The sequence below is a fragment of the Variovorax sp. OV700 genome, assembly GCF_900099805.1.
In the GTDB taxonomy this organism is placed as follows: Bacteria; Pseudomonadota; Gammaproteobacteria; order Burkholderiales; family Burkholderiaceae_C; genus Variovorax.
Map to the genome: position 1 here is coordinate 1 of NZ_FNDR01000020.1, position 52,379 is coordinate 52,379.

Annotated in this window: 50 protein-coding genes; 27 read left to right on the plus strand and 23 right to left on the minus strand. The window is 66.9% G+C overall.

All coding sequences use genetic code 11. The features are described 5' to 3' along the window. The coding region (locus BLR24_RS29090; protein ID WP_217636349.1) for a Fe-Mn family superoxide dismutase at window positions 1–134 on the plus strand (134 nt) is incomplete at its 5' end. 30 nt (window positions 135–164) lie between these two features. Here BLR24_RS29090 and BLR24_RS29095 read toward each other — a convergent pair. Beyond that, window positions 165–542, minus strand: a complete 378-nt coding sequence (locus BLR24_RS29095; RefSeq protein ID WP_093023965.1) for a VOC family protein — start codon at window positions 540–542, stop codon at window positions 165–167. Between the two features lie 199 nt (window positions 543–741). Here BLR24_RS29095 and BLR24_RS29100 point away from each other — a divergent pair, with 199 nt between their 5' ends. Both BLR24_RS29100 and BLR24_RS29105 read left to right on the plus strand, forming a co-directional pair. Then, window positions 742–1,731 carry a Bug family tripartite tricarboxylate transporter substrate binding protein gene (locus BLR24_RS29100; protein WP_093023967.1) on the plus strand — a complete coding sequence of 330 codons (990 nt, stop codon included), beginning with the start codon at window positions 742–744 and terminating at the stop codon, window positions 1,729–1,731. Between the two features lie 63 nt (window positions 1,732–1,794). Then, entirely contained in the window at window positions 1,795–2,838 is a 1,044-nt protein-coding gene (locus BLR24_RS29105; RefSeq protein ID WP_093023969.1) for an MBL fold metallo-hydrolase, read from the plus strand. A gap of 135 nt (window positions 2,839–2,973) precedes the next feature. Here BLR24_RS29105 and BLR24_RS29110 read toward each other — a convergent pair whose 3' ends face one another. The 4 genes from BLR24_RS29110 to BLR24_RS29125 all read right to left on the minus strand — a co-directional run bounded on the left by BLR24_RS29110 (window position 2,974) and on the right by BLR24_RS29125 (window position 5,327). Beyond that, window positions 2,974–3,231 carry a hypothetical protein gene (locus BLR24_RS29110; RefSeq protein WP_055802363.1) on the minus strand — a complete coding sequence of 86 codons (258 nt, stop codon included), beginning with the start codon at window positions 3,229–3,231 and terminating at the stop codon, window positions 2,974–2,976. Window positions 3,232–3,260: 29 nt separating this feature from the next. Then, a complete protein-coding gene (locus BLR24_RS29115) occupies window positions 3,261–4,025 on the minus strand; it encodes an SDR family NAD(P)-dependent oxidoreductase (protein WP_093023971.1) in 765 nt (254 codons plus the stop codon). 64 nt (window positions 4,026–4,089) lie between these two features. Continuing rightward, complete coding sequence (locus BLR24_RS29120) at window positions 4,090–4,560, minus strand: hypothetical protein (protein WP_093023972.1); 471 nt, start codon at window positions 4,558–4,560, stop codon at window positions 4,090–4,092. Beyond that, window positions 4,557–5,327: a Crp/Fnr family transcriptional regulator gene (locus BLR24_RS29125; RefSeq protein ID WP_093023974.1), complete on the minus strand. Its 771-nt coding sequence runs from the start codon at window positions 5,325–5,327 to the stop codon at window positions 4,557–4,559. Before BLR24_RS29125 ends, BLR24_RS29120 begins: the two co-directional genes overlap by 4 nt. A gap of 84 nt (window positions 5,328–5,411) precedes the next feature. On the opposite strand from BLR24_RS29125, the gene BLR24_RS29130 reads away from it, so the two are divergent. The 7 genes from BLR24_RS29130 (at window position 5,412) to BLR24_RS29160 (ending at window position 13,999) form a co-directional block, all read left to right on the plus strand. After that, window positions 5,412–7,367, plus strand: a complete 1,956-nt coding sequence (locus BLR24_RS29130; RefSeq protein WP_093023976.1) for an AMP-dependent synthetase/ligase — start codon at window positions 5,412–5,414, stop codon at window positions 7,365–7,367. Window positions 7,368–7,422: 55 nt separating this feature from the next. Then, entirely contained in the window at window positions 7,423–8,211 is a 789-nt protein-coding gene (locus BLR24_RS29135; protein ID WP_093023978.1) for an ABC transporter ATP-binding protein, read from the plus strand. Then, window positions 8,211–9,140, plus strand: a complete 930-nt coding sequence (locus BLR24_RS29140) for a branched-chain amino acid ABC transporter permease (RefSeq protein ID WP_055802350.1) — start codon at window positions 8,211–8,213, stop codon at window positions 9,138–9,140. The genes BLR24_RS29135 and BLR24_RS29140 overlap by 1 nt, the downstream gene beginning before the upstream one ends. Before the next feature lie 2 nt (window positions 9,141–9,142). Beyond that, a complete protein-coding gene (locus BLR24_RS29145; protein WP_093023980.1) occupies window positions 9,143–10,219 on the plus strand; it encodes a branched-chain amino acid ABC transporter permease in 1,077 nt (358 codons plus the stop codon). An 80-nt stretch (window positions 10,220–10,299) separates the two neighbouring features. Then, a complete protein-coding gene (locus BLR24_RS29150) occupies window positions 10,300–11,625 on the plus strand; it encodes an ABC transporter substrate-binding protein (RefSeq protein ID WP_093023982.1) in 1,326 nt (441 codons plus the stop codon). Between the two features lie 127 nt (window positions 11,626–11,752). Next, complete coding sequence (locus BLR24_RS29155; RefSeq protein WP_093023984.1) at window positions 11,753–12,565, plus strand: ABC transporter ATP-binding protein; 813 nt, start codon at window positions 11,753–11,755, stop codon at window positions 12,563–12,565. Window positions 12,566–12,751: 186 nt separating this feature from the next. Continuing rightward, window positions 12,752–13,999, plus strand: a complete 1,248-nt coding sequence (locus BLR24_RS29160) for a phenylacetate--CoA ligase family protein (protein ID WP_093024042.1) — start codon at window positions 12,752–12,754, stop codon at window positions 13,997–13,999. Here the strand turns inward: BLR24_RS29160 and BLR24_RS29165 are convergent. Both BLR24_RS29165 and BLR24_RS29170 read right to left on the minus strand, forming a co-directional pair. After that, window positions 13,990–15,009, minus strand: coding sequence for a hypothetical protein (locus tag BLR24_RS29165; protein ID WP_093023986.1), 1,020 nt, complete (start codon window positions 15,007–15,009; stop codon window positions 13,990–13,992). The genes BLR24_RS29160 and BLR24_RS29165 overlap by 10 nt on opposite strands. Before the next feature lie 90 nt (window positions 15,010–15,099). After that, on the minus strand, window positions 15,100–16,218 hold the full coding sequence (locus tag BLR24_RS29170) for a citrate synthase/methylcitrate synthase (RefSeq protein ID WP_093023988.1): 1,119 nt from the start codon (window positions 16,216–16,218) through the stop codon (window positions 15,100–15,102). A gap of 81 nt (window positions 16,219–16,299) precedes the next feature. Here BLR24_RS29170 and BLR24_RS29175 point away from each other — a divergent pair, with 81 nt between their 5' ends. Then, window positions 16,300–17,523, plus strand: a complete 1,224-nt coding sequence (locus BLR24_RS29175; RefSeq protein ID WP_093023990.1) for a citrate synthase — start codon at window positions 16,300–16,302, stop codon at window positions 17,521–17,523. On the opposite strand, the gene BLR24_RS29180 is transcribed toward BLR24_RS29175, so the two are convergent. Continuing rightward, entirely contained in the window at window positions 17,468–18,037 is a 570-nt protein-coding gene (locus BLR24_RS29180; protein ID WP_093023992.1) for a type 1 glutamine amidotransferase domain-containing protein, read from the minus strand. The two genes, BLR24_RS29175 and BLR24_RS29180, sit on opposite strands and share 56 nt — an antisense overlap. A 159-nt stretch (window positions 18,038–18,196) precedes the next feature. Then, the gene (locus BLR24_RS29185; protein ID WP_093023994.1) at window positions 18,197–19,387 is read right to left on the minus strand and encodes a M48 family metalloprotease; all 1,191 of its coding nucleotides are present in this window, start codon (window positions 19,385–19,387) and stop codon (window positions 18,197–18,199) included. Window positions 19,388–19,590: 203 nt separating this feature from the next. Between BLR24_RS29185 and BLR24_RS29190 the strand changes: the two genes are divergently transcribed. After that, window positions 19,591–20,565, plus strand: coding sequence for a tripartite tricarboxylate transporter substrate-binding protein (locus BLR24_RS29190; RefSeq protein ID WP_093023996.1), 975 nt, complete (start codon window positions 19,591–19,593; stop codon window positions 20,563–20,565). Between the two features lie 77 nt (window positions 20,566–20,642). On the opposite strand, the gene BLR24_RS29195 is transcribed toward BLR24_RS29190, so the two are convergent. Continuing rightward, window positions 20,643–22,766: a hypothetical protein gene (locus tag BLR24_RS29195; RefSeq protein WP_093023998.1), complete on the minus strand. Its 2,124-nt coding sequence runs from the start codon at window positions 22,764–22,766 to the stop codon at window positions 20,643–20,645. A gap of 181 nt (window positions 22,767–22,947) precedes the next feature. Here BLR24_RS29195 and BLR24_RS29200 point away from each other — a divergent pair, with 181 nt between their 5' ends. Then, the gene (locus BLR24_RS29200) at window positions 22,948–23,934 is read left to right on the plus strand and encodes a helix-turn-helix domain-containing protein (protein ID WP_093024044.1); all 987 of its coding nucleotides are present in this window, start codon (window positions 22,948–22,950) and stop codon (window positions 23,932–23,934) included. Window positions 23,935–23,958: 24 nt separating this feature from the next. Here the strand turns inward: BLR24_RS29200 and BLR24_RS29205 are convergent, their stop codons facing one another. Beyond that, on the minus strand, window positions 23,959–26,079 hold the full coding sequence (locus BLR24_RS29205) for a PQQ-dependent dehydrogenase, methanol/ethanol family (protein ID WP_093024000.1): 2,121 nt from the start codon (window positions 26,077–26,079) through the stop codon (window positions 23,959–23,961). A 157-nt stretch (window positions 26,080–26,236) separates the two neighbouring features. On the opposite strand from BLR24_RS29205, the gene BLR24_RS29210 reads away from it, so the two are divergent. Beyond that, window positions 26,237–27,526 carry a helix-turn-helix domain-containing protein gene (locus BLR24_RS29210; protein WP_093024002.1) on the plus strand — a complete coding sequence of 430 codons (1,290 nt, stop codon included), beginning with the start codon at window positions 26,237–26,239 and terminating at the stop codon, window positions 27,524–27,526. An 84-nt stretch (window positions 27,527–27,610) separates the two neighbouring features. On the opposite strand, the gene BLR24_RS29215 is transcribed toward BLR24_RS29210, so the two are convergent. From BLR24_RS29215 to BLR24_RS29250, 8 genes are all read right to left on the minus strand, one after another. Further along, window positions 27,611–28,771 carry an ROK family transcriptional regulator gene (locus BLR24_RS29215; protein WP_093024004.1) on the minus strand — a complete coding sequence of 387 codons (1,161 nt, stop codon included), beginning with the start codon at window positions 28,769–28,771 and terminating at the stop codon, window positions 27,611–27,613. Window positions 28,772–28,811: 40 nt separating this feature from the next. Continuing rightward, on the minus strand, window positions 28,812–29,588 hold the full coding sequence (locus BLR24_RS29220) for an ATP-binding cassette domain-containing protein (RefSeq protein ID WP_093024006.1): 777 nt from the start codon (window positions 29,586–29,588) through the stop codon (window positions 28,812–28,814). A gap of 1 nt (window position 29,589) precedes the next feature. Then, window positions 29,590–30,780, minus strand: a complete 1,191-nt coding sequence (locus BLR24_RS29225; protein WP_093024008.1) for a sugar ABC transporter permease — start codon at window positions 30,778–30,780, stop codon at window positions 29,590–29,592. A gap of 115 nt (window positions 30,781–30,895) precedes the next feature. Then, window positions 30,896–31,918 (minus strand): D-xylose ABC transporter substrate-binding protein, encoded by a 1,023-nt coding sequence (gene xylF, locus BLR24_RS29230; RefSeq protein ID WP_093024010.1) that lies wholly within the window; start codon window positions 31,916–31,918, stop codon window positions 30,896–30,898. A 188-nt stretch (window positions 31,919–32,106) separates the two neighbouring features. Next, window positions 32,107–32,445 carry a putative antibiotic biosynthesis monooxygenase gene (locus tag BLR24_RS29235; protein WP_093024012.1) on the minus strand — a complete coding sequence of 113 codons (339 nt, stop codon included), beginning with the start codon at window positions 32,443–32,445 and terminating at the stop codon, window positions 32,107–32,109. 65 nt (window positions 32,446–32,510) lie between these two features. After that, complete coding sequence (locus BLR24_RS29240) at window positions 32,511–33,407, minus strand: NAD(P)-dependent oxidoreductase (RefSeq protein WP_093024014.1); 897 nt, start codon at window positions 33,405–33,407, stop codon at window positions 32,511–32,513. Continuing rightward, window positions 33,404–33,973 carry a gluconokinase gene (locus tag BLR24_RS29245; protein ID WP_217636348.1) on the minus strand — a complete coding sequence of 190 codons (570 nt, stop codon included), beginning with the start codon at window positions 33,971–33,973 and terminating at the stop codon, window positions 33,404–33,406. The genes BLR24_RS29240 and BLR24_RS29245 overlap by 4 nt, the downstream gene beginning before the upstream one ends. Window positions 33,974–33,978: 5 nt before the next feature. After that, complete coding sequence (locus BLR24_RS29250) at window positions 33,979–34,740, minus strand: SDR family oxidoreductase (RefSeq protein ID WP_093024048.1); 762 nt, start codon at window positions 34,738–34,740, stop codon at window positions 33,979–33,981. A 182-nt stretch (window positions 34,741–34,922) separates the two neighbouring features. Here BLR24_RS29250 and BLR24_RS29255 point away from each other — a divergent pair, with 182 nt between their 5' ends. Then, window positions 34,923–35,876 (plus strand): 2-hydroxyacid dehydrogenase, encoded by a 954-nt coding sequence (locus BLR24_RS29255; protein ID WP_093024016.1) that lies wholly within the window; start codon window positions 34,923–34,925, stop codon window positions 35,874–35,876. Window positions 35,877–35,895: 19 nt separating this feature from the next. Further along, on the plus strand, window positions 35,896–36,969 hold the full coding sequence (locus tag BLR24_RS29260; RefSeq protein ID WP_093024050.1) for an L-idonate 5-dehydrogenase: 1,074 nt from the start codon (window positions 35,896–35,898) through the stop codon (window positions 36,967–36,969). A 6-nt stretch (window positions 36,970–36,975) separates the two neighbouring features. On the opposite strand, the gene BLR24_RS29265 is transcribed toward BLR24_RS29260, so the two are convergent. Next, the gene (locus tag BLR24_RS29265) at window positions 36,976–37,986 is read right to left on the minus strand and encodes a LacI family DNA-binding transcriptional regulator (protein WP_093024018.1); all 1,011 of its coding nucleotides are present in this window, start codon (window positions 37,984–37,986) and stop codon (window positions 36,976–36,978) included. Window positions 37,987–38,207: 221 nt separating this feature from the next. On the opposite strand from BLR24_RS29265, the gene BLR24_RS29270 reads away from it, so the two are divergent. Genes BLR24_RS29270 through BLR24_RS29280 form a run of 3 tightly spaced genes read left to right on the plus strand, consistent with a single transcriptional unit; the run spans window position 38,208 to window position 40,631 of the window. Continuing rightward, window positions 38,208–39,233 carry a thiamine pyrophosphate-dependent dehydrogenase E1 component subunit alpha gene (locus tag BLR24_RS29270; protein ID WP_175543378.1) on the plus strand — a complete coding sequence of 342 codons (1,026 nt, stop codon included), beginning with the start codon at window positions 38,208–38,210 and terminating at the stop codon, window positions 39,231–39,233. Then, the gene (locus tag BLR24_RS29275) at window positions 39,233–40,195 is read left to right on the plus strand and encodes an alpha-ketoacid dehydrogenase subunit beta (RefSeq protein ID WP_093024054.1); all 963 of its coding nucleotides are present in this window, start codon (window positions 39,233–39,235) and stop codon (window positions 40,193–40,195) included. Before BLR24_RS29270 ends, BLR24_RS29275 begins: the two co-directional genes overlap by 1 nt. 13 nt (window positions 40,196–40,208) lie before the next feature. Further along, on the plus strand, window positions 40,209–40,631 hold the full coding sequence (locus BLR24_RS29280) for a MarR family winged helix-turn-helix transcriptional regulator (protein WP_093024020.1): 423 nt from the start codon (window positions 40,209–40,211) through the stop codon (window positions 40,629–40,631). 8 nt (window positions 40,632–40,639) lie between these two features. Here the strand turns inward: BLR24_RS29280 and BLR24_RS29285 are convergent, their stop codons facing one another. Next, entirely contained in the window at window positions 40,640–41,401 is a 762-nt protein-coding gene (locus BLR24_RS29285; RefSeq protein WP_093024022.1) for an SDR family oxidoreductase, read from the minus strand. 118 nt (window positions 41,402–41,519) lie between these two features. On the opposite strand from BLR24_RS29285, the gene BLR24_RS29290 reads away from it, so the two are divergent. Both BLR24_RS29290 and BLR24_RS29295 read left to right on the plus strand, forming a co-directional pair. After that, window positions 41,520–42,446: a LysR family transcriptional regulator gene (locus BLR24_RS29290; protein WP_093024024.1), complete on the plus strand. Its 927-nt coding sequence runs from the start codon at window positions 41,520–41,522 to the stop codon at window positions 42,444–42,446. Between the two features lie 63 nt (window positions 42,447–42,509). Continuing rightward, complete coding sequence (locus tag BLR24_RS29295) at window positions 42,510–43,523, plus strand: Bug family tripartite tricarboxylate transporter substrate binding protein (RefSeq protein ID WP_093024026.1); 1,014 nt, start codon at window positions 42,510–42,512, stop codon at window positions 43,521–43,523. 31 nt (window positions 43,524–43,554) lie between these two features. Here the strand turns inward: BLR24_RS29295 and BLR24_RS29300 are convergent, their stop codons facing one another. Both BLR24_RS29300 and BLR24_RS29305 read right to left on the minus strand, forming a co-directional pair. Beyond that, window positions 43,555–43,878 carry a DUF1840 domain-containing protein gene (locus BLR24_RS29300; protein WP_093024028.1) on the minus strand — a complete coding sequence of 108 codons (324 nt, stop codon included), beginning with the start codon at window positions 43,876–43,878 and terminating at the stop codon, window positions 43,555–43,557. A gap of 12 nt (window positions 43,879–43,890) precedes the next feature. Further along, on the minus strand, window positions 43,891–45,159 hold the full coding sequence (locus tag BLR24_RS29305; protein ID WP_093024030.1) for a class I SAM-dependent methyltransferase: 1,269 nt from the start codon (window positions 45,157–45,159) through the stop codon (window positions 43,891–43,893). 116 nt (window positions 45,160–45,275) lie between these two features. Between BLR24_RS29305 and BLR24_RS29310 the strand changes: the two genes are divergently transcribed. From BLR24_RS29310 to BLR24_RS29335, 6 genes are read left to right on the plus strand one after another with little or no spacing between them, the layout of a single operon-like run. Continuing rightward, on the plus strand, window positions 45,276–47,663 hold the full coding sequence (locus tag BLR24_RS29310) for a bifunctional salicylyl-CoA 5-hydroxylase/oxidoreductase (RefSeq protein ID WP_093024032.1): 2,388 nt from the start codon (window positions 45,276–45,278) through the stop codon (window positions 47,661–47,663). Window position 47,664: 1 nt separating this feature from the next. After that, window positions 47,665–48,141: a MarR family winged helix-turn-helix transcriptional regulator gene (locus tag BLR24_RS29315; protein WP_055807832.1), complete on the plus strand. Its 477-nt coding sequence runs from the start codon at window positions 47,665–47,667 to the stop codon at window positions 48,139–48,141. After that, complete coding sequence (locus tag BLR24_RS29320) at window positions 48,138–48,992, plus strand: enoyl-CoA hydratase family protein (protein ID WP_093024034.1); 855 nt, start codon at window positions 48,138–48,140, stop codon at window positions 48,990–48,992. The genes BLR24_RS29315 and BLR24_RS29320 overlap by 4 nt, the downstream gene beginning before the upstream one ends. 4 nt (window positions 48,993–48,996) lie before the next feature. Next, on the plus strand, window positions 48,997–50,190 hold the full coding sequence (locus tag BLR24_RS29325) for an acyl-CoA dehydrogenase family protein (RefSeq protein ID WP_093024036.1): 1,194 nt from the start codon (window positions 48,997–48,999) through the stop codon (window positions 50,188–50,190). A 5-nt stretch (window positions 50,191–50,195) separates the two neighbouring features. Beyond that, window positions 50,196–51,824, plus strand: a complete 1,629-nt coding sequence (locus tag BLR24_RS29330; RefSeq protein WP_093024038.1) for an AMP-binding protein — start codon at window positions 50,196–50,198, stop codon at window positions 51,822–51,824. Further along, window positions 51,821–52,219, plus strand: a complete 399-nt coding sequence (locus tag BLR24_RS29335) for a RidA family protein (protein ID WP_093024040.1) — start codon at window positions 51,821–51,823, stop codon at window positions 52,217–52,219. Before BLR24_RS29330 ends, BLR24_RS29335 begins: the two co-directional genes overlap by 4 nt. Window positions 52,220–52,379: the final 160 nt, after the last annotated feature.

Genomic DNA, 52,379 nt, shown 5'->3' on the forward strand with positions numbered 1-52,379 from the left:
ACACCCCGGTGCTGACGGTGGACGTCTGGGAGCACGCCTACTACATCGACTACCGCAACCTGCGCCCCAAGTTCGTGGAGACCTTCCTGGCCAAGCTGGTCAACTGGGACTTCGCGGCAAAGAACTTCGGTTGACGGCAGCCGAAGTTCCTGCCGGCGGCATCCTCACTCGTTGACGAGGTTCAGGATGTTGCCGTCCGGGTCCTTGAACCAGGCGACCTTCATCTTGTCCATGACGTGGATGTCGCCCGTGAGCGTTGTGTTCGGCATGTCGTAGTGCTCGAAGCTTACGCCCTTGGCCTTGAGCGCGGCCACGACCCGCTCCAGGTCGTCACCCACTGCCCAGGTCACGGCCGTGGCCTGGTTGGTGCCGGCGAATGACGACTGGTAGACATTGATACGGGTGTTACCGCTGCGGTAGGCGATCATGCCCTCGCAATCCGTGTCGGCCGGCGACAGGCCCAGCGTGTCCTCGTAGAAGCGGCGGGCCGCGCCAAGGTCTTTCACCGCGAGGTTGGCCACGGCATTGATGTTTCCGAGCATGGCGGTCTCCTGTGTGGATGGACTCCCATCTTCTGCGTCGCAGTGGCCATGTCAAGCCGCCGCTACCCGATAGGGCCCCCATCTCGAACGAAGAAAACCACGCAGCCGCGCCCTGCGGCACACTGCACCCTTGGTGCAGTGCCCGACGAGGCCTGAAGCCTGACCCACCGATTTGCTCCCCCGATACAGAGACAAACCCATGATCCGCAAACTCACCCGCTCGCTGGCCCTGGCGCTGGCGCTTCCCCTGGCCGTTTCCCTCACGTTCAGCACGGCCGCCCACGCGCAGGCCTACCCCGCCAAGCCCGTGCGCATGATCGTGCCGTTCCCGCCCGGCGGCGGCACCGACATCCTGGCGCGGCTGGTGGCGCAGAAGCTCACCGAGGCCAACCACTGGACCGTGGTGCCCGACAACCGCGCGGGCGCCGGCGGCACCATCGGCATTGCCGAGGCCGCGCGCGCCGCGCCCACGGGCTACGACATCGTGATGGGCCAGAAGGACAACATGGTCGTCGCGCCCTGGCTCTACAAGAACCTGAGCTACAACCCGGTGAAGGACCTCACGGCCGTGGCCCACGTGGCCTACACGCCGGTGGTGATCGTCACGCAGGCCAACTCGAAGTTCAAGACGCTGAACGACGTGGTGACCGCCGCGCGCGCCGCGCCCGACACCGTCACCTACGGCTCGCCGGGCAACGGCACCACCATTCACCTGGCCGGCGAGATCTTCAACGGCGCCGCCCAGATCAAGATGCGCCACGTGCCCTACAAGGGCTCCAATGCGGCCATGATGGATGTGCTCGCGGGCAACGTCGACCTGATGGTGTCGTCGGTGCCCTCCGCGCTGGCGCAGATCAAGGCGGGCAAGCTGCGTCCGCTGGCCGTGACCTCGGCCAAGCGCAGCACCTCGCTGCCCGACACGCCCACCGTGGCCGAGCTCGGCTACAAGGGCTTCGACGTGTCCACCTGGTACGGCATCTTCGTGCCGGCCAAGACGCCGAAGGACGTGATCGCCACGCTGAATACGGAAGTCAACAAGCTGCTGGCCACGCCCGAAATGAAGGCCGCCATCGTCGCCCAGGGCGCCGAGCCGCAGAGCATGACGCCGGAACAGTTCGAGACGCTGTTGAAGACCGACTACGAGAAGTGGAAGGGCATCGTGCAAGCCTCGGGCGCGACCATCGAATAAGTGCGCGGCTATCGCAAAATGGCGTCTCCACAACAAGCCGCATCGAAGGGCATGGAGACAGCAATGGCACAGCGCAAGAACGACGATTCGAAGAACGCCTTCCTGCTGAAGACAACCGCCCTGGCGGCAGTTGTCGTCGCGCTGGTGCAGGGCTGCGCGCAGACGACACCGCCGCAGCAGCAGGCGCCATCGGAGGCCACCGTTGCCGCGCATGTGGCGGCCGCCACGCGCGCTGCCGGCGCCGACCTTGCGCCGCTGCTGACGCTCTGCAAACCCGCGCCCGCCGCGCGACCAGCGCAGGCCGAACTGGACAAGGGCCTGGCCGCTTTCATCGCCAAGCCCGCACCGCCGCCGGGCCAGGCTTTCGACAACCTGTATTTCGTGGGCGCCGACTGGGTCAGCGCCTGGGCCATCAAGACCTCGGACGGCATCATCCTCATCGATGCGCTCAACACCCAGGCGGAGGCCGCGGCGCTCATCGAGGGCGGCATGCGCAAGCTGGGGCTCGATCCGGCGCAGATCAAATACGTGCTCGTGACGCACGGGCACGGCGACCACTACGGCGGCGCACCGTACCTCGCTGAGAAGTACCGTGCGCGCGTGGTGATGAGCGACATCGACTGGACCATGACAGAGACCCGGCTCGAATTCGCAACGCCGATCTGGGGCGCGCCGCCGAAGCGCGATGTTTCGGTGAAGGACGGCGACCGCATCACGCTCGGCGATACGACTGTGACGCTGTACGTCACTCCGGGCCACACCATGGGCACCATTTCGCCGGTGTTCGACGTGACGGCCGGCGGGCGGAAGCACCGCGCCATGCTGTGGGGCGGCACCGGCTTCAATTTCGGCAAGGACGTGCCGCGGCTGAACAGCTACATCGATTCGACGCGGCGCATGGGCACTGTGACGCAGGCTGAGCGCATCGACGTGATGCTGTCGAACCACTCGAACATCGATGATTCGCAGGCCAAGCTGGCTGCGTTGCGGCAGCAGCCCGCACCGGCGGCGAATCCCTTCGTGCTTGGGACCCCGACAGTGCAACGGGCACTGTCGGTAATGGGCGAATGCGCGCAGGCGCAGCGCGACCGGTTCGCGATGCAGTGATCCCGTCTTGCTCCTTCCCCCTCTGGGGGAAGGTTGGGATGGGGGCGGCTCCCGTGTTCGGCGCTGCGCAGAGGTAAAGGCCGTCGTGCCCCCACCCCTGCCCTCCCCCGTAAGGGGAGGGAGAAATGCATGGGGTCAGTCAGGCGTGAACTTCTTGTTGAAGATGTCCACGTCCGACGCCAGCTCGAAGGTCGCCACCTGCCCCATCTTCCCGTCGCTCAGGCGGCAGGCTGCAAACAGGCTGTAGCGGCCCTTGAAATAGAACTCCTCCATCACGATCAGCGCGTACGGATACGGCACGAAGACCTGGTGTTCGAAGATGACGCGGTGCACGTTCCTCGGCGAAGGAAAGAGCTTGTAGTCGCTGGTGTCGATCGACTTTGCGGTGGCCATGTCTTTGTGCTCGTATTCGTTTTTTGCGTTCAGGCGGGATCACGCACGTCGGCCACGGGGTTGCTGCCGAAATCCGAACGCGCCAGGCACTTGAGCACCTTGGCCGCTGCAGTGGCAGGGCTGTCGAGCATGCCATCGTTCTTCAGGCGTTCGAAACGGATGCGGTCCGGAAACTTCTCGGCCGATGCGCCGCGCAGCTGCACCTGCATGTCGGTGTCGATCACGCCGGGTGCGAGCGAGACGATGCGCGCGCCGTTCGGTGCGGCGGCTTCCTCGAGCGCCACGGCACGCGAGAAGTGGTCCATGCCGGCCTTGGCTGCGCAATAGGGCGCCTGGCTGCCCATGGCGTTGCGGCCGAGGCCCGACGAAATGTTCAGCACCTTGCGCGCGCCATGCCATTCGCGCGTGGCGCCAAGGAACGCGGCCGTCAGCAGCATCGGCGCCTCCAGGCCGATACGCAGCGCCTGCGACAGTTCGGCACCGACGGCACTCGCGAGTGGCGCGGGGTTGCCGACGGTGCCGGCGTTGTTGATCAGGGTCACGCTGTCGAAGCGCTGGCCGTCGAACGTCTTGAGCCAGGCCGAGACGCGGGCCGATGCGGCAACGGGGTCGGACAGGTCCTGCTCCCACTGGATGAGTTCGGCGCCGGCCCGTTGCGCCAGCTCGGCGAGCTGCGGGTCCTGCCGGCGTGAAATGCCGAGCACCATGTGACCGGCTTGCAGCAGCTGTTGGGCCATGGCATGGCCCAGGCCGCGCGAGGCACCGGTGATCAGGGTGAGGTGGGAAGCGGTCATCGGGAAAGTCTTTCTGAAACGAAACCAGGGGGAGTAAAGGGGTTCGGATGCACGCGCGGCGTGCTCAGCCGGTGCGGAACTGCTTGCGCAGGAAAGCCCGGTGGCGCGCAATGTGCTGCAGCTGTGCCGGCGCAATGGTGCCGCCGAGGTCGACTTCGTCCGCGCCGTTGAGAACCGCGTTGGCATGGGTCATCGCACGTGCCACCACCTCTTCCTCGCTCACGCCGAGCTGCGCCGCAAGGTCGAGCGCCACGCGCCGCATCGCGCGCTGCGAGAGCATCCACATCGCGCCGAAGCGGTCCCAGGCCAGTGCGGCCTCGTCGGCCTTCTCGCACTCGGCAAGAATCTCGACGAGCGGCTTGGCCAGCACGGCGTCGAGCGCGTCGATCTTCTCGGTAAGGGCCTCGTTGCGCGCGATGGCTTCCTCGAGAGTAGGCCCGGCATCGCCAGCCTTGGCCTTCGGTGCCTCGGGGGGCGGAATGAAAGCCGCTTCCGCATTCGCGGAAACGACCTGGAGCTGGTCGGACAGGGTCATGAGTTTTCCGTTTCCGGTGAAGGGTGCTTCTTGTTCGACATCGCGGTGGCGCGCAGGCCCGGCAGGTCGAGCACGCGCAGCCCACCGTACTCCACGCGGATCAACCCTTGCGCCGACAGGCCGTTGAGCGCCTCGTTCACGCGCTGGCGCGAGAGGCCGACCAGGTACGCCAGCTCCTGCTGCGTGATGCGCAGCACTTCGCCCACGCCGGGGTACAGCACCGGGTTGAACAGCGACACCAGGTTGCGAGCCACGCGCGCGTCGGGGTTGTTGAGCCGGTCGATCTCCAGCGCCGCGATGAACTGGCCGAGCCGCTCGTTGAGCTGGTTCATCACGAAGCGGTTGAAGCCGATGGAATGGTCCAGCAGCCAATGAAAGCTATCGATCGGCAGGCCTGCCACCACGCTGCGCCGCAGCGCCTGGATGTTGTAGCGGTAGGGCTCGCGCTTCATCACCGTGCCTTCGCCGAACCACCCGCCGGGCGGTATGCCGGCGTAGGTGACGGAGCCGCCGTCGGCGTTGTCGTTGCTCATCTTGAGCAGGCCCTCGACCACGCCGAACCAGTAGGTGGGCGAGCGGCCGACGCGGCAAACCAGGTCTCCGACCTCGGCCTCGCCCACCACCAGCGCGGCCTCGGCGCGGCGGCGCTCGGCCGGCGTGAGCGCGGGCAGCCACGGAATGCCGTCGAGTTCGGAGGCATTGGGAGGACGCGCGCGGTCCTTGATCGAAGCGCCGTGCACGCTGTGGTGTGAATCGCCGTGAAGCATCGGGAAACTCCGGGGAGTAGTGTCCCTAGGATTGTCGTTGGAACGACAACCCAACGTCAAAGTGAGGCCTACGATCCGGCCACTGTGCAAACCACCGCCCCCACCTTCCCCCGTCTGCTGCTCGCCCATGCCCAGGCCCAGCCTGAGGCGCCCGCCATCCGCGAGAAGGACCTCGGCATCTGGCAAACCTGGAACTGGAGCGCCGTGGCGCAGGAGGTGCGCGAGATCGCGTGCGGCCTTGCGAGCATGGGCTTCAAGGCCAACGACAACCTCGCCATCGTGGGCGCCAATCGCCCGCACCTGTACATGGCCGTGATCGCGGCGCAGAGCCTGCGCGGCGTGCCTGTGCCGCTCTACCAGGATGCGGTGGCTGGCGAGATGGTCTTCATGCTGCAGGACGCCAGCATCGAGTTCGTGATCGTCGAAGACCAGGAGCAGGTCGACAAGCTGCTCGAGTGCCGCGAGCTCCAGGCGGGCAAGACGCCGAGCATTCGCCACATCATCTACGACGACCCCAAAGGCCTGCGCCATTACGACCAGCCCGGGCTCATGAGCTACGAGCAATTGCGCGAACTGGGCCGCGAATTCGACAAGACCCACGTCGGCTACTACGACCGCGCGGTGGCGAGCGGCGAAGCCACCGACGTCGGCGTCATCCTCTACACGTCGGGCACCACGGGCCGCCCCAAGGGCGTGTGCCAGACGCATGCGAGCTTCATCGCGGCGGGTCGCGGCGGCGTGGAGACCGACAAGCTCGGCCCGGGCGACAACATCATGAGCTACCTGCCGATGGCGTGGGTGGGCGACCATCTGTTCTCGGTGGCGCAATGGCTGGTGGGCGGCTTCACGCTCAACTGCCCCGAGTCGTCCGAGACGGTGATGAACGACATGCGCGAGATCGGCCCGAGCTATTACTTCGGCCCGCCGCGCACTTTCGAAGGCCTGCTCACTGCGGTGTCGATCCGCATGGAAGACGCGGCCGCGCCCAAGCGCTGGCTGTATGCCAAGTTCATGGCGCTGGCACAGCGCGTGGGCGCCGACATCCTCAATGGCGCGCCCGTGAGCACGGGCGACCGGCTGATGTATGGCCTGGGCAACCTGCTCATCTACGGGCCCCTGCGCAACGTGCTGGGCATGAGCCGCATCCGCGTGGCCTACACGGCGGGCGCAGCCATCGGGCCCGACCTGTTCCGCTTCTACCGCTCCATCGGCGTGAACCTGAAGCAGTTCTACGGCCAGACCGAAACCTGCGCGTACGTCTGCCTGCAGCAGGACGGCAAGGTCAAGCTGCAGACCGTCGGCACCGCGGCGCCGGGTATCGAACTCAAGATTGCGGACGACGGCGAGGTGCTGGTGCGCGGCGTGTCGGTGCTCAAGGAATACTACAAGCGCCCCGACGCCACGGCCGAGGTGCTCGACGCCGACGGCTACTTTCACACCGGCGATGCGGGCGTGCTCGACAGCGAAGGCCACCTGCGCATCATCGACCGTGCCAAGGACGTGGGCCGGCTCGCGAGCGGCGCGATCTTTGCGCCCAACTACATCGAGAACAAGCTCAAGTTCTTTCCGCAGATCAAGGAAGCCGTGTGCTTCGGCAATGCGTGCGACGAGGTCTGCGCGGCCATCAACATCGACTTCGAGGCGGTGGGCAACTGGGCCGAACGGCGCGGGCTCGCTTACGGCGGCTATGTCGACCTGGCCGGCAAGGCCGAGGTGCTGGCGCTGATCGGCGAATGCATTGCCAAGGTGAACGCCGACCTCGCGAGCGAAGACGGCATGGGCGACACGCAGATCGCGCGCTTCCTGGTGCTGCACAAGGAGCTCGACCCCGACGACGACGAACTCACCCGCACGCGCAAAGTGCGGCGCGGCTTCATCGCCGAGAAATACGCGGTGCTGGTCAGTGCGCTCTACGGCGGCAAGACCGAGCAGTACATCGAGACCCAGGTCAAGTTCGAGGATGGACGCACCGGCGTGGTGAATGCCACGCTGAAGATCGTCGAGGCCAGGACTTTCCCCATCGTGAAGGCGGCGGCATGAGCCGCCGGGCCGCCCCCAAGGCGAATACCGCAGCGCGCAGCGCGGAGGTCATTGAATGAGCGGCAACAGAAAAGTCGGCGACGTCATCCTCGACGTGCAGAACATCTCCCTGAGCTTCGGCGGCGTGAAGGCGCTGACGGACATCAGCTTCAACGTGCGCGAGCACGAGGTGCGGGCCATCATCGGGCCCAACGGCGCGGGCAAGAGCTCGATGCTGAACTGCATCAACGGCGTGTACTGGCCGCAGCAGGGCTCCATCACTTTCCGCGGCCAGACCTTCAAGCACATGAACTCGCGCCAGGTGGCCGAGATGGGCGTGGCACGCACCTTCCAGAACCTGGCGCTCTTCAAGGGCATGAGCGTGCTCGACAACATCATGACCGGGCGCAACCTCAAGATGAAAAGCGGGCTGTTCGCGCAAGCCCTGCGCTGGGGCCCGGCGGAACGCGAGGAGCTGCGGCACCGCGAATTCGTGGAGCACATCATCGACTTTCTCGAGATCCAGGCGCACCGCAAGACCCCGGTGGGCCGCCTGCCCTATGGCCTGCAAAAGCGCGTCGACCTGGGCCGCGCGCTCGCGATGGAGCCGCAGGTGCTGCTCCTGGACGAACCCATGGCCGGCATGAACGTGGAAGAGAAGCAGGACATGAGCCGCTTCATCCTCGACGTGAACGACGAGTTCGGCGCCACCATCGTTCTCATCGAGCACGACATGGGCGTGGTGATGGACATCTCCGACCGCGTGGTGGTGCTCGACTACGGCAAGAAGATCGGCGACGGCACACCGGATGAAGTGCGCAGCAACGAGAACGTGATCCGTGCTTACCTTGGGGTCGAACACTGATGGCCTTCTTTCTCGAAACCCTCTTCGGCGGCCTCATGGTGGGCATGCTGTATTCGCTGGTGGCGCTCGGCTTCGTGCTGATCTTCAAGGCCTCGGGCGTGTTCAATTTCGCGCAGGGTGCGATGGTGCTGTTCGCAGCACTGGCCATGGCGCGCTTCGCCGAATGGATCCCGATGTGGACCGGCATCGAGAGCCGCTGGTTCGCCAATGGCGCGGCCTTTGTGGTGGCGGGGCTCGTGATGTTCGCGGTGGCGTGGCTGATCGAGCGGCTGGTGCTGCGCCACCTGGTCAACCAGGAAGGTGCAACGCTGCTGATGGCAACGCTCGGCATCGCGTACTTCCTGGACGGCGCGGGCCAGACCCTGTTCGGCAGCAACATCTACAAGATCGACATCGGCATGCCGAAGGACCCGATCTTCCTTCTCGGCTCGGTGTTCGAGGGCGGCATCCTCATCAACAAGGAAGACCTGTACGCCGCCGCGATCGCAGCCGCGCTGGTGGCGCTGCTCTCGCTGTTCTTCCAGAAGACCGGCACCGGCCGCGCGCTGCGTGCGGTGGCCGACGACCACCAGGCCGCGCAGTCGATCGGCATTCCGCTCACGCGCATCTGGGTCATCGTGTGGTGCGTGGCCGGCGTGGTGGCGCTCGTGGCCGGAATGATCTGGGGCAGCAAGCTGGGCGTGCAGTTCTCGCTCACCACCGTAGCGCTGCGCGCGCTGCCGGTGGTGATCCTCGGGGGCCTTACCTCGGTGCCGGGCGCCATCATCGGCGGACTGATCATCGGCGTCGGCGAGAAGCTGTCGGAGGTGTACCTGGGCCCGTACGTGGGCGGCGGCATCGAGATCTGGTTCGCCTATGTGCTGGCGCTGGTGTTCCTGCTGTTCCGGCCGCAGGGCCTGTTTGGCGAAAAAATCATTGATCGGGTCTGAACATGTTCTATAGAGAAAATGGGCAGTTCAAGTCCAGCTACCGCGCCGACCAGCAGGTCTTCCCGATCCTTCAGGACCGCGTGGCCATCGGCCTGGTACTGATCTTCGCATTCGCGGTCGTGCCCTTCCTCGCCAGCGACTATCTGATGCGGGCGATCCTGATCCCTTTCGTGATCATCTCTCTGGCGGCGCTCGGCGTGAACGTACTGGTGGGCTACTGCGGGCAGATCTCGCTGGGCTCGGGCGCCTTCATGGCGGTGGGTGCCTATGGGGCCTACAACTTCTTCGTGCGCTTCCCGGGGCTGCCGCTGATTCCCGCGCTGATCCTGGGCGGCCTGTGCGCAACGCTGTTCGGCATCTTGTTCGGACTGCCCAGCCTGCGGGTCAAGGGCCTCTACCTCGCGGTGGCGACGCTGGCGGCGCAGTTCTTCAGCGACTGGATGTTCCTGCGCATCAAGTGGTTCACGCTCGACACGCCCTCGGGCTCGGTGTCGGTGTCGAACCTGCAGGTCTTCGGCTTGCCGATCGAGAGCGCCGCGAGCAAGTACCTGCTCTGCCTGGCGATGCTGGTGGTGATTGCCGTCCTGACCAAGAACCTGGTGCGCGGGGCGATCGGCCGCGAGTGGATGGCCATCCGCGACATGGACGTGGCGGCCGCGGTGATCGGCATCCGTCCGATGTACGCCAAGCTCAGCGCCTTCGCGGTCAGCTCGTTCATCATCGGCGTGGCCGGCGCGCTCTGGGCCTTCGTCTACCTGGGTGCCTGGGAGCCGGCGGCGTTCTCGGTCGACCAGTCGTTCCGGCTGCTCTTCATGGTGATCATCGGCGGGCTCGGCTCGATCACGGGGGCCTTCTTCGGTGCGGCTTTCATCACTGTGCTGCCGATCGTCCTGAACCAGGCGCTGCCGGTGATCGCAGGCTGGTTCGGCGCGCAGATCTCCACCGTCGGCATCGCGCATGCGGAGCTGATGCTCTTCGGCGGCCTGATCGTGTGGTTCCTGATCGTCGAGCCGCACGGCCTGGCCAAGCTCTGGTCGACCGGCAAGCAGAAGCTGCGGCTATGGCCCTTCCCTCATTGATCGCCACCGCGCACCGACATGTTTTTTTTCGAAGCGCCATTTTTTTCCAGCGTGACATCCCATTCAACCAGGAGACAACCATGAAACTGAAATCACTCGCACTTGCCGTGGCTATCGTGTCCGCGCTCGCGGGCGCGGCCCCTGCGTTCGCGCAGGCCAAGGAGCAGTTCATCCCCGTGCTGTCGTACCGCACCGGCGCCTACGCGCCCAACGGAACGCCCTGGGCCAATGGCTATGTCGACTACCTCAAGCTGGTGAATGCGCGCGGCGGCATCAATGGCGTGAAGCTCTCCTTCGAGGAATGCGAAACCGGCTACGACACGGCGCGCAGCGTGGAGTGCTACGAGCGCCTGAAGGGCAAGAACGGCGGCGCCTCCCTGGTGCAGCCGCTGTCCACCGGCGCGACCTTTGCCATCACCGAGAAGGCGCCCGTCGACAAGATTCCCGTGGTGACCGTGGGCTATGGCCGCAGCGAAAGCGCCGACGGCACGGTGTTCAAGTGGAACTTCCCGATCGCCGGCACCTACTGGGTGGCCGCCGACGCGATCATCCAGGCCATCGCCCTGAAGGAAGGCGGGCTCGACAAGCTCAAGGGCAAGAAAATCGCCCTGATCTATCACGACAGCCCGTACGGCAAGGAGCCGATCCCTCTGCTGCAGGAGCGCGCAAAGATGCATGGCTTCGACCTGCAGCTGCTGCCGGTGACGGCGCCCGGCGTCGAGCAGAAGGCCACCTGGCTGCAGGTGCGCCAGGCCCGGCCCGACTACGTGCTGCTGTGGGGCTGGGGCGTGATGAATTCGACCGCACTCAAGGAAGCACAGGCCACCGGCTTTGCCCGCGAAAAGATGTACGGCGTGTGGTGGGCCGGCGCAGAACCCGACGTGAAAGACGTGGGCGACGGCGCCAAGGGCTACAACGCCGTGACCATGCAGCACGGTGCCGAGCCGCAATCGAAGCTCGCGAAGGACGTGGTGGCGATGCTGCACGACAAGAACCAGGGCACGGGCCCCAAGGAAGAAGTGGGACAGGTGCTCTACATGCGCGGCGCCATGAGCGCGATGCTCGGCGTGGAAGGCATCCGCGCCGCGCAGGAACGCTTTGGCAAAGGCAAGGTCATGACGGGCGAGCAGGTGCGCTGGGGGCTGGAGAACCTGAGCCTCACGCAGGCCAAGCTCGACGGACTCGGCTTTGCCGGCGTGATGCGCCCGATCAGCACTTCGTGCACCGACCACATGGGTGCGGCCTGGGCGCGCATCCACACCTGGGACGGCAAGGCCTGGAAGTTCACGTCCGACTGGCTGCAGGCCGATGAGCAAATCATCAAGCCGCTCGTGAGGTCGACCGCAGCCAAATACGCGGCCGAGAAGAAGCTCACGGCGCGTACCCCAGCAGACTGCCAAAGCTGACGCTTTGGCCGCCCGCCGGGGCGCGCCGTGCCGCCGTCCGTGGGGCACCCTCCCCAACCCCTCCCGCCAGGCGGGAGGGGCGGCGGCCCGCAGGGGCCGCGGCTTCGCCGGTCTTTTTGGAAACATCATGAGTAGCAGCAACATCGTTCTCAACGTCAACGGCATCGAGGTCATCTACAACCACGTGATCCTCGTGCTCAAGGGCGTGTCGCTCACGGTGCCCGAAGGCGGCATCGTGGCGCTGCTCGGCGGCAACGGCGCGGGCAAGACGACCACGCTGCGGGCCGTGAGCAACCTGCTCGCGGGCGAACGCGGCGCGGTGACCAAGGGCACCATCGAACTGCGCGGCGACCGCATCGAGGCGCTCTCGCCCGCCGAATTGGTGAGGCGTGGCTTGATCCAAGTTATGGAGGGCCGGCATTGCTTCGCGCACCTGACCATCGAGGAGAACCTGATGACCGGCGCCTACACGCGCACCGACGGCAAGGTCGCGGTGCAGGAGACGCTGGAGAAGGTGTACGCGTACTTTCCGCGGCTCAAGACCCGGCGCACTTCACAGGCTGCCTACACCTCGGGCGGCGAGCAGCAGATGTGCGCCATCGGCCGTGCGCTGATGGCGAACCCGACGATGGTGCTGCTCGACGAACCCTCGATGGGCCTGGCCCCGCAGATCGTCGAGGAGGTGTTCGAGATCGTGAAAGACCTCAACACCAAGGAACGCGTGACCTTTCTGCTCGCCGAGCAGAACACCAACATGGCGCTGCGTTATGCCGACTACGGCTACATCCTGGAGAACGGCCGCATCGTGATGGACGGCGAGGCCAAGAGCCTGCGCGAGAACGAGGACGTGAAGGAGTTCTACCTTGGCGTGGGCGGTGCGGACCGAAAGAGCTTTCGCGACGTGAAGAGCTACAAGCGGCGCAAGAGGTGGCTGGCGTAATGTTCCACCCCCGTTCCTCGCTCACTTCGTGTAGCTCGATTCCCCCCTCGAGGGGGCGCACCCGGCGGCCCGGCAAAGCCGGTTCCGCGGGTGCTCGCGAACGGGCTTCGCTGCGCTCGCCAATATGCCGATGCACGGCCACGAGCGTTTCGCCCATGCCACCCGATGAAGAAGGGCATTGAATCCATGACCGACCACTACGACGCCCTCGAAATCCGTGACCCCGCCGAACGCGAACGCGACCTGCTGGCCGCGCTGCCAAAGCAGATCGCGCAGGCCCAGACCGCCGCACCCGCATTTGCCAAGATCCTCGACGGCGTGAAGCCGGCGGACATCACCACGCGCGAAGCACTCGCCAGGCTGCCCGTCACACGCAAGACCGAACTGCTCGAGCTGCAGAAACAACGCCGCGCCGACGACCCGTTCGGCGGCTTTTCCGCCATCGGCCGCGGCACCCGCATGCCGCGCTTGTTCGCAAGCCCCGGCACCATCTACGAGCCTGAAGGCGAGGCGCGCGACTACTGGCGCACGGCCCGCGCGCTGCATGCGGCCGGCTTTCGCAACGGCGAGCTGATTCACAACAGCTTCAGCTATCACATGACACCGGCCGGCTCCATCATGGAAAGCGGCGCGCGTGCGATCGGCTGCACCGTGTTTGCGGGCGGCACCGGCCAGACCGAGCAGCAGCTCGAGGCCATGGCCGACCTGAAGCCCGAAGGCTATGCCGGCACGCCGAGCTTCCTGAAGATCCTGCTGGAGAAGGCCGAAGAAAAAGGCCTGAAGCTGCCTTCGCTCACCAAGGCCCTCGTGTCCGGCGAGGCCTTTCCGCCCAGCCTGCACGACTGGATTGCCGCGCACGGCGTGAAGGGCACGCAGTGCTACGCCACCGCCGATCTCGGCCTCATCGCCTACGAAACCAGCGCGCGTGAAGGCCTGGTGATCGACGAAGGCGTGCTGGTCGAAATAGTGCGCCCCGGCACCGGAGACCCCGTACCCGACGGCGAAGTGGGCGAGATCGTGGTGACCACCTTCAACCCCGACTATCCGCTGGTGCGCTTCGGCACCGGCGATCTTTCGGCCGTGCTCGCGGGCACCTGCCCCACCGGGCGCACCAACAAGCGCATCAAAGGATGGCTCGGCCGCGCCGACCAGACCACCAAGGTGCGCGGCATGTTCGTGCACCCTTCGCAGGTGGCGGAAATTGCGCGGCGCTTTCCGGAGATCCAGCGCGCGCGTCTCGTGGTCTCGGGCGAGATGGGCGACGACCAGATGACCTTCAGGCTCGAATGCGACGGCGCACCGGCCGGGCTCGATGCGCGCATTGCCGATGCGGTGCGCGAAGTGACCAAGCTGCGCGGCACCATCGAACTGGTGGCGCCGGGCACGTTGCCGAACGACGGCAAGGTGATCGAGGATGCGCGCAGCTACAAGTAGCGGCGGTAAAAGCGGCGCGTGATCGCGCACACCAGCACCACAAGCAGCACCAGGTAGACCGCCGCCATGGCGATGGCGAGCATCACGAGGCTGCCGCTGCTGCTGCGTCCCGAAAAGCTCACGCTCGCAATCCACAGCAGCCCGCCGACAGCGAAGGCGATGCAGACTGCCTGCAACAAGGCAAAAGCCGAGACCGCCGCCGCCACGGCCCTGAAGGGACGCGCTTGCACGGGCGCCGGCGCGGCACCGAGCCACGCGCCCCAGAATGCCAGTGCATAGACCAGCAGTGGCACCCCGAACCAGCCCAGAAGCAGCGGCACCATGTCGAAGTCCCTCGACATGTCGAACCAGCCGCTCGCGATGTTGCCGATCCACATCTGCAGTGAAACGAAGATTGCGGCGACGACGAGTGCAGCCGCGCGGCGGTTCGATGCCGCAACCGGGTCGGGCATCTCGGACGATGCATCCGTCGACGCAATGCCGCGCTCGCGCAGTGCGAAGCGTGCGGCAAGCCACACGCTCCCAACGATGACGAGCATCTGGATGGCCGACTGGACCAGCACCGAGGTGGCCATGATCGAGCGCAGGCCGTACATACCGACGTGTTCATGCAGCGGACCACCCGGCATGAAGAGCACCTGCGCCCGGTAGAACAGCGGCGTCAGCGCAAGCGCGTTGACGACCATCGCAGTGAGATAGACGGCGGCAAAGCGGCTGCCCGCGCCGCGAAGCTGCGAGATGCGGGCGGCGCCGCGCTCGTCGAGCACCTTGCGCGCATGGCACCACGCCAGGGTGGCAGCCAGCAGCCACACCGTGAGCACGCGGGGCAGCAGCGGAACCCACACGGCCGGTTGCGCGTAGACGCTGCGCATCTGCTCGCTGTGCGGTGAGGAGGGCAGCAGCAGCACCGTCATGTTCACGATGAACAGCGCCGCGGAAATCGCCACCGTAATCCACGCGAAATTTTTGGGCAGGCGCTGCGCGCACTCGAATGATGGGGATGCCGCCATGGGGAAGGAATACGCGTGGTGCGAAGAGATGTGAAAGCGGCGAGCGTGCTGGATCGCGGCGGTGGCCCGAAGACCGGCCCTGACGCTTGCTCAGTGCGCCAGCGCCGCTCCAGCCTCTTCGGGTGCAGGCCCCACGTACACCGATTGCGGGCGGATCAGCCGCCCCTTCTTCACCTGCTCGCGCGCATGCGCCACCCAACCGCCGACGCGGCCGGCCGCGAACACGCAGGTGAAGCTTTCGCGGCCGAAGCCCAGCGCCTCGAGCAGCAGCGCGGTGTAGAACTCGACGTTGGTCTCGAGCGCGCGGCCCGGCTTTTTCTCGCGCAAGATCGCGAGCGCGGCCTGCTCCGCCGCTTCCGCCAACTCGATGCGCGCCGCATTGACGCCGCCTTCCGCGCCCAGCCGCCGCAGCGCACCCTTGAGCGCATCGGCCCGCGGATCGCGCACGCGGTAGATGCGATGGCCGAATCCCATCAGCCGCTCACCGTTGGCGACGGCGTTCTCCAGCCACGCCCGGGCATTGGCCCCGGTCCCGATGGCATCGAGCGCATCGAGCACCGGGCCCGGCGCGCCGCCATGCAGCGGGCCCTTGAGCGCGCTGATGCCGGCCAGCACGGCCGACGCCAGTCCCGCGCCGGTTGACGCGACCACGCGCGCGGCAAAGGTCGACGCGTTGAGACCGTGGTCGCAGACAGTGACAAGGTAGGTGTCCAGCGCGGCAACCTGCGCTTCGGCGGGCGCGCGGCTATGCAGCATGCGCAGCATATCGGCTGCCTGCGGCAGCGTTTCGTCGGGCGCAAGCGCCTGCACGCCCAGGCGCCAGCGCATGACCGCAGCGGTGTAGACCGCGGGCGCGGCCACCAGCCGCAGTGCGGTGGCCAGGTCGTCGCCATCGGGCAGGCGCGCAAGCAGGGCGCGTACCGCTTCGATGGGCGGCAACATGCGCAACACGGCATCGTCGTTCGGCTGCAGGCGCTCGAAGGCTTCGCGCCGTGCGCGTGCCAGCGCGACACGCAGGCCCGCCGCATCGGGCAGCGAGTCGAAGAAGCCCTGGAACAGCAGCGCCACCGCGTCTTCGTAGCGCCAGTGCCGAGCCATGTCGTCGAGCGAATGGCCACGAATCACCAGCCGGCCGGCGGCGCCGTCCACCTCGGACAGCACCGTGCGCGCGGCCACCACGCCTTCGAGGCCGTCTTCATCGTCGTTCATTGCCTGGTACTCCTGTGTTTGCATGACGATTCGATTCTGGCGAGGCTAATATTGACGTCAATCTTGATTTATTCCATCAATATGGCAACGAAGACACCGCTCTGGCTGCCCGCAGCAGAAGCCCTCGAACTGATGCAGGTCCGACCGCAGACGCTCTATGCGAGCGTGAGTCGCGGACGCGTTCGCGCCAAGCCGGATACGTCGGACCCTCGGCGCAGCCTCTATCACCGCGACGACGTGCAACGCATCGCGGCGCGCACGCGCGGCCGGCGCAGCAGCGAGGCGGTCGCCAGCGAAGCCATTCGATGGGGCGAACCTGTGCTGCCGTCTGCCGTGTCCACGGTGTCCGAGGGGCGTCTCTGGTACCGCGGGCAGGATGCTTGCCTGCTTGCGGAACATGCCACGCTCGAAGACGTGGCGGGGCTGCTGTGGGAAAGCGCACCGCCGCGCTTCGCCGCGGCCCGCGCTCCCGAACCGTTGCATGGCGAAGGGGCGACACCGCTGCAGGCCGGCCTGCTCGCACTCGCAGCACGCGCCGGGACCGACCCGCCCTCGCGCGGCCGCGCCGCCGCGGTGCTGAAGTCCGAGGCGGCGGAAGTGATCGGCACGCTGGCCGACGCATTGCTCGGTCCATCGGCTTCGCGCACTGCACCGCTGCACATGCGCATTGCCGCGGCATGGCGCCGCCCGCGCGCAGCCGATATGTTGCGCCGCGCCCTGGTGCTGCTGGCCGACCACGAACTCAACGCCTCGACCTTCGCCGCGCGCGTCACGGCATCGACAGGCGCCTCGCTCGCGGCGTGCCTGCTCACCGGCCTGTCCACGCTCACGGGTCCATTGCATGGCGGTGCCGCGGCGTCGGTTCAGGCGCTGGTTCGCAGTGCCACGGCCATGGGCAGCGAAGCCGCGGTGCGCGAGTGGCTCGCGCACGACCGGCCGCTTGCGGCTTTCGGCCATCCACTCTATCCGCAAGGAGACGCGCGCTGCACCGCCCTGCTCGCCGGCATCGAGCTGCCGCCCGCGCTCGCGGCACTGCGCGCCACCGGAGAAACGCTGGTGGGGGAAGCGGCGAACGTCGATTTCGCGCTGGCCGTGCTGGCTGCCGTGCACAAGCTGCCGGCCGATGCGCCGTTGACGCTGTTTGCGCTGGCGCGCACGGTCGGCTGGACGGCCCACGTGCTCGAGCAGCAGGCCTCGGGGCAACTGATACGACCGCGTGCGCGCTACACAGGACCGGACGTCGCAACCCTCAGTGAATCGCCGCTTCGTGCGCGAGCTCGAACAGCTTCGTCATCTCGCGATTGAATGCGGGCAGGTCGTCGGGCCGGCGGCTCGTTACCAGACCGCGGTCGACCACCACGTCCTGGTCGGTCCACTTCGCGCCGGCGTTCATCAGGTCGATGCGCAGCGAAGGCCACGACGTCAGCTTTCGGCCCTTGACGCCATCGGCGTTGATGAGCGTCCACGGACCATGGCAGATGGCGGCAATGGGCTTGCCCGATTCGACGAATTCGCGCACGAAGGCCACGGCCTTCTGGTTGATGCGCAGTGCGTCGGGGTTGACCACGCCGCCGGGCAGCAGCAGCGCATCGAAGTCATCGGCATTGGCGTTCTTGAGCGGCACGTCGACCTCGAAGGTGTCGGCCGGTTCGAGGTGCTTCCAGCCGCGCACGCTGCCGTCGAGCGGCGAGACGACCTGCGTCTCTGCGCCCGCACTTTCGAGCGCTTTGCGTGGCTCGGTCATCTCGGCCTGTTCGAAGCCGTCCGACACGAGGATGGCAACCTTCATTCCGTCCAGCGAGGATGAGGTGATGGGCATGGGTGAAGTTCTCCTTGTTGGATGCCTGGTGATGGCAACAAAGACTTCACCCTAGAACCCACCCCCGTGGAGGGCATCGGCACGCGTCGGGTCCGCCTGTCGGACAGTTCAACGGCCGGCAAACTTCTCTTACGACTGTATATGTCGTTCGGTTTGCCGCTATTTGCGGCAGGCGATCGGCAGTGCCTTATCAGCCAGGTCGTCACCGGCCACGCAGTTCCACGCAATGCCGTCGTCGGTGGCCGAGGGCTCCATGAGCAGCTTGCCTGCCGCCTTTGGAAGCGCGACTTCGACCACCATGGTGTCCGAATCCAGCGTCAACTCCGCGCCGCCGGGCAGGCTTTCGGGTGCGCCGGCGATCGAGAGCGAGTCGGGAATCTCTTCCTTCTGCTTGTAGTAGTTGCCGAGCGCTTCGCGCACCGGCGCGGCCTCCGACCAAGCCTGGGAAACGACCGCGCGGGTCTGGTATTCCTTGTAGGCCGGGATGGCCACCGCGGCCAGCACGCCGATGATGGCGACCACCATCACCAACGCCAGCGCACCGCCGCCGGCACGGCCGGTGTAGGGCACGAAGATCGCGAGCACGTAAGCCACGGGATTGCGGCTCGGCAGCTTCGCGTCGGCGTCGATGGTGCGCGCCACGCGCTTGGTGAGCCAGGGGTAGCCGGCGATCACTTCATGGAACGAGCCCCAGAACCCGCCGTTGCCCACCGACTGGTCGGCGTAGCGCTGCAGGTCGACGTTGCGCCATTGCTGCGCACCGGCGGCCAGCGCCACGAGTGCGCGGGGCGCGGAGTCGGGCTGCTCGCAGCAGGCGGCGCCATGCAGGTCGCAGGTGTATTCCTTCGCGCGGGAATAGGCGGCGCCGAGCAGTGGCAGCCAGAGCACCGGAGCGCGCCAGATATGGCCCGTGAGGTGGCCGCGGCGGATGTGGCCGAGCTCGTGACCGATGTAGAAGTTGATGCCGTCGGGCTGGGCTTCCATCGCATCGACCACGTCGGACAGCAGAACGACGAAGTTGCGGCCGAAGAAGCGGGTGGCAAAGGCATTGAACATGCCGTCGCCATGCAGCAGGTAGGCCTCGGGCGGGTGCTCGATGCCGAGATAGCCGCAGCAGGCCTGGAAGCGCGCGTGCAGTTCGGGCAGCTGGGTGGGCGAAAGCTTCACGGCCGTGCCCTTGATCCAGGCAATGACGGCCGACTGCGCAAACACATAGGCGATGAAGCCGAACAGCACGTAGATGAGCGCAATGCCCAGGGTGCCGAGCACCAGCAGCGCCCAGACCAGGAGGCCGAGCACGAGCGTGATGGTGCCGAGCGAGCGCTCGCGCGGATAGACCCATGGATCCATTTGGAAATTCCTCCTCGATGCGGCCCGTGGGCCTGCGGTGTTTATGGTTTTTTTTCGCGCCTCCCCAGGCGCGACTTGCGAGCGCGCATCATGCCCCAGGAAAGTGCGGTTTCTGGCGCGTCCCTAGGGCTATTCGCTATGGGTCAGGTCATGGTCAGCCTTTATGATCGCGGCCGTTTTCATTTCAATCGTCGGGAGACATCATGAAGAAATTGCTTGCATTTACGGCGATTGCCGCTGCCGCCGCGGGCGCCTATGCCCAGGATTTCCCCGCAGGCAAGACCGTCACGCTGGTAGTGCCTTTCGCAGCCGGCGGCCCGACCGACCGCGTGGCGCGCGACCTGGCCGAAGCCATGCAAAAGACCCTCGGCACGACGATCGTGGTGGACAACACCGCGGGCGCCGGCAGCTCCATCGGCACCGCCAAGGTCGCCCGCGCCGCTCCGGACGGCTACACGATCCTGGTGAACCACATCGGCATGTCCACGATGCCGGCGCTCTACCGCAAGCTGCCGTTCAACGTGGAGAACGACTTCGAATACCTCGGCATGGTCAATGAAGTGCCGATGACGCTCATCGGCAGGCCCACCCTGCCCGCCAACAACTACAAGGAACTGACGGCGTGGATCACGGCCAACAAGGGCAAGATCAACCTTGGCAATGCCGGCCTGGGCGCCGCGTCGCACCTGTGCGGCCTGCTGTTCCAGAGCGCGCTCAAAGTCGAGATGACGCCGGTTCCCTACAAGGGCACCGCACCGGCCATCGCCGACCTGCTCGGCGGCCAGATCGACCTGCTGTGCGACCAGACCACCAACACCACCTCGCAGATCGAGGCCAAGAAGGTCAAGGCCTATGCCGTGACCACGAGCAAGCGCCTGACCACGCCGGCCCTGAAAGACCTGCCAACGCTGGCCGAATCGGGCCTGAAGGACTTCGAGGTCTCGATCTGGCACGGCGTGTATGCCCCCAAGGGCACGCCGGCACCGGTGCTGAAGAAGCTCAACGAAGCCGTCAAGGCCGCGCTGAAGGACCCGGGCTTCATCAAGCGCGAAGAAGCGCTGGGCGCCGTGATCGTCGCCGACAAGCGCACGGAGCCGGCCGAGCACAAGAAGTTCGTCTCGGCTGAAATCGCCAAGTGGGGCCCGATCATCAAGGCTGCCGGCGTGTACGCCGACTGATCTTTTCGGTCACAAGAAAAAAAGCCGCCGGGCCCTCAGGTCCGGCGGCTTTTTTCATGGCGGTGACAGCAGGAAACTCAGGGAAGCGTGACGGTCCAGACTTCGAAGTTCTTTCGTACGTCGACTTGACGCGCGGTGCGTGCCGTAAAGCTGAAGGTGCTCAGCGACGCGCCCTGGGCGTATTGCCAGCTGTTGTTGTCGGCCGGCACGCAGTGCGCGTCGCTGCCGCCCACGGGCTGGCAATAGACCATCGCCTTGCGGGCCGTGCTGCGCACGGTCACGGTTTCGCTGAAGCGGGCACCACTGGGGCCGGGCGCCCTGCCGAAGACGCCGAACGAGGTGGGCGCGAGCGCGCCGTTCGGAACCACCCAGCCGTCGAGGTCGCCATCGGCGCTGAAATCGACGTTGTTGGGCTCCGACGGGGTCGGCGCCCCGAAGACGATGCCGCGCGCGGTGTTCTGGCTTTCCGCGAGCAGTTCGGCACGCAGGGCAGGTGCGAGCTCCACCAGGGGAGTCTGCACTGCTTCCGCAACGGTGGGCACACGGGAGAAGGTGCGCACGTATTGCACGACATTCGGCGTTGTGCCGTCCGCGCGGAAGAACTCCAGTTTCCACACGGTCTGGTCGGCGATCTTGCCAAGCTGCTCGTCGGTGTACGGCGGCGTGGCAAAGAGGTTGGCATTCTCGAAATCGCTCGGGCTGCCGGTCTGGGCTGGATCCAGGTAGCGCGCGGACATGCGCCACAGGGCCGAGTTCAACGCCGAGCCCGCAGTACCGTCCGGCGTGAGGACCAGCGTACTCAGGCCGGTCTTGGGCACCAGGACCAATTCCTTGCCCGGCAGCGATGCCGTGGTCGCCACCACCTTCGAAAGGATCGGGTCGCCGTTGCCGTCGCGCACGTTGTCGATCGAAATGGCGTAGCCGACGGAATGGAAGACCAGGTTCTGGTGCTTCAGGTAGTCCTTCTTCTCGAGCTGCGGCCGCACGGCCGCACGGTAGGTGTTGCTGTTTCCGGTGAGCTTCAGCGCGCCGTCCACGATCTTCGCGTTGATGAAGTCGTTGTCGGTGTTGCCGATGACGTCGGTCCAGCGAAACGTCAGCGCAATGTCCCCGTTGGCATGGAAGTATTCGAAGTTGCCACGATCGTGCTTCAGGTTGGTGGGACCGAAGCGGAACAGGCTTTCGAACGAGCGGCGCGCACCGCTGCTCACGCGGCCAACGGGCGCGCCGGCCGACACGAAGTTGGCCGGGTCGTCGCCCACGAACAGCGTGCGGCACGCCGGCGCCACCACGTTGGCGGCGCTGCCGTAGGCATTGCCGTCCGACTCGATGGGGCTGTCGATGCGCTGTGCGAGCGGCAGCGCATAGCAGGCGTTGATGCGGTCGAGCAGGGCCTGCACCATGGCCGGCGTGGGCGGCGACACGAGGGATGCCGTATCGACAGGGGGCAGCGTTGCAATGACGGCATCGCCGCTGCGAAAGACGATCGACACCGGCGGGCTGTCTTCCCCGGCAGGCAGCGCCTTCACGGTGATCTCGATATTGGCGGCCGTGCCGTCCGGCCGGACCGACACGTTGATGGCGTCCAGCAGGCGGTCCTGCCCCGTGCCGTTGGCCGTGAACTCGCCGCTCATCGGGTCGATGCTCAGGTTGAGCGCGGAGAGGAGCGGCTGCAGCGCGGCGACCAGCTTCGCCACCTGGTCGCCGATCGATCCGGCGGTGACGGCGCCGGCATCGGCCTGGATCGCGGCGGCCAGCTGCGAGGGATCGCCGTTGGGCGAAAGCTGCGCCACGATGATGGTGGTGAGCGGCGTCACGTTCGTGGTGCCGGTGGCGGTGCTCGCGGTGGTGCTGTACAGGGTCAGGTCGTCCCGCACGGCCTGGATGACCAGCGGCGCCCTGGTGCCGGCCGGCAGCGAGCAGCTGTAGGTGCCTTCGGCCGTGGTGGTCACTTCGCAGACCTTGGCACCGGTCTGATCGAACACCGTGAGCGCCGCGCCAGCAAAGGCCGCGCCGGTGGCGACCGTGCCGCTCAGCGTCGTGGCGGCCGCGGGTTGGTCGCCGCCGCCGCCGCCGCTCGACGCCGGAGGAATGAAGCCGAACCCGCCTCCGCTCCCGCCTCCGCCACCTCCGCACGCTGAGAGGAGCGCCAAGGTGACAGCGGACAAGACATGGGGGAGTTTGCGGGTGAGATGTGGCATGGATGAGCTCTTCTAAAAGGGGTTGGACACCTCTGGCAACCGGAGGCCCCGCAAACAATAGCTTTCACTTCTCCAAAAAAAATGATGCAAATGCACCATTCTTGAAATCCGTCGGCGTGCCGAAGAACGAATCACCGGAATATGGGATGCGCGCTGCGAAGGCGCGATGAAAGACTCAGCGATGACCCGACCGGCCGCACTGCACGACTTCAGCGAGCTGCTGCTGCAGCTCTATCGGCTCTCTCACGAGCTGCCTATCAGCGCCTTCCAGGATGCCGCGCTCGACCTCATCAAGCCGGTGCTGTCCTTCGACGCGTCGATGTGGGGCACGGCCACCACAGCCGACGAGGGAATCGAGGTGCACACGCTGCACCTGCACCGCAAAACGCCCGAGATGATGATGGAGTACGACTCCTTCAAGCACCTCGACTCCGCGGCCGCGAGCTTCTTCGGCAAGGGACACGCCACAAGAGGCTTCAACTCGGCGAGCTGGTGGAGCGGGCCCAAGTACGCGCCGTTTCTGGACTACGTGCAGCGCTATGACCAGAACAACATCTTCATCACGATGGACAGCGACCCGCGGTCCAACTTCATGCACTGGTTCTCGCTGTTCCGCGCCGACCCGGACGCGCATTGCAAGCCCGAGGAAGTGAGCCTCCTGGCCAGCCTGTCGCCGCACCTCATGCAGGCGCTGGCGCTCAACCGCGTGATGCACCTGGACCGGACGCTCTCGCCGGCCTCCGGCGTGCAGCCCCGCGGCTCAGCCATCGCCGACCTGAAAGGCGCGATCTATCACTGCGACGTGACCTTCGTCGCGCTGATGCAGGAAGAGTTCGCGGGCTGGCCGCGCCAAGCGTTGCCGCAGTCGCTGCTGGAACATTTCATGACGGTGCAGTCCGCCTACCTGGGTAGGCATGTCGCAGTGTCGTACCGGCTCGAACAGCGCCTGCTGTTCTTGAGCGTGCGCAAGCGCTGCCGTGCCGACAACCTCACGCCGCGCGAACACACCATTGCCGAGCTGCTCGCCAGAGGCGACACTCACAAGGACATCGCGGCCATCCTGAGCCGCTCGCCCGCCACGGTGCGCAACCACATCCAGTCGATCTACGACAAGCTGCAGGTGAGCAACGTGGCGGGCCTCATCCACGAACTGCGGCTCGCGGGCTGACCGGGCCGCTCTGAGCTGCCTTCCTTACTTGGGCCGGATCGCGTCCGCCGTGCCCTGGATGAAGGCCTTGATGCTCTCGATTTCTTCGGTCGAGAGCTTGCCCGTGAAGTCGGGCATGCCGCGCCCCACGGCAGGGCCGTTGAGAACGAACTTGTCCAGGTTCTGGATGTAGGCGGCGTCCATGTAGCCGAGGTTCGGAATGTTGCCGCCGCGGTCCACGCCCGGCACGCCGTGGCAGAACACGCAGTTGCTCACATAGAGCATGGTGCCGGCCTGCACCTTGGCGGGGTCGTACTTCACGCCCTCGACCAGCTTGCTCATGCGGTACTGCACGAACTCGGGCATCTTGGCCGTGCCGCCGACCGCGAAGGTGTAGACGGTGCCCGGGCCTTGCCGCTCGGTGGCGCGCTGCGCGAGGCCGTACACGCCGCCCCAGCCCACCGCGACGGACACGTATTGCTTGCCGTCGACCACGTAGGTCGACGGGGCCGCGACCACACCGGTACCGGTGGGGGTCTCCCAGAGCTTCTCGCCGGTCTTGGCGTTGTAGGCCAGCAGGCGACCATCGGCCGTGCCCTGGAACACGAGGTTGCCTGCCGTGGTGAGCGTGCCGCCGTTCCAGGGCGAGGCGTAGTCCACGCCCCAGGCTTCCTTCTGCGCCACCGGGTCCCACGCGATGAGACGGCCGAAGGGCTTGCTCTTGGGCGGCTCGGCATTGGCGAACATGGCGGTGTTCCAGCCCATTCCTCCGTGCGGGCGGCCGGGCACGTTCTGGTCGAACTTCCAGTCCTTGTCGTCCATCAGGTTGATCGGCACGTTCTGCGCGGGCAGGTAGGCGAGGCCCGTCTGCGGGTTGAACGACATCGGGTGCCAGTTGTGCGCGCCGAAGGGGCCCGGGATGCTGTCGCCAGGCTTTTCATTCTGACGCGCGGCGGCGATCTCGATCGGCCGGCCATTGGTGTCGTAGCCCGTGGCCCAGTTCACCTCGACGAAATTCTTGGCCGAGATGAACTTGCCGTTGGTGCGGTCGATGACGAAGAAGAATCCGTTCTTCGGTGCATGCAGCAGCACCTTGCGCGACTTGCCGGCCAGCTTGACGTTGGCCAGGATCATCGACTGGGTGGAGGTGTAGTCCCAGTTGTCGCCGGGGGTCTCCTGGTAGTGCCACACGTACTTGCCGGTGTCGGGGTTCAGGGCCACCACCGAGCCCAGGTAGAGGTTGTCGCCGCCGCTCGGGCTTCGCTTGCTGCGTGCCCAGGGCGAGCCGTTGCCGGTGCCCACGTACATCAGGTTGAGCTCGGGGTCGAAGGCGAAACTGTCCCAGGCGGTACCGCCGCCGCCCGCTTCCCAGTACTTGCCGCTCGGGTCCCAGGTCTTGGCGGCGCGCGCCATCGATTCGTCCTCGAAAGGCTTGCTCGGGTCGCCCGGCACCACGAACCAGCGCCACTTCTGGTCGCCGGTTTTCGCGTCGTAGGCGGTGACGTAGCCACGCACGCCGTATTCGGCGCCGCCGTTGCCGATGATGACCTTGCCCTTGAAGACGCGCGGCGCGCCGGTGATGGTGTAGGAGCCCTTCTGCCCCTCGATGGTGTTCTTTTCCCAGACCTTCTGGCCCGTGGCCGCATCGAGCGCGATGAGCCGGCCGTCATAGGCGGCCACGTAGACCCGGCCCTCGTGCAGCGCAACGCCGCGGTTCACCACGTCGCAGCAGCCCCTGAAGCCCTTGGACTTGTCGACCTGCGGATCGAAGGTCCAGAGCTTCTGCCCCGTGCGCGTGTCGATCGCATGCACCACGCTCCATGAGGCGGTGACGTACATCACGCCGTCGACCACCAGCGGCGTGGCTTCCACGCCGCGCGTCGACTCGAGGTTGTACGACCAGACCAGGCCCAGCTGCTTGACGTTGCCGGCGTTCACCTGGTCGAGCTTGCTGAAGCGCGACTCGGCGTAATCGAGGCCGTAGCTCGGCCAGTCGGGCGTCTTCTTCTGTGCCGCGTTGTCGCGAATGAAGTTGCTGTTCACCCGTTGGATGGCCGCGGCGGCGCGATCCTGCGGGGTTCCGGCCGCCTGGGCCGAAGCCGTCGATGCGCCCAGGCACAGCCATGCAACGGCGAGCGGAAGCAGCCCGGCGTGGATCTTTTTCATCGTGAGTCTCCTTTATGCCGCAAGGATCGTTCGTGTGGCCCTTGCCAGCACCCCCGGGATTTCCCCAGTCCGGCGCTGTTCCATTGCAGAACACATTCGCAGGGGTCAGCGATTTCCCCATTCCTGGTTCCCCCTAATTCGAGGAGCAGCGAACAGCATGGCTTTCGAAAGGCTGGGCACGGCCACCGCGCCGCGCCAACTTTTTTCCACCACGCCGGCCCAGCGCGTGGCACTCGCGCGGCAGCAGTTCTTCGAGGAAGGCGTGCGCCCATCGGGGCTCGTCGGCGAAGCCGTGATCCAGTCGTGGCTGCGCTGCACGCGCAACCACAGCGATCGGCAACGCATCGTGCCCTTCGATGCGGTCACTCCAAGCCGGCTGCACGCCACGCTGGCGCGCAACCGCGAACTGCTCGAGGTTGCGCGGCAGGAGCTCGCGAGCATGGAAACCGCGCTCTCGGGCACCGACTCCCGTGTGATCCTGACCGACGGCGAAGGCGTGGTGGTGCACGTCACGCAGCATCCGACCGGGGCGCACCAGCCCGTATTGCGCAAGACCGCGCGCGTGGGCGTGAACATTTCAGAGCGCATGGTTGGCACCACGGCGCCGGGCATCGTCGCGACCACGGGGCAGGCCTGCACCGTCGACGGCGCGGAGCACTACTTCGACGTGCTGTCGCAGATGCAATGCGCCGCGGCGCCCATCCGCGACGTGACGGGCCGTCTGGCCGGCGTGCTCGACATCACGATGGAGGCGCGGCGCTTCGGTTTCGACGCGGCTTCGATGGTGGCGCTGTACGCCACCACCATCGAGAACCGCCTGTTGCAGGCGCAGTCGCGCGACCACCTGATCCTGCGCTTCCAGGCCAGCCCCACCTTGCTGGGCACGCCCATGGAAGCACTGGCCGGCGTGGCGCCCGACGGCACCATCGCGTGGCTCAACGGCGCCGGCGCGCGGCTGATCGGCCGCTTGCCCGAGGAGGCCTGCGAACGCGATGTCGAGTCGATGCTAGGCCACGATCTCGCGAGCCTGCTGCGGCTGGAACGGCGCGAAGCCGCCCAGCCGCTGCGCCTGGCCAGCGGGCTCGGCGTGTGGGTGCAGGCGCGGCTCAAGGCCGCGGACGGCGCGGACTTCAGGCATGCGGTGGCGATGCCGGGCCAGACCAGTGCGATGGTGATGGCGCCAGCACCGATCGAGACGGCGCCGTCAGAAGGAGGCACTTCGCAAGCACCGGAGCCGGAGGCGCCCCAAAGCGAGACCCTGCGCGAGCACAGCCGCAAGCTGATCGAGGAAGCGCTGGCCGCGCAAGGCGGCAACGTTTCGCAGGCGGCGCGGCAGCTGGGCGTGTCGCGTGGCACCCTGTACAGACGGCTGCGCGAATGGCGCGAGGAAGACAAGAGCGCAGCGCCCAGCGAGTTCTTCCGGGAAACGGCAAACCCCAGAAGCTAGGCCAAGGCACGTGCGCAGGCGTATGCGCAGTCGCCGTGCATCGGCGGTGTGCCGCGGACCTGCCGGCGCCTCACCGACGATTTTTCAGGCCGAAGGTATCGCGTAGTCGCGCGCAGCGCGTGCGCGGCGCGCGCGCGCATCGAGCTGAAGAGGCCGCAGATACTCGTGCAACGCCAGCGCGGCCGCGCCCACCGCGGGAGCCAGCTCGCCATAGCGGGCCAGGCGCAGGTCAGGCGCGGGCATGCCGGCCGCATCGGCATGGCGCTTCACCATCTCGAAAGCCGCTTGCGCCAGGCCGCGATGCTGGGTGCACGACTTGCCCCCGAGCACGATGGCGCGCGGATCGAAGGTAACCCACAGGTTCTGCAGCAGCACGCCGAAGAAGGCGGCCGCACGCGCCGTTTCGGGCGCCTCACGCTCCAGCGCGCGCGAGCCGAAGAAGGCTTCGGCGCAGCCTCTTCGCCCACACGAGCACAATGGCCCGTCGATCTGCACGATGGTGTGGCCGATCTCGCCCGCCATGCCTTGCGCGCCTGTGAACAGCCGGTCGTTCAGCACTACGCCGGCACCCACGCCGACGTCGCAGCTGACGAAGATCAGCGGATCGCCGCCTTCGCCGCCAAAGAACTCGTACTCGCCGAGCGCGGCGGCATCCGCATCGTTCTGCAGCTGCACCACGACGCCCGGCAGGCCCGCCGCGGCAAAGGCTTGCTCGAGCGCGGGCAGCAGGCTCACATTGCGCCAGCCGAGGTTGGGCGCAAAGCGGACCACGCCGGTGCAATCGTCCACCGCGCCGGGCACGCAGACGCCGATGCTCGACAGGCGCAGCCCCAGTTCGCTCAACTGCCGGTGCGCCGCTGCAGCCATGCGCGCGACCTGCGCGCAGACGCCGGCCGGTGCGCTGTCGGTCAGCGCATGCGTGTCGGCATGGAGCACCTCGCCCTGAAGCGAGACGCAGGCCAGGCGCACCGTTTCGACCGCGATCTCGACGCCCATCAACGCGCGCACGCCGACGTTGATCTGCAGCGGCGTGGAAGGCCGCCCCAAGCCATCGGCAACAGTCGTACCGGCCTCGCTGAGCCAGCCCTCGTCGAGCAGCTCGCGCACCAGCAGGCTCACGGTCGATTTGGTGAGGCCGCTTTCGTCGGCAAGCCGCGCACGCGAGAGTCCCGGGCGGGCGCGCAGCAAACGCAGCAAAGCGCTGCGGTTCATCCGCTTGAGCAGCTGCTGATCGCCGATGGTCATGATCCGACCCCCAACCTGCGAACCTCGAGCGCGCCTGCGTTCACCTGTGCGCCTGCTCTTTTCCTTCGGGCCGCTTGCCGGCGATGATCATGCCGAGCACTTCGTCTTCAGTGACGTCCGCGGTGCGGTAGGTGCCGACGAGCTTGCCGTTCTTCATGACCGCGACGCGGTCGCTCAGCGAGAAGACGTCGGGCATGTCGTGCGTGATCAGGAAGATGCCGACGCCATCGGCCTTGAGCTGCTTCACGAGCCCGCCGACCATCGCGGTTTCTTCGGGGCCGAGCGCGGCGCAGGGTTCGTCCATGATGAGAATGCGCGCGTTGAAGTACAGCGCGCGCGAGATCGCCACCACCTGCCGCTGCCCGCCCGAGAGGCGACGCACCGGGATGCGGATGTTGGTGAAGTTCTTGTTCAGGCGGTGGAACACCTTGCGCGCCTGCACCTCCATGAAATGATCGTCGAGCGTGTTCCAGCGCGTCATCTTCTCGCGGCCGAGAAAGAGGTTGGACACGGAGTCGAGGTTGTCGGCCAATGCGAGCGTCTGGTAGATGGTCTCGATGCCCAGCGCCTGCGCCTCGGCGGGCGTGCGGATGTGGACCTTCTCGCCCGCGATCAGCGTGTCGCCCGAGTCGATTGGATAAGCGCCCGCAAGCATCTTCATGAGCGTGGACTTGCCTGCGCCGTTGTGGCCGAGCACCGCAACCACTTCGCCGGGATGGAGGTTCACGCTCACGCCGTCCACGGCCTTCACGCCGCCGAAGGCCTTGCGGATGTCGCGCAGTTCGACGAGGGGTCTGGATGTGTCGATGGTGCTCATCTCAGTTCTCTCCAAAGCGCGTGCGATAGAGAACGTCGAACACCACCGCCACGATCAGCACCTGCCCGATGATCACCATGCGCTTGCCGATGGGCACGTCGAGCAGCAGCATGCCGCTGTCGAGCGACTGCATGATGAGCGCGCCCAGCACCGAGCCGAAGATCGAGCCGCTGCCACCCGCGAGCGCCGTGCCGCCGATGACGGCGGCCGCGATCACGTACAGCTCCATGCCCGTGCCGAGCGAGTTGGTGCCGGCATTGAGCCGCGCAATCGAGACGATGGCCGCCACCGTCACCAGCACCGCGAGCAGTGCGAACAGCATCAGCGTGACGCGCTTGACCGGAATGCCCACCAGCGCCGCCGCATCGGGGTTGCCGCCCATCGCGAACACGTAGCGCCCGAAGCGCGTGCGGTGCACGATGAACGACAGCACGATGGCCACCACGGCCCAGATCAGCACCGGAATCGGGAGACCCTGGGGCGCGTCTTTCGAGGCGATCTGGTAGTTGTTCATGACGGCCGCAAAAACGAACACCACCGCCACCGGCACGGCGGTCAAAAGCAGTTCGAGCCAGAGCGGCTCGTTGGGCATCTCGTGATGGGCGCGCGCGCGGCGCTTCTGCAGCATGCGCGCGAACAGCACCACCGCCACGAACACCGCGAGAACCCAGGTCGCGGTGGTGCCGATGCCGCCGTCGTATCCGCCGCCCAGGCGCTGAAAGAACTCGTCGTTCACCGGCTGCGTCTTGCCGTCGGCCACCAGGAACGCGGCGCCGCGGAAGGACATCAGCCCGCCCAGCGTGACCACGAACGACGGCACGCCCAGCATCGCCGTGAGCCAGCCCTGATAGATGGACACCAGCAGCGCCACCGCAAGGCCCGCCAGGCAGGCCGTGGGCCACGACCAGCCCGAGGTGTATTGCAGATAGGCGATCAGCACGCCGACAAAGCCCATGACCGAGCCCACTGAAAGGTCGATGTGGCGCGCCACGATGACCAGCACCATCACGGTCGCGACGATGCCCACCACGGCCGTCTGCTGCGCCACGTTGTAGAGGTTCTCGGGCGACAGGAACACGCCGCCGGACATCACGTTGAAGACGATGCCCATGACGACCAGCAGCACGCTCATCAGCAAGAGCCGCAGATCGACCCCCGCGCGCCGCCACCAGCCTGGCGTTTGATTGCTCATTGTTTAAACATCCTCTCGAAGAAGAAACAGGTGCGCGACGGCGCGCCGGCCCGGCCTTCGGGCCGGCCTGAACCGCGAGACGGCACGGATCGGGGAGCGCCTGCGGGCGCGCCCGCTACTTGCAGGCTGCTGGCGCGCTGGCGGCCTGGACGCCCTTGCAGAGTTCGTCCTTCTTGATCCAGCCGGCCTTCACAACCACGTCGAGGTTGTCGCGCGTGATCGGCACCGGCGTGAGCAGGCGTGACGAGAGCGAGATCTTCTTCGGACCGGAATTCCACGGTGCGGCCTTCTCGGCCGGCTTGCCCTGCGTCAGCGCGATGGCGGCGCTGGCGGCTTCTCGGCCGAGTTCGCGCGAGTCCTTGAAGACCGTGGCGGTCTGCGTGCCCAGCGCAATGCGGTTGAGCGCGGCAAAGTCCGCATCCTGCCCCGATACCGGAACGCCGCGCAGGCCCTTGGCCGTGAGCGCGGCGACCGCGCCGCCGGCCGTTCCGTCGTTGGCCGCCACCACCGCATCGACCTTGTTGCCGACCTTGGTGAGGATCTGCTCCATGTTCTTTTGCGCGACCTCGGGCTTCCAGCCTTCGGTGTATTCGTCGCCGACGATCTTGATGTCGCCCTTCTTCACGGCGGCATCCAGCACCTCTTGCTGGCCCGCGCGCAAAAAGTCGGCGTTCGGGTCGCTCGGCGAGCCCTTGATGATCACGTAGTTGCCCTTGGGCTTGACCTTGAAGACCTCGCGCGCCTCCATGCGGCCGACTTCGACGTTGTCGAAGGTGATGTAGAAGACGCCCGGCGCCTCGATCAACCGGTCGTACGCGACCACGGGCACCTTCTGGCGCGTGGCCTTGGTGATCGCGGGCAGGATCGCGTCCTTGTCCATTGCCAACACGATGAGCGCCTTGGCGCCCTTGGAAATCAGCCCCTCGATGTCGCCCAGCTGCTTCTCGGGCGAGCCGCCCGCGTCGGCACTGATGTACTTGGCGCCGAGCTTCTCGAGCTGGGCCTTGATGGCGGCCTCGTCGGTCTTCCACCGCTCTTCCTGGAAGTTGGACCAGCTCACGCCGACCACGGTCTGCGCCACTGCGCCCACTGCGGTGAGGCCGAAGGCCATGGCGGCCAGGGTGTGCTTGAGTTGCATCGATGTCTCTCCTTGGAGGTTGCCCGGCGAAAAGCCGTGTAAGAAATTAGTTAGTTTGAAGGGCGAACTAACTATCCCATTCGGGCAACGCGAAGGGCATCCGGGAATTCCCGGGGAGCGGCGAGACATGCACAGCGCCCGTAAGGCGAAGGTCGACAGCGGCTAGCGCCGTCGCCAGTGTTAGGGCATCAGCTGTTGACGAGCGGAAATTCTTCGGCGCTGAACACCGTGTGAAAGACCGTGCCGTCGAACATCTCGAACAGATGCTTGGAGAGCTCGCGGCTTTCGTAGCGCACGGGTGAATCGAGCGCCAGCGCAATGTCTTCGCGGCTGGCATAGCGGGTCGACAGCACCATGGCCAGTTCGGGATCGCTCACATCGCTTTCGATCTGGCGCAGCACGCGCACTTCGAGCACGCCCGGAAAACGGGTCCAGAGCGGCACCAGCTTCTCGTGCACGTGCCGGTCGAAAGCCTCTTCCATGCCGGCCTTGACCTTGCCCCGGAAAAACGCGCAACGGATGAACATGGGTGTCTTCTTTCCTGGTTGAAATGTGTTGTCGGGCCGCGCGCAGGGTGCGGCCAATGCGTGCTTCAGTCGCGCGCGTAGCCGTTGAACTGGCGCATCATGGCGGCCGTGTCCTCGGCTCCGAGCCCGGCCGCCACAAAGGCGCGGTGCAGCTCGGAAACCGCGCCCGCCAGCGGCAGCGGCAGGCGTTCGGCCTGCGCAAAAGCCTGTACCGCCTCCAGGTCCTTGAGCATGTTGTCGATACGGCCCGTGGGCGTGAAATCTCGTGCGGCCATCTTGGGACCGAACTCGCGCAGGATCTGGCTGTCGGCCCGCCCGCCGGCCAACGCGGTGTGCAGCTTCGAGGCATCGACGCCACCAGCTTCGGCCAGCCGCACGGCCTCGGCCACGGCCTGGAAGCCGATGGCGCAGAGCAGCTGGTTGACCAGCTTGGTGGTCTGGCCGGCGCCGCTTTCGCCCATGCGGGTGTAGTTGGCGCATAGGCTGTCCATCACGGCGCGCGCGCGTGCCACGTCGTCCTCGCTGCCGCCGGCCATGACCGTCAGCTGGCCGAGCAAGGCCTTGGGTGCGCCGCCCGAGAGCGGCGCATCGACGAAGCCCATGCCCGTGCGTTCGCGCAGCAGCTGCGCGAGCCGGCGCGTGGAGGCCGGATCAATGGACGACATGTCGATCAGCAGGCGGCGCGAATCCGCGGGCTCGGCGGCGGCCACGCCGGTTTCGCCGAAGAGCGCACGCTCCACCACCGCGGCCGAGTTGAGGCTGGTGATGACGAAGTCGCTCGCCGCCGCGGCCATGGCCGCGGTGCCAGCAGCGCACGCGCCGTGGGGCTCCAGCGCGGCGACCTTGGCGGTGTCGAGGTCGAACACGCGCACCGTGTGGCCGCATTCGAGCAGGCGGCGTGCAATGGCCGAGCCCATGATGCCGACGCCGATCACGGCCACGCGCTGGCTTGGGAATGTCATGCGGCAACTTTCAGTGAGGCGGAGCAATTCTGTGCGCACGCGATCAGACGCGCCCCCACGGAGGCCACGATCAGCGGCACCGGCTCGTCGATGGCCGCGTGCAGCACCTCCGGCTCGTCCGCACCGGGTTTCTCGAAGGCCTGCAGCTGGCTGTCGAGCAGGGCCGGCGGCATGTAGTGCCCGCTGCGCGCCTCGAGGCGGTGCCGGACCAGTGCGCGCGGCCCGTCGAGGCACACGAAGTGCAGGTCGGGCGCTGCCGCGCGCAGGCGGTCGCGGTAAGCGCGCTTCAGCGCCGAGCAAGCCACCACCACGCCCGCCGGCGCCGCGGCCTCGTCGCTCAACCGTGCACCGATGCGTTCCAGCCACGGCCAGCGGTCCTCGTCGCAGAGCGGCACGCCGCCGCGCATGCGCGCCACGGCCTCGGGCAAGTGCAGGTCGTCGCCGTCGATCCAGGGCACGCCCAGCACACAGGCCAGGCCGGCGGCCACGCTGCTCTTGCCGGTGCCCGAGACGCCCATCACCACCACGGCCAGCCGCGCCCGGTATGGTTGCTGCAGCGAGGCCATGGGAATCAAAGGCTGGCAGTGATGCCGCCGTCCACGTACAGGATGTGGCCGTTGACGAAGCTCGATGCATCCGAGGCGAGAAAGATCGCCGCGCCGCCGAGTTCTTCCACGTCGCCCCAGCGCCCGGCGGGCGTGCGGCCGGAAAGCCACGCGGTGAAGGCTTCGTCGGCCACCAGCGCCTGCGTCAGTTCGGTCTTGAAATAGCCGGGCCCCAGGCCGTTGACCTGGATGCCATGCTTGCCGAGGTCGATGGCCATGCCCTTGGTGAGCATCTTCACGGCGCCCTTGGTGGCGGCGTAGGGCGCGATGCCCGGCCGGCCCAGCTCGCTTTGAACCGAGCAGACGTTGATGATCTTGCCGCGCTTGCGCTCGATCATGCGCTGCGCCACGAAGCGGCCGACGAAAAACACGCTGTCGATGTTGGTGGTGGTGATCTTGTGCCACGCGTCGATCGGAAACTCCGCGAACGCGCCGCGGTGCTGCATGCCGGCGTTGTTGACCAGAATGTCGATGGGGCCGACTTCGGCTTCGATGCGTGCCACGCCCGCTTCCACCGCGGTGGCGTCGGTCACGTCGAAGGCCATGGCTTCGGCCGCGACGCCCCGGGCGCGCAAGGCGTCGCGCGCGGCTTCGAGCGCGCCGGCATCGCGCGCATTCAGCACGATGCGTGCGCCGGCCGAGCCCAGCGCCGCGGCCAGCGAAAAGCCGATGCCCTTGCTGGAGCCGGTGATGAGGGCGGTGCGCCCGGAGAGGTCGAACAGTTTCAAGCGGAGCTCCAGGAGGATGGGCGGAATGCGCACGAGGCGGCAATGCGAATACGTTACCGGTATCTTATTAGGCCGTCAAGGGTGAAAACCTTGGTGCGACTTCCTTTAAACGATCTCAGGCAGAGGTTAAAGTTACCGGTATCTATATTGCGCCCAGCCGCGCCACCCGCAGGAGAATCCGCTTGACCGCTGCCACTACACCCCCGCACGTGCTGATGCCCGGCCCCTATCCGGAATGGGACATGGCGCCGATGGCGGAGAGCTACAAGCTCCTCCGTTGGTGGGAAGCGCCGGACCGGCAGGCCTTCATCGCAGAACACGCCTCGGAAATCCGGGCGGTGGCCACGCGAGGCGAGCTGGGTGCCAACGCCGAGCTGATTGCGTCGCTGCCCAGGCTGGAGCTGGTCGCCTGCTACGGCGTGGGCACCGACGGCATCGACCTTGCGGCCTGCCGCGCGCGCGGCATCCGCGTCACCAACACGCCCGACGTGCTCAATGGCGACGTGGCCGACCTCGCCGTGGGCCTCACGCTCGCGCTGCAGCGGCGCATTCCGGCGGGTGACCGCTTCGTGCGCAGCGGCGAATGGGCCAAGGGCCCGATGCCGTTGGCCACGCGCGTCTTCGGCCAGCGCGTCGGCATTGCCGGTTTCGGGCGCATCGGCAGCACCATCGCGCGGCGACTCTCGGGCTTCGAGATGGAGCTGGGCTACTTCAGCCGCACGGCGCGCGAAGACAGCCCGCTGCGCCACTTCAACAATCTCACGGCCATGGCCGAATGGTGCGACGTGCTCATCGTCATCCTGCCCGGCGGCGAGGCCACGCGCGGCATCGTCGATGCCGAGGTGTTGCAGGCACTCGGCCCCACGGGCTGGCTGGTGAATGTGTCGCGCGGCACCACGGTGGACGAGGGCGCACTGCTGCAGGCGCTCGAGCAGCGCAGCATCGCTGGCGCGGCGCTCGACGTGTTTTTGAACGAGCCGCGCATCGACCCGCGCTTTGCGGCGCTCGACAATGTGGTGCTGCATCCGCACCATGGCAGCGGCACCGAGGAGACCCGCCGCGCCATGGGCGAACTGGTTCGCCGTAATCTGCAGGCCCACTTCGGTGGCCAGCCCCTCGTCACCCCGGTCGCCTGACGGCCTGAAGGAGAACCCCATGCGTATGCGTTGTATGTGCCTCGTGATCCATGCCCCCGATGACCTGCGCCTGGAGGAACAGGACGCCGGAGACATCGGCCCGGGCCAGGTGCTGGTGAAGGTCGGCATGGGCGGCATCTGCGGCTCCGACCTGCATTACTTTCACAACGGCGGCTTCGGCACCGTGCGCATCAAGGAGCCGATGGTGCTGGGCCACGAAGTGGCGGGCACCGTGGTGGCCACGGCGCCCGGCGTCGACAGCGTGCGCATTGGCGACAAGGTGGCCATCAACCCGAGCCGCCCGTGCGGCGCCTGCAAGTTCTGCCTCGAGGGCCTGCCAAATCAGTGCCTGGACATGCGCTTCTACGGCAGCGCCATGCGCACGCCGCACGTGCAGGGCGCGTTCCGCAACATGCTGCTGTGCGAGGCCACGCAGTGCGTGAAGGTGGCGGCGCATGTGCCGCTGCGCCTGGCGGCGCTGGCCGAGCCGTTCTCGGTGGGGCTGCATGGCGTGTCGCGCGCAGGCCCGCTCCTGGGCAAGCGCGTACTGGTGTCGGGCTGCGGGCCCATCGGCGTGCTGGCCATCGCGGCCGCGCGTGCGCACGGCGCGGCCGAGATCACCGCCACCGACGTGGTCGACGAGCCGCTCGCCTTCGCGCGCGCCATGGGCGCCGATCACGTCATCAACGTCGCACAGGACAAGGCCTGGGTGTCGCGCTATTCGGCCGACAAGGGCACTTTCGACGTGATGCTCGAATGCTCGGGCAACGAGCGCGCCCTGCGCGACGGGCTCGAGGTCATGCGCCCGCGCGGCGTGGTGGTGCAGCTGGGCCTGGGCGGCGACGTGAGCATTCCGCAGAACATGGTGGTTGCGAAGGAGCTCAGCATCTGCGGCTCGTTCCGCTTCCATGCGGAGTTCGCACTGGCGGTGCGGCTCATCAACGAAGGCCGGGTCGATCTGTCGCCGGTCGTGTCGCACACCTTCCCGATGCAGCAGGCACGCGAGGCCTTCGAACTGGCAAGCGACCGCCAGCGCGCCATGAAGGTGCTGATCGACTTTGCCGACACCGGCGCGGAAACCGTCGCGGCCTGATCGGCCTCAGGAGCTTTCGCGCTGCTCGATGCGAAACGGGATCAGCACCGTTTCCTCGGGCGGCCGGTGGCCTTCGCGGGCGCCGTCGATCACCCGCAGCAGCAGTTCGCCCGCGGCCCTGCCGATGCCCACGCAATCCACCGCCACGGTGGTGATGCGCGGATGGCAGGCGCGCGCCACCTCGAAATCGCCGAAACCCGCGATCGCGATGCGGCCCGGCACGTCCCAGCCGCGGCGCTGGCATTCCATCAGCGCGCCGAAGGCCGAGAGATCGGACACGCACATCACGGCATCCACGTCGGGCCATTGATGGATCAGCTGCACCACGGCCTCGCCCCCTTGCGCCATCGAGATAGGCGGCTGGCCGAAGCTGATGACGCGCCCGTCGGGCAGGCCCAGTTCGCGGATCGCCTCGACATAGCCGCGCTGCCTGTCAGCCCCGCGGGTGTCGCGGTTCGAGGTGCCGCCGATGAAGGCGATGCGCCGGTAGCCCTGGCCGTGCAGGTGCCGCACCATCGCGGCGGCCGCTTGCGCGTTGGAGAAGCCGACCGTGTGCTCGATGGGCGTGGCGGGCAGATCCCAGGTCTCGACCACCGGAATGCCGGCCGCCTGCAGCATGGCGCGCGCGGCGGACGTGTGGGCGCCTCCGGTGAGGATCACGCCCTCGGGGCGGCGCGCGAGCATCGCGCGGACAAGGCGTTCCTCGGTCTCCACGCGGTAGTCGGTATAGCCCAGCAGCAGCTGCAGCCCGCGCGCTTCCAGGGCGGCGGCAATGCCTTGCGCGGTTTCTGAAAAGTTGGAGTTGTTCAGCGACGGAATCAGCACCGCGACGAAACCCGAGCGCTTGCTGGAGAAGGTGCGCGCGGTCTGGTCGATGACGTAGCCCATCTCTTCGCAGGCCTGCAGGATGCGCTGTCGCAGCGCCTCCGAGGTGGCGCGGTCGCTGCCCGTGCTGCGGTTGAGCGCACGCGACACGGTCATCTTCGAGACGCCGACGCGCGCGGCGACGTCGGCCATGGTCGCCGGGCGAGGCAGGGAGGCGGAGGCTTTGGTCGAGGGCAAGTGCTGGGTCTCTCTCTGGAATGCGGGTCCGAGGATAGGCGACGGCGGGCGGAAAGAGAGAGCTTAGGTTACCGATATCGCAAAGCCGAGTCGGCGGGGTAACTCCTGTGCCGGTTTTTCATCTCGTTTGATACGATTTTTGCCAGAACCGCCGGTTTCAAAGCGCTGGAGACAAGATGGGTTCGAGTATTTCACCGAACGGTGCCGGGCAGGCGCTGTACCGCACCATGGTGCGCATCCGCGCCTTCGAGAATGCCGCGGAAGCGGCGAGCCAGGGCGGCGTGAGCGCCTATGGCCAGCAGGCCGCCGGCTCCGCCAAGGTGCGCGGACCGCTGCACCTCTCGACGGGGCAGGAGGCCGTGCCGGCCGGCGTGTGTGCCCATCTGCGAACGAGCGACTACCTCACCTCCACCCACCGCGGCCACGGCCATACGCTGGCCAAGGGCGCGGACCTGACACGCATGATGTGCGAGCTGTTCGGCAAGGCCACCGGTTTCAACGGCGGCAAGGGCGGCTCGATGCACATCGCGGATTTTTCCGTCGGCATGCTGGGCGCAAACGGCGTGGTGGCTGCCGGCCTGCCGATTGCCGTGGGCGCGGCGCACGCGCAGAAGCTGCTCAAAAAAACTGGCGACATCACCGTTTGCTTCTTCGGCGACGGCGCGATCAACCGCGGGCCCTTTCTCGAGGCGCTGAACTGGGCGCGCGTGTACGACCTGCCCGTGCTCTTCGTCTGCGAAGACAACCGCTGGAGCGCCACCACCGCGAGCGGCCCGATGACGGCGGGCGAAGGCGCTTCGGCGCGCGCCGCCTCGATGGATATTGCGGCCACGCAGGTCGATGGCAACGACGTGTTCACGGTGCACGAAACCGCGGCCAGGCTGGTCGCCGAGGTGCGCGGCGGCGGCGGGCCGCGCCTGTTGCATGCGCTGACCTACCGCGTGAAAGGGCATGTGTCGGTCGACGTCGCGGCTTACCGCGATCCGGCCGAACTGGCTGCCGCGCTCGAAACCGATCCGATCGCGCGGGCGCGCGGGCATCTGCTTTCGCAGGGCGCGAGCGCAGCCGCGCTCGATGCGATCGAGAACGCGGCGCGCGACGAAGTCGAGACCGCCCTCGCCGTCGCCGACGCGGCGCCCTGGCCAGAGCCCGGCGACGCCTTCACTGACGTGCAGACCACCGGAGCGGGGCAATGGCACTGATGACGACCCAAGAACTCAGCTATTCCGAGGCCGCCATGCTCGCCATCCAGCGCGAGATGGAGGCTGATCCGCGCGTGGTGGTGCTCGGTGAGGACGTGGGCCGCGGCGGCATCTTCGGCCAGTACAAGGGCCTGCAGCAAACCTTCGGCGCCGATCGCGTGATCGACACGCCGATCAGCGAGGCCGCGATCATGGGCGCGGGGGTGGGCATGGCGCTCGCGGGCCTGCGGCCCGTGGTGGAAATGCGCGTGGTCGACTTCGCGCTCTGCGGCATGGACGAGCTGGTGAACCAGGCCGCCAAGAACCGTTTCATGTTCGGCGGGCAGGGCCGCGTGCCGCTGGTGGCGCGCATGCCTGGCGGCATCTGGGATGCCTCGGCCGCGCAGCATTCGCAGTCGCTCGAAGCCTGGTTCGCACACCTGCCGGGCGTGGTGGTGGTGAGCCCCTCGACACCGCAGGACAACTACAGCCTCTTGCGCGCGGCGCTGCAATGCGGCGATCCGGTGGTCTACATCGAGCACAAGACGCTCTGGGGCCAGCGCGGCGAAGTGAACGAGGACATGGCCGTGCCGCTCGGCAAGGCGCGGCGCGTGCGCGAGGGCGACGCGCTCACGCTCGTGAGCTGGAGCAAGCAGATGCAGGCGTGCGCCGCGGCCTGCGACACGCTCGCGGCCGAAGGCATTGCGGTCGACCTGATCGACCTGCGCACGCTCTGGCCCTGGGACCGCGAAACGGTGCTCGCATCGTGTGCGCGCACGCGGCGGCTTCTGGTGGTGCACGAGGCGGTGCAGGTAGCGGGCTTCGGCGCCGAGATTGCGGCCAGCGCCGCGGAGGCCACGGGGTGCCGCGTGGCGCGGCTTGGCGCACCGCGCATTCCGGTCGGCTATGCGCCGGTGCTCGAGGCAGAGTCGCGCATCGGTGCCGAAGCCATCGCGGCCGGCGCGAGAAAACTGCTGGGCTGAGCCGCCGTGCGCCATGGACCCGCTGTTCTTCAAGCTGGTGCGGGTGGTCAACCTCACGGCACGCCCGTTCCATGAGAAGGTCGGCCGCGAGCACCATCTCACGCTCAACGAATGGCGCGTGATGGCTGTGCTGGGCGGCGAGCCCGGGCTCAATGCCACCCAGATCGCCGATTTCACCGGCCTCGACAAGATGGCGGTGAGCCGCGCGCTGGCCGGCCTCGGGCGCCACGGGCGCGTGCAGCGCCATGACGATCCCGCCGACCGGCGCCGCGGCCGGCTCTACCTCACGGCGGCCGGCGAGGCGCTGCACGAGACCGTCGGCGCGCTGGGCCGGCAGCGCGAGGCCGTGCTGTTCGAAGGCGTGAACGCCGACGAGCTGGCCCGCCTCGACGCCACCCTGGACAAGCTCATTGCCGCCGTCCAGCGCGCCGATTGAGCGCCTGGTCAGGCTGCGAAGCCGCCGTCGATGTTGAAGCTGGCACCGGTCACGAAGCCTGCTTCGGGGCTGGCCAGGTAGGCCACCATGCCGGCGATTTCTTCGGGGCGCCCATGGCGGGCCAGCGCCATCAGGCCGTGCATGGCGGCGGCGTTCGGGCCGTCGACCGGGTTCATGTCGGTGTTGACCGGGCCGGGCTGCACGTTGTTGACCGTGATGCCGCGCGGGCCGAGGTCGCGCGACAGGCCCTGCACCAGTCCCTTCAGCGCCGACTTGCTCATGGCATAGGCGCTGCCGCCGGGCCAGGGCATGCGCTCGGCGTTGGTGCTGCCGATGTTGATGATGCGGCCGCCTTCGCCCATGTGCCGCACGGCGGCCTTGGCGGCCACGAACACGGCGCGCACGTTGATGTCCAGCGTACGGTCGAAATCCTCGAGCGAGAAATCTTCCAGGGTGCCGGGCAGGAACACGCCGGCGTTGTTGACGAGCACGTCGATACGGCCGAGCTTGCGTGCGGCTTCGTCGATGCCGGCGGTGAGCGCGGCGGCGTCGGCGCTGTCGATCTTCAGCGCCAGGGCACGGCCGCCTTCGGCCTCGATGCTGCGCGCCAATTCGTCGGCCGGCGCGCTCGAACTCGCGTAGCTGAAGGCGACGGCGGCGCCGTCTTCAGCCAGGCGCCGCACGATGGCGGCGCCGATGCCGCGCGAACCGCCGGTGACGAAAGCGACTTTGCCCGCGAGGACGGGAGAGGTTGATTTGCTGGGAGCCATGATGAGGTGTTCCTGTCGGTTGTGAGGTTGAAGGCCTTCAGTGTCGTGGCTCCATTACCTTTGCGGTAGCCACCAATTGATGCAATCAAATTCAACCGATGGTTGAAAATAGCGATCCATGGAACCGCTCAATCACCTCGAGTCCTTCGTCCAGAGCGCGGAGAGCGGCAGCTTCTCGGCCGCGGCGCGGCGGCTCGGGCTCACGCCTGCCGCGGTCAGCAAGAACGTCGCGCGGCTGGAAACCCGCCTGGGCGTGCGGCTGTTCCAGCGCAGCACGCGCCGCCTCACGCTCACCGAAAGCGGCGAGCGCTTCCTGGGCCAGATCGGCGGCGCGCTCGCCACCCTGCAAGATGCGGTGGCCGATGTTTCGAAGAACGACGGGCAGCCTGCCGGCACGCTCAAGGTGAGCATGGGCCAGGCGTTCGGCCGCGAGCACGTGCTGCCGATGATGGGCGACTTTCTTGCGCGCTACCCGTCGATCCTGCCCGACTGGCACTTCGACAACCAGCAGGTGGACCTGGTGGGCGAAGGCTTCGACGCGGCCATTGGCGGCGGCATCGAGCTGTCGCCGGGCGTGGTGGCGCGAGAGCTGTCGCGCATCCATGTGGTGGCGGTGGCCGCACCGGCTTATCTGTCGGGCCGAACGCTGCCGGCGCATCCCGCGGACCTGGTGCGGTTCGACGCGCTGCTGCGCCGCTCCTCGCCCACGGGGCGGCTGCGCAGTTGGACCTTGCAGCATGCGAGCGGCGACCAGACCACGGTGGAACTGCCCCGTCCGCGCGCGATTTTCAACGACCCCGAAGCCATTGCGCATGCCGCGCTGATGGGGCTGGGCGTGGCCATGCTGCCGATGCCTTTCGTCGAGCGCGGCCTTCGCGGCGGCGAACTGGTGCGCCTGCTGCCCGAGTGGCATTTCGACGCGGGCGCGGTCTGGCTCTACTACCCCAGCAAGAAGCTGCTGCCCGCCAAGACGCGGGTCTTCATCGACTTTGTGCTGGAGCGCTTTCGCAGCGAACGCTTCGCCGAGCGGATGCAGGTGGCATAGGCCGGCGCATCACCGGGGTTTTACCGGCGGCGCCGGCCGTCGTTCGCCTGTACAAACAACCGCATGACTTCTTCAATTTTCAAAATGAATCGCCGGGCTGCGCTTGCGGCTTCCGCGGCCATCGCACTGGCAGCATCGCCCTCCTGGGCCCAGAACACCTGGCCGAACAAGCCGGTGCGCATCGTCGTGCCGTTTGCGGCGGGCGGCACCACCGACATCCTGGCGCGCGCGATGGCGCCCGAGTTGTCGAAGGCCTTCGGCCAACAGTTCATTGTCGACAACCGCGCGGGCGCGGGCGGCAACGTGGGCGCCGAGATCGTGGCGCGCGCGCCCAATGATGGCTACACGCTGCTGATGGGCACGGTCGGCACGCACGGCATCAACCGGGCGCTCTATCCCAAGCTGCCGTTCGACCCGATCAAGGACTTCGTGCCGATCACGCTGGTGGCGGCCGTGCCGAACGTGATGGAAATGAACGCCGACAAGGCCAAGGCATTGAACATCCGCAACGTGCAGGATTTCATCAAGTACGCCAAGGCCAACCCGGGCAAGCTCAACATGGCGTCGAGCGGCAGCGGCACCTCGATTCATCTGGCGGGCGAGCTCTTCAAGAGCATGACCGGCACCTTCATGGCGCACATTCCGTACAAGGGTTCCGGGCCGGCGCTGCTCGACATGGTGGGCGGCAATGCCGACGTGATGTTCGACAACCTGCCCTCGTCGATGGCGCAGATCAAGGGCGGCAAGCTCACGGCCCTGGCCGTGACCAGCGCCCAGCGCTCCCCCGCGCTACCCGACCTTCCGACGGTCGCGGAAGCCGGCGGTCCGGCGCTCAAGGGCTACGAGGCCAGCTCGTGGTTTGGCCTGCTGGCACCCGCCGGCACCTCGCCCGACATCGTGAACCGGATCCAGCAGGAAGTGGCCAAATCGCTCGCCACCCCCGCCATCAAGGAAAAGATGCTGGCCCAAGGCGCGATCCCGAGCGGCAATACGCCGGCCGAATTCACCAAGCTGATTGCCAGCGAGCACGTGAAGTGGGCGAAGGTGGTGAAGGACTCCGGCGCAAAGGTCGACTGACCTCAGGAACGGATGCGTTGCCGGAGTTTCGTCAGGTCTTCCAGGTGACGTCTTTTTTCTCGGCCAGGGAATCCCTCAGCATGTGAAGCAGGGGGGCTGCGCGCTGGTGCAGTCCCACGTGCTGCTTCTCGGCCTCGGCGGCGTGGCCTTCGACGGCGTAGTCGTCGTTATTGTGGGGATTGCTGGCTTCGCGTGACAGCGCGGATTCGAGCGCCGCAATGGCGGCGGGAATCTGCTCGACGGTGACGATGCCTTTGGGCGCGATGTCCTTGCCGATGATGTCGAACAGCTGGCGCGCGTGCACCTCGAGCATCACGAAGTCAGGGGAGGCGCGGGACTGGAATCGGTACAGCATGATTGTTTTCACTCACTTGTAGATGTAGTCACGGGCAAAAGGGTACACCGATTGCGAGCCGCGCAAAACACCGTGTTCGACCCTGCCGTCGGGCTTGGTGGAAAGCATCTGGTGCAGTGAGATCCAGCCTTGCTCGAAGCTCATGGCGGAGCCCGCCAGATAGAGACGGTAGGCGCGCAGGATGCGCTCCGCGTTCTCGCCCTGCCGGCCACCCGCACGCTCCAGCACCTCACGTGCGGCGCCGAGCTGCGACTCGAGCGCGTCGGACCAGGCCCACAGCGTGCGCGCGTAATGCGGTCGCAGGCTTTCGGTGTCGACCATCTCCAGGCCCGCGGCGGCCGTTTCGCGCAGCACGTGCGTCACGTGCAGGAGTTCGCCGCCCGGAAAGATGTACTTCTCGATGAAATCGCCCATCCCCGCGCCCAGCTGCCGGTAGTCGAGATCGCCCGAGGTGATGCCGTGGTTCAGCACCAGGCCGCCGGGCTTCAGGAGCGAATGGATCTTGCGGAAGTAGGTGGGCATGTTGGCCGCGCCCACGTGCTCGAACATGCCGACCGACGAGATCTTGTCGAAAGGCGCGTCGGCTGACAGCTCGCGATAGTCGCGCAGCTCCACGCGTACGCGGCCCTGCAGGCCTTTTTCCTCGATCAGCTGCTGCACATGCGCGTGCTGGTTCTTCGACAAGGTGATGCCGGTGGCGTCGACGCCGTAGTGCTCCGCCGCCCACAGCAACAACCCGCCCCAGCCGGAGCCAATGTCCAGAAAGCGCTCGCCGGGCTGCAGCAAAAGCTTGCGGCAGATGTGGTCCAGCTTGGCTTCCTGGGCCTCTGCCAGGGTCAGTTCGGGCGTACGAAAGTAAGCACACGAATAGACCCGGCGCGGGTCGAGCCACAGCGCGTAGAAATCGTCGGAAACGTCGTAGTGGAACTGGATCTGCTCCGCATCCTTGTTCAATGAATGGGAGCCGCGGGACTTGGCCATCCGCAGCAGGCGGGTCCACCAGGTGGTGTCGGTTTGGGCGGGGTTGCCGGGCAGCATGCCGACCGTTGCGTCGATCAGGTCGCGCATGGCGCCCTCGATCTGCACCTTGCCTTCCACGTAGGCCTCTCCGATGGCGCCCACCTGGTGCGCCGCCAGCTTGGCCAGCGCCGACCATTCGCTGAATGCCAGCGTCACGCGCGACCCGGGCTTGGCCACTCTTCGGCCGTCAGGTAATTCCAGCGCGATGGGCACGGGCAGCGACGCAAGCTGCGACTCGATCTTGGGTATCAAGCTTTGCATGGTGAGCCCATGGTATTGATTTTTTCAGTTTTTTGCATGACATCACACGACTTGCGGGGTACCCCTGTGGCAAGACCCCGTTGACACCAGATTGTTTATGCTTAAACTATTCAACCATGAACAGCCTCACCGCCGGCCTTCCCGCCGCAGCCGCCATGGACCTTCAACGCATCCTGTGCATCGGCGGCGGCCCCGCGGGCCTTTACTTCGCCTTGCTGATGAAAGCGCGCAACCCGGCGCTCGAAATCACCGTGGTGGAGCGCAACCGGCCCTTCGACACCTTCGGCTGGGGCGTGGTGCTGAGCGACCAGACGCTCGCCAACCTGGCCGCGGCCGACGCCGAAACCGCGGCGCTGATCGGCAATGAGTTCCACCACTGGGACGACATCCAGGTGTTCTTCAAGGGGCGGCAGGTGCGCTCGGGCGGCCACGGCTTCTGCGGCATCGGCCGCAAGCGGCTCTTGAACATCCTGCAGGAGCGCTGCCTGGCGCTCGGCGTGAATCTGGTCTTCGAAACCGACGCCACCGACGACCAGGCGATCGCCGCCCAGTACAACGCCGATCTGGTGATTGCCAGCGACGGCCTCAACAGCCGCATCCGCCAGCGCTACGCCGACGTTTTCAAGCCCGACATCGACCTGCGCAACTGCCGCTTCGTGTGGCTCGGCACGCACCAGACCTTCGACGCCTTCACCTTCGCCTTCGAGCAGACCGAGCACGGCTGGTTCCAGGCCCACGCCTACCAGTTCGACGAAAAGACCTCGACCTTCATCGTCGAGACGCCCGAGGCGGTGTGGAAGGCCCACGGTCTCGACCAGATGGAGCAGCCCGAGGCCATCGCCTTCTGCGAGAAGCTGTTTGCCAAATACCTGGGCGGCCACCCGCTCATCAGCAACGCCACGCACCTGCGCGGCTCGGCCAACTGGATCCGCTTTCCGCGCGTGGTGTGCGAGCGCTGGACGCGCCGCATCGACGTGGAGGGCCGCTCGGTGCCCGTGGTGCTGATGGGCGACGCGGCGCACACGGCGCACTTCTCGATCGGCTCGGGCACCAAGCTCGCGCTCGAGGACGCGATCGACCTGGCGAACGAGTTCGAGCGCGGCGGCATGGTCGATCACGTGCTCGAAGGCTACGAGGCGCGCCGCAGCGTCGAGGTGCTCAAGATCCAGAACGCCGCGCGCAACTCGACCGAGTGGTTCGAGAACGTGCCGCGCTACACCGGCATGCAGATCGAGCAGTTCGCGTACTCGCTGCTCACGCGCTCGCAGCGCATCAGCCACGAGAACCTGCGCTTGCGCGACACCGAATGGCTCGGCGGCTATGAGCAGTGGCTCGCCGGGGGCAAGCCCGTGGCGCCCATGCTGATGCCGTTCACGGTGCGCGGTCTCACGCTGAAGAACCGCATCCTCGTGTCGCCGATGGCCACCTACAGCGCCGTGGACGGCGTGCCGCAAGACTTTCTGCTGGTTCACCTGGGCGCGCGCGCGCTCGGCGGCGCCGCGATGGTGTGCGTCGAAATGACCAGCCCGACGCCGGAAGGCCGCATCACCCCCGGATGCACCGGGCTCTACAACGACACGCAGCAGGCGGCGTTCAAGCGCATCGTCGACTTCGTGCACACCCAGTCGAGCGCGAAGATCGCGATGCAGCTCGGCCACAGCGGGGCCAAGGGTTCAACGCGCGTGGGCTGGGAAGGCACCGACGAGCCTCTGGAGAGCGGCAACTGGCCGTTGCTGTCCGCCAGCGCGGTCGCCTATGGCGAGCAAAACCAGCTGCCGGCTGCCATGACCCGCGAGCAGATGGACGACATGCGCGAACGCTTCGTCGACTCCACCCGCCGCGCCGCCGAATGCGGCTTCGACTGGCTCGAGCTGCACTGCGCACACGGCTACCTCCTGTCGTCCTTCATCAGCCCGCTCACCAACCTGCGCACCGACGAGTACGGCGGCGGCATCGAGGCGCGCTGCCGCTATCCGCTCGAAGTGTTCCGCGCGATGCGTGCGGCGTGGCCCGAAGACAAGCCGATGAGCGTGCGGATTTCGGCGCACGACTGGGCGCCGGGCGGCAACACCGACGCCGACGCGGTCATCGTCGCTCGACTCTTCAAGGAGGCAGGCGCGGATTTCATCGACGTCTCCTCCGGCCAGACCACGCGCGACGCCAAGCCGGTGTACGGCCGCATGTACCAGACGCCGTTCTCGGACCGCATCCGCAACGAAGTCGGCATCTCGACCATTGCAGTGGGTGCCATCACCGATGCCGACCAGGCCAACAGCATCATCGCGGCCGGGCGCGCCGACTTGTGCGCCATCGCGCGCCCGCACCTCGCCGACCCAGCCTGGACGCTGCACGAAGCCGCCAAGCTGCAAAGCCGCGACGTCGACTGGCCCAAGCAGTACCTGAGCGGCCGCGATCAGCTCTACCGCGAGATTGCCAAGCAACAGCAGATGGCTGCGGCCGCGAATGCGGCGCTGGCGGCATCCAACAATGAGGAAACACACTGACATGGACCTCGAAGCACGCGCCCACAGCGAGCACCCCGAGGCGCTGCGCCTCTGGCTGCGACTCCTCACTTGCACCCAGCTGATCGAGAAGCAGGTGCGCAACGAACTGCGCTCGCAGTTCGCGACCACGCTGCCGCGCTTCGACCTGATGTCGCAACTCGAGCGCTCGCCCGACGGCCTCAAGATGAACGAACTCTCGCGCCGCATGATGGTGACGGGCGGCAACGTCACCGGCATCACCGACCAGCTCGTGACCGAGGGGCTGGTCGAGCGCATCAACGTCGAGGGCGACCGCCGTGCCTGGCGCGTGCGGCTCACCGCTCGCGGCCGCAAGCTCTTCAACGACATGGCGCAGCAGCACGAGGACTGGATCGTCGATGCCTTCGCGGGCCTCAGCGCCAAGGAGATCGCGCAGCTTCACAAGCTGCTCGGCAAGGTCAAACAACACTCACACAGCCAGATGGCGGAGGCCGAATGAAGCATTACATCGGCACGGGCAATCCCATGCGTGCGCAATTCGAGGCCAAGGCGCCTTACGTGGCCAGGCACTTCGCGTGGAGCTACGAGGCCGGCGTCGGCACCGTTACGCTGAACCGCCCCGAGCGCAAGAATCCGCTCACCTTCGACTCGTACGCCGAGCTGCGCGACCTCTTCCGCGCGTTGAACTACGCAACCGACGTGAAGGCGATCGTCGTCACCGGCGCGGGAGGCAACTTCTGCTCGGGCGGCGACGTGCACGAGATCATCGGCCCGCTCACCACGATGCGCATGCCCGAGTTGCTCGAGTTCACGCGCATGACGGGCGACCTGGTGAAGGCCATTCGGCATTGTCCGCAACCGATCGTCGGCGCGATCGACGGCGTGTGCGCCGGTGCCGGCGCGATGATCGCGCTGGCTTGCGACCTGCGCTACGGCTCGCCCGCCACGCGCACCGCTTTCCTGTTCACCCGCGTGGGTCTTGCCGGCGCGGACATGGGCGCTTGCGCATTGCTGCCGCGCGTGATCGGCCAGGGCCGCGCCTCCGAACTGCTGTTCACGGGCCGCGCGATGACGGCGCAGGAAGGCCAGGCCTGGGGCTTCTTCAATGCGCTGCACGAAAGCGACGCATTGCTCGAAGCCGCGACCAAGGTGGCGCGCGAACTGGCCGAAGGCCCGAGCTTCGCGCACGGCATGACCAAGACCATGCTCTCGCAGGAATGGTCGATGACCATCGACCAGGCCATCGAGGCCGAAGCGCAGGCACAGGCCATCTGCATGCAGACCGAAGACTTCAAGCGCGCCTACGAAGCCTTCGCCGCCAAGCGCAAGCCGGTGTTCGGTGGGGACTGACGCCATGATGACGAAGATTCCCGCACCGCCTTCGACGGCGCACCTCGCGCTGCCCTTCTTCGACGAAGCCCATCGCTCGCTCGCGCGTGAGCTGCTGCCCTGGTGTGCGGCACAGGAAATCGATGAGCGCGACGACCGCGCGGCCTGCCGCGAGTGGGTAAGGCGCCTTGGCGATGGTGGCTGGCTGCGCTACGCCGTGCCCGGCAGCGCGGGTGGCGCGCTCGAGCGTCTCGATTCGCGCGCACTCGTGCTGCTACGCGAAACACTGGGCTACCACTCGCCGCTGGCCGACTTCGCTTTTGCGATGCAAGGCCTGGGAAGCGGGGCCATCACGCTCGCGGGTACGCCCGAGCAGCAGTCGGAATACCTCACGGCCGTAGGCAAGGGCGAGAAGATCGCGGCCTTTGCGCTGAGCGAACCCGATGCGGGCTCGGACGTGGCCGCGATGGCGATGCGCGCCGAGCCCACCGCCGAGGGGTGGCGGCTGAACGGCACGAAGACCTGGATCAGCAATGGCGGCATCGCCGACTTCTATTGCGTGTTTGCAAAGACGGACCCAACAGGCGGTACGCGCGGCATCACGGTGTTCATCGTCGATGCGAAGACACCCGGGCTCGACACGTCCGAACACATCGACGTGATGGCACCGCATCCGTTGGCCACGCTGCGCTTCGACGATTGCGTCGTGCCGCGCACGGCGCGGCTGGGTGAGCTCAACGGCGGCTTCAAGCTGGCAATGCGCACGCTCGACATCTTTCGCGCCTCGGTGGCAGCCGCCGCGCTGGGCATGGGACGCCGTGCACTCGCCGAGGCCATCGCGCATGCGAAGAGCCGCCGCATGTTCGGCCACACGCTCGCCGATTTCCAGCTCACGCAGGCCAAGCTCGGCGAGATGGCCGCATTGATCGACAGTGCCGCCTTGCTCACTTATCGCGCCGCGTGGATGCGCGATGACGCCGAACAGCGCGGCGCCCCAGCGGTTGGCGATGTTTCCGCTGCCGCGGCCATGGCCAAGATGTGCGCCACCGAAAACGCAAGCCGCGTGATCGACATGGCACTGCAGATGCACGGCGGCCTTGGCGTGAAGGTCGGCACGAAGATCGAGAGCCTCTACCGCGACATCCGCTCGCTGCGCATCTACGAAGGCGCGACGGAAGTTCAACAACTGATCATTGGCAAATCCGTTTTGCGGGGATAAACACCGTGTCTGCACAAGTCGACCGCTTCGTTCACGACCGCCTGCCGCCCGCCGAGCAGTTGCCGGTCTTCCGCTACGACCTGCCGGAGTTGCAGCTGCCCGATCAGCTGAACCTGGTCGAAGAGCTGCTGGACAAGGCACCCGCCAAGGGGTTTGGCGACAAGCCGATGCTGCGCTCACCCGCCGGCACGCTGACGTATTCGCAGGCAGCCCTCGAGGTCAACCGCATTGCGCAGGTGCTGACGGAGGACCTGGGCCTCGTGCCCGGCAATCGCGTGCTGCTGCGCGGCGGCAATTCGGTGGCCATGGCGTTGTCATGGCTTGCCGTGGTGAAAGCCGGCTTGATCGCGGTGGCCACCATGCCGCTGCTGCGCGCCAAGGAACTGGGCGACATTATCGAAAAGGCGCGCCCCGTGGCGGCGCTGTGCGATGGCCGCCTGCTCGACGAGCTCGTGCTGGCGCAACGTGAGCACCCAGTGCTTGCCTCGGTAATCGCGTTCAACAAACTCGATGCGCCCGATTCGCTGTCGGCACGCGCGGCCGCTAAGAGCGGCGTGTTTACGGCCTGCCCCACGGCGTCGGACGACATCGCCCTGCTCGCATTCACCTCGGGCACCACGGGCAAGCCCAAGGCGCCGGTCACCGCGCACCGCGACGTGCTGGCGATGTGCGAAACCTGGCCGCGCCACGTGCTGAAGGCGCGAAGCGACGACATCGTGATCGGCTCGCCGCCGCTGGCCTTCACCTTCGGGCTCGGCGGATTGCTGGTGTTCCCGATGTGGGCCGGCGCCTCGGTGTACTTTGCCGATGCACCGTTCACGCCCGAAGGGTTGGTGAAGCTCATCAACGAAGTCGGCGCGACCATCTGCTACACCGCGCCCACCTTCTACCGCCAGATGGCGCCCTTCGTCCGGCAGCACGGCGCGCCGAGCCTGCGCATCTGCGTAAGCGCCGGCGAGGCGCTGCCCGACGCGACGCGGCAGCTGTGGAAGGAAGTCACCGGCATCGAGATGCTCGACGGCATTGGCGGCACCGAGGTGTTCCACATCTACATCTCCGCCGCCGGCGACCAGGTGCGCCGCGGCGCGGTCGGCAAGGTGGTGCCGGGCTTCACGGCAAAGGTCGTGGACGACGAGGGCAACGAAGTGCCGCGTGGCACCGTCGGCAAGCTGGCGCTGCAGGGGCCGGTGGGCTGCCGCTACCTCGACGATCCGCGCCAGACCGACTACGTGAAGAACGGCTGGAACTACCCCGGCGACTCCTTCGTGCAGGACGCCGACGGATACTTCTTCTACCAGGCACGCGCCGACGACATGATCATCACCGCCGGCTACAACGTCGGCGGGCCCGAGGTGGAGGATGCGCTGCTCAAGCACCCGGCCGTGGCCGAGTGCGGCGTGATCGGCAAGCCGGATCCGGACCGCGGCATGATCGTGAAGGCGTTCTGCGTGCTGAAGCCTGGAATCGAAGGCGATGCCGCACTCGTCAAGGCGCTGCAGGACCACGTGAAAGCCACCATTGCGCCATTCAAATATCCGCGGGAGATCGAATTCGTGACGGTGCTGCCACGCACCGAGACCGGCAAGCTCCAGCGCTTCAAACTGAGGCAACTCGACCACGACACCACATCATGATGAACAAACTCTTGCAGCCTCCGGGCTGGTTGCCCCCGAAGGGCTATGCGAATGGCGTGGCCGCACGCGGCACCATGGTGTTCGTCGGCGGCCAGATCGGCTGGAATGCGCAGCAGCAATTCGAGTCGGACGACTTCATCGACCAGTGCGGCCTGGCGCTGCGCAACATTGCCGAGGTGCTGCGCGAAGCCGGCGCCGGCCCCGAGCACATGGTGCGCATGACGTGGTACGTGACGGACCGCGACGAATACAGCCGCCGGCTGGCCGAGCTCGGCCCTGTGTACCGCGACGCCATGGGGCGCAACTTTCCGGCCATGACGTGCGTGCAGGTGGCGGCGCTGGTCGAACCGCGCGCCAAGATCGAGATCGAGGTCACGGCCGTCATTCCGGACTGACGCGCAAACACTCGCTCATAAAAAAGCCCTCTTCGCGAGGGCATTTTTAGTTTGCATTCTTCGACTGACCCGTCCTGCCATAGGTTGACACCTATGAAGGACATATAACCGGCTTGATCCAGCCGGCCAGAGACGCCCGATGAACTTCATCGGGCGTTTT

Excerpts from the sequence above, each read along its gene's own strand:
- BLR24_RS29105 (WP_093023969.1), top strand. The coding sequence starts at position 1,795 with ATGGCACAGCGCAAGAACGACGATTCGAAGAACGCCTTCCTGCTGAAG.
- xylF (WP_093024010.1), bottom strand. The coding sequence starts at position 31,918 with ATGCAACTCAAGCACACCCTGGCCGCCATGGCCTTCGGCCTCACCGCA.
- BLR24_RS29160 (WP_093024042.1), top strand. The coding sequence starts at position 12,752 with ATGACCGACCACTACGACGCCCTCGAAATCCGTGACCCCGCCGAACGC.
- BLR24_RS29270 (WP_175543378.1), top strand. The coding sequence starts at position 38,208 with ATGGGTTCGAGTATTTCACCGAACGGTGCCGGGCAGGCGCTGTACCGC.
- BLR24_RS29095 (WP_093023965.1), bottom strand. The coding sequence starts at position 542 with ATGCTCGGAAACATCAATGCCGTGGCCAACCTCGCGGTGAAAGACCTT.
- BLR24_RS29100 (WP_093023967.1), top strand. The coding sequence starts at position 742 with ATGATCCGCAAACTCACCCGCTCGCTGGCCCTGGCGCTGGCGCTTCCC.
- BLR24_RS29315 (WP_055807832.1), top strand. The coding sequence starts at position 47,665 with ATGGACCTCGAAGCACGCGCCCACAGCGAGCACCCCGAGGCGCTGCGC.
- BLR24_RS29335 (WP_093024040.1), top strand. The coding sequence starts at position 51,821 with ATGATGAACAAACTCTTGCAGCCTCCGGGCTGGTTGCCCCCGAAGGGC.
- BLR24_RS29140 (WP_055802350.1), top strand. The coding sequence starts at position 8,211 with ATGGCCTTCTTTCTCGAAACCCTCTTCGGCGGCCTCATGGTGGGCATG.
- BLR24_RS29175 (WP_093023990.1), top strand. The coding sequence starts at position 16,300 with ATGGCAACGAAGACACCGCTCTGGCTGCCCGCAGCAGAAGCCCTCGAA.
- BLR24_RS29165 (WP_093023986.1), bottom strand. The coding sequence starts at position 15,009 with ATGGCGGCATCCCCATCATTCGAGTGCGCGCAGCGCCTGCCCAAAAAT.
- BLR24_RS29240 (WP_093024014.1), bottom strand. The coding sequence starts at position 33,407 with ATGACATTCCCAAGCCAGCGCGTGGCCGTGATCGGCGTCGGCATCATG.
- BLR24_RS29265 (WP_093024018.1), bottom strand. The coding sequence starts at position 37,986 with ATGGCCGACGTCGCCGCGCGCGTCGGCGTCTCGAAGATGACCGTGTCG.
- BLR24_RS29170 (WP_093023988.1), bottom strand. The coding sequence starts at position 16,218 with ATGAACGACGATGAAGACGGCCTCGAAGGCGTGGTGGCCGCGCGCACG.
- BLR24_RS29290 (WP_093024024.1), top strand. The coding sequence starts at position 41,520 with ATGGAACCGCTCAATCACCTCGAGTCCTTCGTCCAGAGCGCGGAGAGC.
- BLR24_RS29120 (WP_093023972.1), bottom strand. The coding sequence starts at position 4,560 with ATGACCCTGTCCGACCAGCTCCAGGTCGTTTCCGCGAATGCGGAAGCG.
- BLR24_RS29305 (WP_093024030.1), bottom strand. The coding sequence starts at position 45,159 with ATGCAAAGCTTGATACCCAAGATCGAGTCGCAGCTTGCGTCGCTGCCC.
- BLR24_RS29225 (WP_093024008.1), bottom strand. The coding sequence starts at position 30,780 with ATGAGCAATCAAACGCCAGGCTGGTGGCGGCGCGCGGGGGTCGATCTG.
- BLR24_RS29310 (WP_093024032.1), top strand. The coding sequence starts at position 45,276 with ATGAACAGCCTCACCGCCGGCCTTCCCGCCGCAGCCGCCATGGACCTT.
- BLR24_RS29320 (WP_093024034.1), top strand. The coding sequence starts at position 48,138 with ATGAAGCATTACATCGGCACGGGCAATCCCATGCGTGCGCAATTCGAG.
- BLR24_RS29205 (WP_093024000.1), bottom strand. The coding sequence starts at position 26,079 with ATGAAAAAGATCCACGCCGGGCTGCTTCCGCTCGCCGTTGCATGGCTG.
- BLR24_RS29110 (WP_055802363.1), bottom strand. The coding sequence starts at position 3,231 with ATGGCCACCGCAAAGTCGATCGACACCAGCGACTACAAGCTCTTTCCT.
- BLR24_RS29325 (WP_093024036.1), top strand. The coding sequence starts at position 48,997 with ATGATGACGAAGATTCCCGCACCGCCTTCGACGGCGCACCTCGCGCTG.
- BLR24_RS29245 (WP_217636348.1), bottom strand. The coding sequence starts at position 33,973 with ATGGCCTCGCTGCAGCAACCATACCGGGCGCGGCTGGCCGTGGTGGTG.
- BLR24_RS29275 (WP_093024054.1), top strand. The coding sequence starts at position 39,233 with ATGACGACCCAAGAACTCAGCTATTCCGAGGCCGCCATGCTCGCCATC.
- BLR24_RS29145 (WP_093023980.1), top strand. The coding sequence starts at position 9,143 with ATGTTCTATAGAGAAAATGGGCAGTTCAAGTCCAGCTACCGCGCCGAC.
- BLR24_RS29285 (WP_093024022.1), bottom strand. The coding sequence starts at position 41,401 with ATGGCTCCCAGCAAATCAACCTCTCCCGTCCTCGCGGGCAAAGTCGCT.
- BLR24_RS29155 (WP_093023984.1), top strand. The coding sequence starts at position 11,753 with ATGAGTAGCAGCAACATCGTTCTCAACGTCAACGGCATCGAGGTCATC.
- BLR24_RS29150 (WP_093023982.1), top strand. The coding sequence starts at position 10,300 with ATGAAACTGAAATCACTCGCACTTGCCGTGGCTATCGTGTCCGCGCTC.
- BLR24_RS29280 (WP_093024020.1), top strand. The coding sequence starts at position 40,209 with ATGGACCCGCTGTTCTTCAAGCTGGTGCGGGTGGTCAACCTCACGGCA.
- BLR24_RS29215 (WP_093024004.1), bottom strand. The coding sequence starts at position 28,771 with ATGACCATCGGCGATCAGCAGCTGCTCAAGCGGATGAACCGCAGCGCT.
- BLR24_RS29295 (WP_093024026.1), top strand. The coding sequence starts at position 42,510 with ATGACTTCTTCAATTTTCAAAATGAATCGCCGGGCTGCGCTTGCGGCT.
- BLR24_RS29185 (WP_093023994.1), bottom strand. The coding sequence starts at position 19,387 with ATGGATCCATGGGTCTATCCGCGCGAGCGCTCGCTCGGCACCATCACG.
- BLR24_RS29260 (WP_093024050.1), top strand. The coding sequence starts at position 35,896 with ATGCGTATGCGTTGTATGTGCCTCGTGATCCATGCCCCCGATGACCTG.
- BLR24_RS29190 (WP_093023996.1), top strand. The coding sequence starts at position 19,591 with ATGAAGAAATTGCTTGCATTTACGGCGATTGCCGCTGCCGCCGCGGGC.
- BLR24_RS29200 (WP_093024044.1), top strand. The coding sequence starts at position 22,948 with ATGACCCGACCGGCCGCACTGCACGACTTCAGCGAGCTGCTGCTGCAG.
- BLR24_RS29210 (WP_093024002.1), top strand. The coding sequence starts at position 26,237 with ATGGCTTTCGAAAGGCTGGGCACGGCCACCGCGCCGCGCCAACTTTTT.
- BLR24_RS29135 (WP_093023978.1), top strand. The coding sequence starts at position 7,423 with ATGAGCGGCAACAGAAAAGTCGGCGACGTCATCCTCGACGTGCAGAAC.
- BLR24_RS29220 (WP_093024006.1), bottom strand. The coding sequence starts at position 29,588 with ATGAGCACCATCGACACATCCAGACCCCTCGTCGAACTGCGCGACATC.
- BLR24_RS29195 (WP_093023998.1), bottom strand. The coding sequence starts at position 22,766 with ATGCCACATCTCACCCGCAAACTCCCCCATGTCTTGTCCGCTGTCACC.
- BLR24_RS29235 (WP_093024012.1), bottom strand. The coding sequence starts at position 32,445 with ATGTTCATCCGTTGCGCGTTTTTCCGGGGCAAGGTCAAGGCCGGCATG.
- BLR24_RS29125 (WP_093023974.1), bottom strand. The coding sequence starts at position 5,327 with ATGCTTCACGGCGATTCACACCACAGCGTGCACGGCGCTTCGATCAAG.
- BLR24_RS29115 (WP_093023971.1), bottom strand. The coding sequence starts at position 4,025 with ATGACCGCTTCCCACCTCACCCTGATCACCGGTGCCTCGCGCGGCCTG.
- BLR24_RS29300 (WP_093024028.1), bottom strand. The coding sequence starts at position 43,878 with ATGCTGTACCGATTCCAGTCCCGCGCCTCCCCTGACTTCGTGATGCTC.
- BLR24_RS29180 (WP_093023992.1), bottom strand. The coding sequence starts at position 18,037 with ATGCCCATCACCTCATCCTCGCTGGACGGAATGAAGGTTGCCATCCTC.